Source organism: Amycolatopsis rubida (assembly GCF_900115345.1).
Classification (GTDB): Bacteria; Actinomycetota; Actinomycetes; order Mycobacteriales; family Pseudonocardiaceae; genus Amycolatopsis; species Amycolatopsis rubida.
In genome coordinates, this window is record NZ_FOWC01000010.1 from 223781 (window position 1) to 275909 (window position 52129).

52 protein-coding genes (1 of these 52 only partly in view) are annotated in these 52129 nt (G+C 70.5%); 12 read left to right on the forward strand and 40 right to left on the reverse strand.

What is annotated here, in order from left to right:
- Both BM362_RS32370 and BM362_RS32375 read left to right on the forward strand, forming a co-directional pair.
- A protein-coding gene (locus BM362_RS32370) for a hypothetical protein (protein ID WP_093575757.1) crosses the window boundary here: on the forward strand, positions 1-316 show its end. Its footprint begins 422 nt before the window's first position; only the last 316 of its 738 coding nucleotides appear in the window; its start codon lies off the left edge, out of view; its stop codon occupies positions 314-316.
- A gap of 240 nt (positions 317-556) precedes the next feature.
- On the forward strand, positions 557-1783 hold the full coding sequence (locus tag BM362_RS32375) for a hypothetical protein (protein WP_143132563.1): 1227 nt from the start codon (positions 557-559) through the stop codon (positions 1781-1783).
- Between the two features lie 78 nt (positions 1784-1861).
- Here BM362_RS32375 and BM362_RS32380 read toward each other — a convergent pair whose 3' ends face one another.
- The 5 genes from BM362_RS32380 to BM362_RS32400 form a co-directional block, all read right to left on the reverse strand.
- Positions 1862-2833 carry a hypothetical protein gene (locus tag BM362_RS32380; RefSeq protein ID WP_093575759.1) on the reverse strand — a complete coding sequence of 324 codons (972 nt, stop codon included), beginning with the start codon at positions 2831-2833 and terminating at the stop codon, positions 1862-1864.
- A 139-nt stretch (positions 2834-2972) separates the two neighbouring features.
- Positions 2973-4217 (reverse strand): DnaB-like helicase N-terminal domain-containing protein, encoded by a 1245-nt coding sequence (locus BM362_RS32385; RefSeq protein WP_093575760.1) that lies wholly within the window; start codon positions 4215-4217, stop codon positions 2973-2975.
- The gene (locus BM362_RS32390) at positions 4214-4486 is read right to left on the reverse strand and encodes a hypothetical protein (protein ID WP_093575761.1); all 273 of its coding nucleotides are present in this window, start codon (positions 4484-4486) and stop codon (positions 4214-4216) included. The genes BM362_RS32385 and BM362_RS32390 overlap by 4 nt, the downstream gene beginning before the upstream one ends.
- 65 nt (positions 4487-4551) lie before the next feature.
- Complete coding sequence (locus tag BM362_RS32395) at positions 4552-6285, reverse strand: DnaB-like helicase N-terminal domain-containing protein (RefSeq protein WP_093575762.1); 1734 nt, start codon at positions 6283-6285, stop codon at positions 4552-4554.
- A 70-nt stretch (positions 6286-6355) separates the two neighbouring features.
- On the reverse strand, positions 6356-7999 hold the full coding sequence (locus BM362_RS32400) for a hypothetical protein (protein WP_093575763.1): 1644 nt from the start codon (positions 7997-7999) through the stop codon (positions 6356-6358).
- 301 nt (positions 8000-8300) lie between these two features.
- On the opposite strand from BM362_RS32400, the gene BM362_RS32405 reads away from it, so the two are divergent.
- A complete protein-coding gene (locus BM362_RS32405; RefSeq protein WP_143132564.1) occupies positions 8301-8927 on the forward strand; it encodes a hypothetical protein in 627 nt (208 codons plus the stop codon).
- Positions 8928-9470: 543 nt separating this feature from the next.
- On the opposite strand, the gene BM362_RS32410 is transcribed toward BM362_RS32405, so the two are convergent.
- Positions 9471-11081: a relaxase/mobilization nuclease domain-containing protein gene (locus tag BM362_RS32410; RefSeq protein ID WP_093575765.1), complete on the reverse strand. Its 1611-nt coding sequence runs from the start codon at positions 11079-11081 to the stop codon at positions 9471-9473.
- Positions 11082-11086: 5 nt separating this feature from the next.
- Positions 11087-11539, reverse strand: coding sequence for a MobC domain-containing protein (locus tag BM362_RS32415; RefSeq protein ID WP_093575766.1), 453 nt, complete (start codon positions 11537-11539; stop codon positions 11087-11089).
- Between the two features lie 377 nt (positions 11540-11916).
- Between BM362_RS32415 and BM362_RS49470 the strand changes: the two genes are divergently transcribed.
- From BM362_RS49470 to BM362_RS32435, 5 genes are read left to right on the forward strand one after another with little or no spacing between them, the layout of a single operon-like run.
- Positions 11917-12372, forward strand: a complete 456-nt coding sequence (locus BM362_RS49470) for a site-specific integrase (protein ID WP_244287361.1) — start codon at positions 11917-11919, stop codon at positions 12370-12372.
- Complete coding sequence (locus tag BM362_RS49475) at positions 12306-13037, forward strand: tyrosine-type recombinase/integrase (RefSeq protein ID WP_244287362.1); 732 nt, start codon at positions 12306-12308, stop codon at positions 13035-13037. Before BM362_RS49470 ends, BM362_RS49475 begins: the two co-directional genes overlap by 67 nt.
- Positions 13034-13366: a helix-turn-helix domain-containing protein gene (locus BM362_RS32425; protein WP_093575767.1), complete on the forward strand. Its 333-nt coding sequence runs from the start codon at positions 13034-13036 to the stop codon at positions 13364-13366. The genes BM362_RS49475 and BM362_RS32425 overlap by 4 nt, the downstream gene beginning before the upstream one ends.
- A gap of 50 nt (positions 13367-13416) precedes the next feature.
- The gene (locus BM362_RS32430) at positions 13417-14229 is read left to right on the forward strand and encodes a hypothetical protein (RefSeq protein WP_093575768.1); all 813 of its coding nucleotides are present in this window, start codon (positions 13417-13419) and stop codon (positions 14227-14229) included.
- A complete protein-coding gene (locus BM362_RS32435; RefSeq protein WP_143132565.1) occupies positions 14226-14789 on the forward strand; it encodes a hypothetical protein in 564 nt (187 codons plus the stop codon). Before BM362_RS32430 ends, BM362_RS32435 begins: the two co-directional genes overlap by 4 nt.
- Before the next feature lie 474 nt (positions 14790-15263).
- Here the strand turns inward: BM362_RS32435 and BM362_RS32445 are convergent, their stop codons facing one another.
- The 5 genes from BM362_RS32445 to BM362_RS32470 all read right to left on the reverse strand — a co-directional run bounded on the left by BM362_RS32445 (position 15264) and on the right by BM362_RS32470 (position 21412).
- Positions 15264-15665, reverse strand: coding sequence for a hypothetical protein (locus BM362_RS32445; protein ID WP_093575771.1), 402 nt, complete (start codon positions 15663-15665; stop codon positions 15264-15266).
- Between the two features lie 1002 nt (positions 15666-16667).
- Positions 16668-17159, reverse strand: coding sequence for a hypothetical protein (locus tag BM362_RS32450; protein ID WP_143132566.1), 492 nt, complete (start codon positions 17157-17159; stop codon positions 16668-16670).
- 456 nt (positions 17160-17615) lie between these two features.
- Positions 17616-18470, reverse strand: coding sequence for a hypothetical protein (locus BM362_RS32460; protein ID WP_093575774.1), 855 nt, complete (start codon positions 18468-18470; stop codon positions 17616-17618).
- A 543-nt stretch (positions 18471-19013) separates the two neighbouring features.
- Positions 19014-20174 (reverse strand): ASCH domain-containing protein, encoded by a 1161-nt coding sequence (locus BM362_RS32465; RefSeq protein WP_093575775.1) that lies wholly within the window; start codon positions 20172-20174, stop codon positions 19014-19016.
- A gap of 362 nt (positions 20175-20536) precedes the next feature.
- A complete protein-coding gene (locus BM362_RS32470; RefSeq protein WP_093575776.1) occupies positions 20537-21412 on the reverse strand; it encodes a hypothetical protein in 876 nt (291 codons plus the stop codon).
- A 428-nt stretch (positions 21413-21840) separates the two neighbouring features.
- Here BM362_RS32470 and BM362_RS32475 point away from each other — a divergent pair, with 428 nt between their 5' ends.
- Positions 21841-22239: a hypothetical protein gene (locus tag BM362_RS32475; protein ID WP_093575777.1), complete on the forward strand. Its 399-nt coding sequence runs from the start codon at positions 21841-21843 to the stop codon at positions 22237-22239.
- Positions 22240-22487: 248 nt separating this feature from the next.
- Here BM362_RS32475 and BM362_RS32480 read toward each other — a convergent pair whose 3' ends face one another.
- The 5 genes from BM362_RS32480 to BM362_RS32500 form a co-directional block, all read right to left on the reverse strand.
- Positions 22488-23702 carry a hypothetical protein gene (locus tag BM362_RS32480; RefSeq protein WP_093575778.1) on the reverse strand — a complete coding sequence of 405 codons (1215 nt, stop codon included), beginning with the start codon at positions 23700-23702 and terminating at the stop codon, positions 22488-22490.
- 61 nt (positions 23703-23763) lie between these two features.
- Positions 23764-24363 (reverse strand): hypothetical protein, encoded by a 600-nt coding sequence (locus BM362_RS32485; RefSeq protein ID WP_093575779.1) that lies wholly within the window; start codon positions 24361-24363, stop codon positions 23764-23766.
- A gap of 260 nt (positions 24364-24623) precedes the next feature.
- Complete coding sequence (locus BM362_RS32490) at positions 24624-24956, reverse strand: hypothetical protein (protein WP_093575780.1); 333 nt, start codon at positions 24954-24956, stop codon at positions 24624-24626.
- Positions 24943-25830 carry a hypothetical protein gene (locus tag BM362_RS32495; protein ID WP_093575781.1) on the reverse strand — a complete coding sequence of 296 codons (888 nt, stop codon included), beginning with the start codon at positions 25828-25830 and terminating at the stop codon, positions 24943-24945. Before BM362_RS32495 ends, BM362_RS32490 begins: the two co-directional genes overlap by 14 nt.
- Positions 25830-26024, reverse strand: a complete 195-nt coding sequence (locus BM362_RS32500) for a hypothetical protein (RefSeq protein ID WP_093575782.1) — start codon at positions 26022-26024, stop codon at positions 25830-25832. The genes BM362_RS32495 and BM362_RS32500 overlap by 1 nt, the downstream gene beginning before the upstream one ends.
- A gap of 169 nt (positions 26025-26193) precedes the next feature.
- Here BM362_RS32500 and BM362_RS32505 point away from each other — a divergent pair, with 169 nt between their 5' ends.
- On the forward strand, positions 26194-26673 hold the full coding sequence (locus BM362_RS32505) for a hypothetical protein (protein WP_093575783.1): 480 nt from the start codon (positions 26194-26196) through the stop codon (positions 26671-26673).
- A 126-nt stretch (positions 26674-26799) separates the two neighbouring features.
- On the opposite strand, the gene BM362_RS32510 is transcribed toward BM362_RS32505, so the two are convergent.
- The 23 genes from BM362_RS32510 to BM362_RS32620 all read right to left on the reverse strand — a co-directional run bounded on the left by BM362_RS32510 (position 26800) and on the right by BM362_RS32620 (position 49524).
- Positions 26800-27354, reverse strand: a complete 555-nt coding sequence (locus tag BM362_RS32510; RefSeq protein ID WP_093575784.1) for a hypothetical protein — start codon at positions 27352-27354, stop codon at positions 26800-26802.
- Positions 27355-27949: 595 nt separating this feature from the next.
- Positions 27950-28441, reverse strand: a complete 492-nt coding sequence (locus BM362_RS32515) for a hypothetical protein (RefSeq protein WP_093575785.1) — start codon at positions 28439-28441, stop codon at positions 27950-27952.
- 94 nt (positions 28442-28535) lie between these two features.
- A complete protein-coding gene (locus BM362_RS32520) occupies positions 28536-29192 on the reverse strand; it encodes a hypothetical protein (RefSeq protein ID WP_093575786.1) in 657 nt (218 codons plus the stop codon).
- Between the two features lie 398 nt (positions 29193-29590).
- On the reverse strand, positions 29591-30301 hold the full coding sequence (locus BM362_RS32525; RefSeq protein ID WP_208865403.1) for a hypothetical protein: 711 nt from the start codon (positions 30299-30301) through the stop codon (positions 29591-29593).
- Positions 30302-30778: 477 nt separating this feature from the next.
- Complete coding sequence (locus BM362_RS32530) at positions 30779-31252, reverse strand: hypothetical protein (RefSeq protein ID WP_093575787.1); 474 nt, start codon at positions 31250-31252, stop codon at positions 30779-30781.
- A 322-nt stretch (positions 31253-31574) separates the two neighbouring features.
- Complete coding sequence (locus BM362_RS32535; protein ID WP_093575788.1) at positions 31575-32474, reverse strand: hypothetical protein; 900 nt, start codon at positions 32472-32474, stop codon at positions 31575-31577.
- Positions 32475-32810: 336 nt separating this feature from the next.
- The gene (locus BM362_RS32540; RefSeq protein ID WP_143132567.1) at positions 32811-33113 is read right to left on the reverse strand and encodes a hypothetical protein; all 303 of its coding nucleotides are present in this window, start codon (positions 33111-33113) and stop codon (positions 32811-32813) included.
- Positions 33114-33230: 117 nt separating this feature from the next.
- Complete coding sequence (locus BM362_RS32545) at positions 33231-33488, reverse strand: hypothetical protein (protein ID WP_093575790.1); 258 nt, start codon at positions 33486-33488, stop codon at positions 33231-33233.
- A 263-nt stretch (positions 33489-33751) separates the two neighbouring features.
- A complete protein-coding gene (locus BM362_RS32550) occupies positions 33752-34909 on the reverse strand; it encodes a J domain-containing protein (protein WP_093575791.1) in 1158 nt (385 codons plus the stop codon).
- A gap of 153 nt (positions 34910-35062) precedes the next feature.
- Entirely contained in the window at positions 35063-35773 is a 711-nt protein-coding gene (locus BM362_RS32555; protein WP_093575815.1) for a GP88 family protein, read from the reverse strand.
- Between the two features lie 297 nt (positions 35774-36070).
- Positions 36071-36550: a hypothetical protein gene (locus tag BM362_RS32560; RefSeq protein ID WP_093575792.1), complete on the reverse strand. Its 480-nt coding sequence runs from the start codon at positions 36548-36550 to the stop codon at positions 36071-36073.
- A 131-nt stretch (positions 36551-36681) separates the two neighbouring features.
- Positions 36682-37647: a hypothetical protein gene (locus tag BM362_RS32565; protein WP_093575793.1), complete on the reverse strand. Its 966-nt coding sequence runs from the start codon at positions 37645-37647 to the stop codon at positions 36682-36684.
- A 66-nt stretch (positions 37648-37713) separates the two neighbouring features.
- Complete coding sequence (locus BM362_RS32570) at positions 37714-38124, reverse strand: hypothetical protein (protein ID WP_093575794.1); 411 nt, start codon at positions 38122-38124, stop codon at positions 37714-37716.
- A gap of 271 nt (positions 38125-38395) precedes the next feature.
- Positions 38396-38956, reverse strand: coding sequence for a hypothetical protein (locus BM362_RS32575; protein ID WP_093575795.1), 561 nt, complete (start codon positions 38954-38956; stop codon positions 38396-38398).
- Between the two features lie 184 nt (positions 38957-39140).
- On the reverse strand, positions 39141-39560 hold the full coding sequence (locus BM362_RS47060; RefSeq protein WP_143132568.1) for a hypothetical protein: 420 nt from the start codon (positions 39558-39560) through the stop codon (positions 39141-39143).
- Positions 39561-39647: 87 nt separating this feature from the next.
- Complete coding sequence (locus BM362_RS32580) at positions 39648-40913, reverse strand: nucleoside/nucleotide kinase family protein (RefSeq protein WP_093575796.1); 1266 nt, start codon at positions 40911-40913, stop codon at positions 39648-39650.
- Between the two features lie 110 nt (positions 40914-41023).
- Positions 41024-41908, reverse strand: coding sequence for a hypothetical protein (locus tag BM362_RS32585; protein ID WP_093575797.1), 885 nt, complete (start codon positions 41906-41908; stop codon positions 41024-41026).
- 208 nt (positions 41909-42116) lie between these two features.
- Positions 42117-43724, reverse strand: coding sequence for a DNA cytosine methyltransferase (locus tag BM362_RS32590; protein WP_093575816.1), 1608 nt, complete (start codon positions 43722-43724; stop codon positions 42117-42119).
- 1368 nt (positions 43725-45092) lie between these two features.
- Positions 45093-45917: a BtpA/SgcQ family protein gene (locus BM362_RS32600; RefSeq protein WP_093575799.1), complete on the reverse strand. Its 825-nt coding sequence runs from the start codon at positions 45915-45917 to the stop codon at positions 45093-45095.
- A gap of 70 nt (positions 45918-45987) precedes the next feature.
- A complete protein-coding gene (locus BM362_RS32605) occupies positions 45988-46728 on the reverse strand; it encodes an alpha/beta fold hydrolase (protein ID WP_093575800.1) in 741 nt (246 codons plus the stop codon).
- A complete protein-coding gene (locus BM362_RS32610) occupies positions 46725-47567 on the reverse strand; it encodes a sugar phosphate isomerase/epimerase family protein (protein ID WP_093575801.1) in 843 nt (280 codons plus the stop codon). Before BM362_RS32610 ends, BM362_RS32605 begins: the two co-directional genes overlap by 4 nt.
- A 41-nt stretch (positions 47568-47608) precedes the next feature.
- Entirely contained in the window at positions 47609-48658 is a 1050-nt protein-coding gene (locus BM362_RS32615; RefSeq protein WP_093575802.1) for a Gfo/Idh/MocA family protein, read from the reverse strand.
- Between the two features lie 44 nt (positions 48659-48702).
- A complete protein-coding gene (locus BM362_RS32620) occupies positions 48703-49524 on the reverse strand; it encodes a DeoR/GlpR family DNA-binding transcription regulator (RefSeq protein WP_167545539.1) in 822 nt (273 codons plus the stop codon).
- A 153-nt stretch (positions 49525-49677) separates the two neighbouring features.
- Between BM362_RS32620 and BM362_RS32625 the strand changes: the two genes are divergently transcribed.
- Both BM362_RS32625 and BM362_RS32630 read left to right on the forward strand, forming a co-directional pair.
- On the forward strand, positions 49678-51132 hold the full coding sequence (locus BM362_RS32625) for an APC family permease (protein WP_167545540.1): 1455 nt from the start codon (positions 49678-49680) through the stop codon (positions 51130-51132).
- Positions 51129-52025, forward strand: a complete 897-nt coding sequence (locus tag BM362_RS32630; RefSeq protein ID WP_167545541.1) for a carbohydrate kinase family protein — start codon at positions 51129-51131, stop codon at positions 52023-52025. The genes BM362_RS32625 and BM362_RS32630 overlap by 4 nt, the downstream gene beginning before the upstream one ends.
- Positions 52026-52129 lie beyond the last annotated feature (104 nt).

Below are 52129 nucleotides of genomic sequence, written 5' to 3' on the forward strand. Positions count from 1 at the left end.
GCAGTGGGGAGCCTGGGGATCCGGCGGCGACGGCGTGCGCGTCAATGCCGCCGGACCGGCGGAGCTGGGGGCGTTGGGAAACGCCTCGGAAGGCGCGCTGTCCCCTGAGGACATCGACGAGGTCAACCGGTGGCTCCCCGGATGGCGGCGCGTTTGGCCGGGCCCGCAGAAGCCGGGGGAATCCCTGCTGCAGGAGTGGAAAGCACCCCCGCCGAGGGTCTCGGGCGGGGCGGGGAGGCCCTCGCCCGCGCGTCCCGGCGGCGCCGGAGCACGCCACAGCGCCGCGAATCCTCCGCGCCTGGGACGCCGCCGATGACCTCCGCCGCCTGGGCCCGGCGACATCAGGACACCGTCCCGTTCCGGCGCGAGGACGCGCCGCAGGCACGGCGAAACACCGTGCAGCGCAGCGGCCGCGCGGAACAGAAGACACGGGCCGCTCCGCTCGACAGCGTCGTCGATCGATCCGACGGCCCCGGTCCGACACAGCTGCGCAGAGCCCGACGACCGCGCACGCGCATCCCCGGCCTGACCGCTCCGCCTATTCAAGGAGGCCATGATGGAGCAACATCCTGCAGATTCGCCCCGCCCGCAGATCGGCGGGCGCACCGAGACAATCCTCTGGCCGGAAGGCTGGTCGCCCGCACAGGAGGGCGAATGGCTGTTCTACAACGGAGCGGAACACCCCGACGGCGAGATCGCGGTCGAGGCCTACGGGCGCTTCGATCACCCGCGCCGCCCGTCCGTTCCCGAATGGACCGCGTGGTTCACCTACGACACGGGAGAAAACACCGTTCAGCACAACCCCGTCACGATCACGGGCCCGGACGACGCGGACCACGAATTCTGGCCGGACTCCATCGCTGACCTTCAAGAACTCCTCCGGCACGTCGGACGCTACGGCCATGCCCAGCCGGCGTCCGGCGGCTGGGAAGTCACGCCCGCGGTCACCGAGGCCGCGGCGCACGCCGCCGCTTCCGAGGACAGTTTCCGGCACGTCGTGCTCCGAAACGGCGAGAACGACTCCTGGACGTTCATCGCCACCGGCACGCCGGTGCCGCTCGCCGGGCAGCCCTCCCCGCAGCAGGGCCTTCGCCAGGACGACCAGACACAGGAAATGGCAACGGCGGGCACGGAAAAGATGTGGCTGCTGTACGTGGCGAAGTACGACGTCGGGTCACAGCACTCCGAACTCCTGCCCGACACCATCCGGCTTCTGGAATCCTCCCGTGACGAGATCAGTTTCGAGCACCTCCAGGAAACACGTCAGCGGAGCGGACTCGGACATGACGTGCACACCGTGGCGCTAGACGTTCCGGCCGGGGCGAGCCACGCCGACTTGGCCGAACATCTCACCCGCTATCTCACGGAGCAGCCGAAGTTCAATTTCTGGGACGAAGTCATCGGCGACGACATCGTCGTGGGCGGCGTCGTCTACGACGGCGATGTCTACGAACTCGACGGGGAGGGCGGCGTGCGCGAACAGGGCTCCGACGCGGATCCGGAATATCCCGATCCGATGGACGACCCGGAAAACGTCGAGCGGCTCGGAGCCTTGTTGAGCGGCGTCGACGCCCCGAACCACGAGGAACAGCCCGAAGCCTCCCGCGATTCCGGCGAGAATCCGAAAGACGACAGCCCCGCGTCGGCCCCGGAACGGCAAGAACCGAGCGTGCCGTCGCGCAAGGACGACGGGCCGGCCGCGTCCCGTTCGCGGCCGCCGGGAACGGCCGGGGCGCGCCACGGATCCGCCGCCGACCCGAGCCGCCGCGCGCGCGGCCGGTGAGAAGGGCGCAAGGGCAAGGCATTCGCGGCGCGTCGTCGTTGCGTGCTCGCCCGCAGAGACGCGTGCTCCGGAGACGGTTCACGGGGCCGCCGAGGCGGAGCACAGCACCGAGTCGGCGGGCATCGCGGTGCCCGCGGCCTGGCCGAGGATCATGCAACGGAGGTCCGCGTCGGACTGCATCACCGGCGTTCTCCCGCCGAAGAGAAGCGCGCCGACGGCCACCACGAACATCCGGATCACCGCGTCGCTGCCTTTCTTGGTGACGGGCGACTGGTACAGCAGGTACCGCGCGGTCTGCCACTGCCGGAGCTGATCGTCGTGGCGCCGGGCGAACAGAGCGGCGAGCTGGTCGAGAGCGGCGGCGAGGATCCGGGCGCTGTCCTGGTGATCGGCGGTCACCGCGTAGAGCAGCTCCCCGCCGACCTCGACCTGGCCGGTGTCCTCGCCCCGGGCCCGGACACGGGCCAGCAATCGGTCGGCGACGCGCCGGGCGGCGGCCCCGCGCACGAGCCGGTTGCCGTTCACCCGCCGGCCCCCCGGCAGCGTCACGACGTTGACCAGAACGTCGCGGCCGCGCTGGCCCTCGGCGTCGAACCGCGCGAGCGCGGCCTCCCCGTACGCCTCCATGATCGTGCTGGCCGGGCTCGGCCGGCCGCCGTCGAAGGTGCGGGTGCGGGGGTTCCAGGCCGATCCGGTGCGGAGACGTCCGACGCGACCGATCCGGTCGAAGTTCACGCCGCCCGCGCGGATGGGCAGGCGGAACCGTTCGGGGTCGTGGCGCAGGCCGTGCCCCGGCCGCCCGGCGGAGGTCAGTGCTTTTTCGTAGCGCCACCGCACCAGGGCGGCGTAGGCGCCGCGCAGCAGTTCCACCCGACCGGCGTGGTCGCGGGCTCCCGGCAAGTGCTCGGCGAGGAGGAGGCGCGCGGCTTCGGCGGCGGAGGCCTGCGCCTGCGCGAAGCCGCGGACGCGGCGCTGCTCGGCGGGGTCGGCGGTGCGCAGGGCCAAGGCCGGAGTGGGGAACGAGGCTGCGGTGATCGAGTAGGCTTCCACGACTCACAGCGTCGCGACGAAACCCGTTGCGCAGCAGGGGTTTCCCGTGCCCGAAGGACTCGGGAGACAGGAAACACCGCGCCTGGTCCCGGCCCGGTGAGCGCCCGGCGGCCGCGCAGCCGTGGCCGCCGGGCGGGCGTTATCGCGAGCGTCCCCGCGACGAGGGGCCGGGCCCGGGAGCGGGATGGTTGCGGACCGGGGGAGGCCCGTCGAGAGTGCGCGAGATCGCGGACCGTCCTTCCGGGACGGCGCCGGCGAGTCGCTCGGCGTTCATGCGCAGAGCCGCCGAGACGGTGTCCACGGTCTGGCGGACCTCGTGCAGCGGCCGTTTGCGGTCCCGTGCCGCGGCCTGCATGGCATCGCTGGCCTGGTGTGCGTGGTGGTGGAGCGCGGCGTGGACCACAGTGGACACGGTGCTCTCGCTGACCGGTGCGGACTTGCGGGCCAGATCCATGAGTTCGTCGGGCGGAAGGCCCTGCCCGTGGTCCTCGGCATAGATCTCGCCTTCCCAGGCCACGGTGACCGGGTCGACCGGCACCGAAGGGGAAGCTGTGGCGAGAGCGCGGATCGCCCGCCAGGTGGCGGCGTTCGCGGGCGATCCGGTCAAGTCTTCCGGCATGAACCGCGCGATCAGATCCGGCCGCTTGCCCGCCAGCACGGAGCCGATCAACCGCTTTTCGGCCCGGTCGACCAGCAAGGGCGACGGCGGGACGGCGGGGGCGAAGGAGGCCGGGTCCTCCGCGACCGGGATGCCCGCGCCGGGCCCGCGAATGCCGCTGCTCAGCGCGCGATCGTGGTCCTGGATCGCGCGCAGGTCACCGGAGATCCGGCCGCTGCCGCCGACCGACCGGGTTCGGACCGCCCACTGCTCGATCTGGCGGCGTGCGGAACTCTCCAGCACTCGCTCGGCGTAATGCGCGTGGTGCGGAGTCGTGCTCGGCGGCGCGGCCAGGTACAGCTCGGTCATCAAGCGGGACTGCCGTGCCGTGCCGGCGCCGGGCCTGTCGGCGAGGACGTCCCGCACCGCGAGGACGTTGTGGATGACGGCGTTGCGCGTCGCCGGCGAGAAGTCGTTGCCGACCAAGTCTTTCTCGGGCATCGACTGCAGCTCGCCTCGGCCGTGCAGTTCCTGTATCGCCGAGTAGACCGACCCCAGCTCGGGATCCGCGAAATCGAGCGGCCGCAGCCATCCCTGCACGTCGGCCAGCCGAGCCGGACGGTGCAGCAAGGCGCCGAGCACCGCCGTTTCGGCGAGCCGGGTCGCGTCGCCGGGCGACGACGCTCGCGCGCCGTGACCGGCGCCGACGGCCCCCGGTGCCGGCGCGTGGCCGACGTCGGCCGGCGGGCCGGCGAGTCCGGCCACCCGAGGGGCCGGGACGGTCATCGTCCCGCGCGGGCATCCGCGTCGGCGACGGCCCGGTCGGCCAGCGCGAACCTGCCGCGGGGGTCTTCGACGTCGTCGAATATCGCGGCAAGGGACTCCACCGCCGGGGTGTAATCCGCCTTGCCGACTTCGAGCACGTACCAGCGATCTCGGAACTTGACCGCGTCCGGCACCACGCCTCCCAGCGACCGGGAGAACCGGCGCGCCTCCCCGGCGTCGACATACGCCTGCATTTGCGCGGGCGCGATGTCGCTGAGCAGTTCCCCCATGACGAACTCCTTGGCTGCTTTCCCTGTGGTGGACACGACCGCTGGCCGAGCGAAGCCGGACGCGGTCATCGAGCGACGCCCCGCCGACCGAGCTGCTCGACCGCCTTCTGCCGCTGCTGGCTCACGGTGTCTGCCCGTTTCGCCAGCTTGGACACCTCTCCCTGCGCATAGTCGAGCAGAGCCTGCGGGTCGATCGCCCGGTTCCGGGCCAATGCCTGGACGGTGTTCCGCGCTGTCTGCGACTGGCGTTTCAGGCTGGCGTCGAAGACCGTCCGCAACGACCTCTCGATCTTGGATTCGCTCTTGTTCGGCGCGGTGTTGAATATCTTGGTCAGCTCCGTGTCCGACAGCACCGGCAAGCGCGGCTGGCCGGGGACGGGGCGCAGCTCCTCGAAGACCGACACGTAGTTGACCGGTTGCCCCTTCTCCTGGACCCGCTGGATCGCCGCCCAGGTGTTGGCGTGCTCGGGGGAGGAGAAGTCCTCCGGCGTGAGGCCGAGGTCCAGACCGGCGCCCGAGTGCAGGGCGAGGTGGATCAAGTGGCGTTCGGCCCGGCGGACCAGCGGCGCGCCCAGCGCCCGCAACCCCGACGGCTGATACGGCTGCGTCGCGAGCTCCACGGCCCTGTCCAGGTCCCGGTAGGACTCGCCGGACGGTCCGGTGCGCTCGACCGCGCGGGCGAGTCGTTCGGCGAGCTTCTCCAGCGAGGCTGTCACCGTAGCCAGGTTGGACAGCATGTCCTCGGCCGTGCCCGTGCGGCGGCGGAAGAACGACGGCCGGATCAGCGGCGATGGGCGGACCATCTGGACGCCCAGGCTCTCGACGTGCCGGCGGACCGAGTCCTCGAGGACCATGCGGCCCAGCCGCATCTGCGCGCCCTCGTCGTAGACGCCGCGGTAGGCCACGGTGTCCGCGGGCGCGGCGGCATTGACCTGCCCGACGACTTCGGCGAGGTTCGGGATCACGGCGCCGGTGAACCGCTGGTCGTGCAGAGCTTCGCGCAGCGCGACGTAGTTTTCCTGGGCCGCCTGCATGCGCTCCCCGGCGCCCTCGATGGCGTTCACCTCCTGAAGACCGTTGGTGTGGGCCAGGCCCCGGATCGTGGTGTAGAGCGCCCGCAGGGACGATTCGGAGAAATCTCTGGGGCCGAGGAACTTCTCGATGTCGTCGATCGCGTTCGGCGCGTGGACCAGGCTGCCGAGCAGCGCATGCTGGGGCAGCAGGTTCGGGTTGTACGTGTAGAGCGTCGGCTCGTCCTCCTCCGGCTCCGCCGCACCGGAGGTCTGAGGAGGATCCGCGTCCGCAGCGGGTTCGGGCGCGGCCTCGGCTCCGTCGTTGGCGCGACGGCGGTCGAGCGCGTCGCTCAACGGCCGCTCCGGCCGTTCCTCCGGCCTCGCCCCTGCGGCCTCGGCGGTTCCCGGCCGGTTGCTGTCGCGGATCCGGGTGCGGTCGACGCCGCCCGCCTCGGCGGCCGGTCGAACCTCCGACGGCCCGTCGGCGTTCGGCTCGACGGCGGTTTCAGAGCGAGCGGCGTCCGCAGCAGGTTCGGGCGCGGCCTCGGCTCCGCCGTTGGCGCGACGGCGATCGAGCGCGTCGCTCAACGGCCTCCCCGGCCGTTCCTCCGCCTTCGCCCCGGCGTCGGGATCGGCGGCTTCCGCCGGCTGAGGCTCCGCTGGTGCGGGCTGCGCCGGGGCGGCTGTTCCGGCGCGGTTGCCCGCGAGGTACCGGTCGCTGATGCGACGGCCCGCCCCGTTGATGCGTTCCCTTTCGGCAACGCCTTCGGTCGTGGTGCCAGCCACGGTCGTCCCCCTGCCTTCGTGGTGTAGGGCAGATCGCGTGCTGCGCCCCCGCGCGGCACGCTCGCCCGGTTCAGCGCGTGCGCGGCCGCGTGGCCGTCGTCGTCACGGTGCGGTGCACGGTCGCCGTGCGTGCCGCGGCGGCCTTCCCGGCGGCGTTCTCGGCGGCGGCGGCGTTGTGCTCGCCGGCCGCGGTCGCCTGGCCTTCGGCGTGTTCGTCGATCGCCGGTGTCGCCGGGTCGTCGGGTGTGGCCATCTCGGCCTCGGCGCGGCCGGCGTCCTTGTCCGCGCGTCCGCGCCATGCCGCGGCTTCGGGGATGCCGTCGGGATACCGTTCGGCGACCCGTTCCTGGATCCGCTCGTCGTGGGGGAATTTCTCCGCGATCATCGCGTCGATCTCGGGATGGCCGTGCCCGAACATCGTCAGCGCGAACCGGCGGTCGTTCGCCTTGTCCGGGTCCCATTTCCTGACGGTTTCGGCGAGTTCGGCGGTCGTGTCCGCGTCGAGTTCCCGCGCGGCCATGACCTCGGCCGCCGATTCCCCGGTCACCGCGGCGGCGACGGGGGATTCCCCGCGCCTGCGGGCTTCGGCGCGGGCCGCCTCTTTGCTGCGCCGGACCAGCGACGGGAACTTCCGTTCGAGTTCGCGGTCCACGGTCTGGCCCCAGCGCGTGTACTCGGCTTTCGCCATGAACCGGTGCTCGGTGCTGTCCGGGTCCAGGCCGCGCGCCCAGCGCAGCGCGTCGGCGGGGGAGCTTCCCCGTCCCGGCCGCGGCGCCGTCGTGGCCACCACCTCGCCGTCGACGACCATGCCGCCGCCGGGCGGAGCCCCCCGCCCTGGCTCCCGTTCCGCGCCGGGCGCGCGGACGGTGTCCTCGTAGCGCGGCAGCTCCCGGGCCTGGTTGAGGACGCTGTAGGCCGCCCGGGAGGGCCATTTGACCTCGCGCCAGCTGCTCAGCGCGCGGCCGATGATCGTGGCCAGCCGGTCGGGGTCGGCGCCGACGCGGGTGACTTCCTCGTTGGCCAGGGCGTGCAGTTCCTGCCAGGCGGCGAAGTCCGGGTGCATCGGATCGCGCTCGTCGGTCAGCCGGGTGCCGAGCGTCCCGGGCACGTTGCGGTGCAGCGCGTCGGCCCAGGCGTCCTCGCCGAGCGCGAGCGGGCGGGCCCTGCCCCCCATCCTCGGTCCGGCACCGGGGCCTTGTTCGGTCCACTCGTGCTCGTCGGTGAAATGGCCGGGAGCGTGCGCGGCGAGGTTGTGGATCCGCGTGAGGTCGGCCGGGGTCGGGTTCTCCCGCAGCCACTTGGCCAGGTCGGCGGCGTCCTCGGCGTCGCGGCACACGACGAACAGCGACGCGCTGGGCGCCCCGGAATTGGTGTAGGTGTGGGCCTCGACGCCCCAGCCGGTGCCTTCGTCGTCCATCTTCGCCCACCACACGGCGGACGGCTCGCCCTCGAACTGGGTGGCCAGGTCGGCGGGAACCCGGCGCAGCCAGGCTTCCTGCTCGTCGTCGCTCATCAGCCGCAACGGCGGCACCTGGCGGACGAGGTGTTCCAGGTCGGACTGCTCGGCGTCGCCGCGGGCCATGCGGCCCGCGCGTTCGCGGCTGGCCGCCAGCCGCTGGCTGAGCAGCTGGCTGAACTGGTTGAGCGTGAACGCCCACTGCTGCAGCTCATGGCCGTCCGGCAGCACTTTCGGCGGCGATAGCGGCTCGCTCATCCGGTGTTCCCCCCGTGGTGTGCGATGGCGAACCCGCCTCGTGTCCCCACACGAGATGCGCGCGTTCCGCGACCGCGGTCTCTCCTATCCCCGGCCCACCGGCCGGCACCTCAGGTGTGCGACGGACGCCGAGCGGGCCAAGATCCTCTACCTGACACGCCAGCTAAGACACAGAGTAACCATATTCCGTTGCATTCGGGAACCCCTCGATGAAACTGCAGGTAGAGCAATTCTTTGTGATCAACGCACAGCCCACGCCGCGTGACTGCACGTGATCGATGGCGGCAACGAGGGGAAACAGATGACCGACGACGACTACTGGAGCCAGTGGTCTCCGGCAGCGCATGACCGGTACGAACAGATCATGGCCTGCATGGAGCCGGTGACCGGGTGGCCGGGGCGGTACCGGCTCACCGGCGACGCCCCGGTGCCGCGGTGGCTCAGGGACGTCACCGCCGGCCTGCTTCTTCCTCCGGAGGCTCCGACCCTCCAGTTCGCGCGGGTCTGGGACCGCGTGGACTGGCCGGCGCTGCTGGCCGAGCACGGCGACGACCTGATCGTCGCCGGAACGGTGGGGGCGGGCGGGCCGCACTGGACGGGCGTGCTGCAGGCCTGGCGCCTCCTCGAGAACGCCGGGCACGCACCGCAACTGGACGTCGACCTCGAAGTCGGCCTGACCGGTGCCGGACTGGAGCTGACCCACGGCGGAATCAGCACCGGCTCCAACACGTTGCCGAACGACGAGACCGCGGCCGCAGTCGCCGAGGCGCTGCAGGTGGACTGCGACGTCGACTGGCCGTCGACCTCGCTGCGAATCGAATACGACGGCACCCCGACCCCCGTGGCGCCGTTCCAGGCAGCCCACAGCAACTCCGACACCCTCTGGATATGGGCCGGCCTCGGGCCGGACGACGTGCCGCCCAGCTGACTTCGCCCTGCCCCGAACGCGGTGGCGGCACGTTCCCGGGCATCAGGGCGAGATCGTGTGCGGCAGAAATGGCCGGGTCCCGGGGTATTCGACCCTGGCCCCGGCGGCATCGAACGACCGAAACGAGGCGACCGATGGAGAACTTCAACCGGTTCGGGGGTGCGCCAGCCCGGCGCGGACCTCGCGGCCGCTTTCGCAGCAGCCCAGGCGGAAGCCCTGCGGCCCGGGAGACCGGCCCGCGCTCGTGACGACGCCGGATCAGCTGCCCCCGTGCGACCCCGACAGCAATGGGCTGAATTTCCGACGGTCGCGACGTCACCCCGGACACGAGCCAGGTGACCGCGAATCGCCGCCTGATCGAGTGGACGTCCTCGCCCGTGGCGGACCGGACGCGGGAGTTGTCCCTGGCGCAACTGCAGACTCTGCGCGCGACGGGGGCCGCACCGTCCTGATCGCGCCGCTCGGCGACGATCATCGAAGGTGGCCGTCGGTCGGGCGCCTCTTCACGAGCGCCGTGGTCGCCGACGTCGCGCCCCTGCCCAGCTAGCGCGGCGGCCGGGCACCGGGGTGATGCCGACGCGCCGGCCGGACCGGGCGGGCTGCCGCCGTGCGTTCGGTCCTGCGCCGCGCCCTGGTCGCGGAGCGGGCGCCTGCGTAGTTCGCCGCGGCGCGGTCCACCGGCAGCGCGGCCACGGCCCTCTGCGCGGCGGCGGCATGGTGAGGGCGTCCCGCCTGCTGCTGCCACGCGCGGATCTCGGCGATCAGACCGGCCAGTGCAAGGATCAGCGCGGCGAGCGCCAGCTTTTCCTGACCGCGGCCGCTGATGCCGCCGACCGCCGCGATCCGGCGCGACGCGGCGCGCAGCTCGCGCCCCGACAGGCCGTGGTCGCGGGCGAGGATCCGGCCCGGGATCCTGGAGGCGCGGTCGTACTGGTCGAACGCCGTCGTCATCGGGCCGCGGTCGCGGTACTCGGTCCCCAACGCCAGCGCGCCGAGGACCTCCGCTGTGGCGTGCGCGATTCCGGCGGGGTCCTCGCCGCCGGAACGGATCCGTTCCGCAGCGTCGTTCACGACCTCGGCAGCCTCGTCGAGTACGTCCAGGCGCGCGGGGGCGGTGCACCTGCCGTCGGCGGTGCGCTCGACCGGTTCCGCGGCCGGTGCGCTCGCCCACCGCTGCATCAGTTTGGGCCAGGTCAGGTCCCTGCCCAGCTTCCCGCCGGAGAACGGCACCGGCTCGCCTTCGGCGTTGCGGTCGTCCGCGAGGGCGTAGGCGCAACCGCGGATCGTGCCGTCCGCTGCGTACGAGGGGCGCCACACCACCTGGAATTCGCGCAGCCGCGCGAAGAAGTCCTCCGGGCCGCTGGCCGCGGCTGCGGCCTGCGCTACCAGCCGGCGCAGTTCGCTGCGCGCCGGTTCGGCGCGGCCGTGCCGGTCGGCCTTGCCGATCTCCTGCCGGGTCGGCCGCCGCGTCGCCGTCCAGTCGGCTTCCGGGGTCGGGACAAGGCCGAGTTCGCGTTCGAGTTCACGGCAGGCTTTCCGCAGCCGGTACCAGTCGTTTCGCGGATAGAACCGGCGCAGTGACCCGCCCTTGTCCGTGACCAGGGTCGCCATGAGGTGAATGTGGTCGTCGGCGTGCCGCACGGCGACCCAGCGGCATCCGGACTGGTGGATCCCGGTGGCCTCCATCAGGCGCTGCGCGATGCGTTCCCACTGCTCGTCGCTCAGGCTCGGGTCGTCGGGGTGCAGGCGCACCGGGCAGTGCCACACGTACCCGGGCTTGAGCACGACGGCCTCGGCCTTCGGATCCCAGCGGTAGTACTTCACCCACTCCGGCGCGTGCGCCGGCGGCCGCTTCTTGCCTGAGGCGCGCAGCCACTGCGTCCATTCCTCGGCACCGGGAAGGTCGTCCGGCGAGGCCGCCGGGTTGTCGAGGGGCAACCCGAACTCCTTCGGCAGCTCCGACATCGACCCAATCAACGCTCGCAGATCGAAATCGAACTCGCCGGGACCCGCTTTCGGCGGCTGGTGCAGGCCGGGGGAGCCGTCCCAGGACGCGACGATGCGCGGGTTCCGGTGCTCCTCGTGCGCGCCCGGGCCCATCAAATACGCGATCAGGCCCGCCGGTCGCCACCCGGACAGGGCTTTCCCGATCACGGTCCCTACCTCAACGCGTGACGCAGCCCGGCGAGCAGGCCGCGGGCCTCGACCACCCGGAGCCGGACTCGTTCCAGGATCGCCAGGGCCTGTTCGCGCACGGTCTCGACCTCGTGGGTGGAGTTCGCGTGTTTGGCGACATCGTTGAGGTTCCCGCCGATCTTGGCCAGTTGGTTGCTCAGGTCCGTGACCGCGACGTAAAGCTTGCTCAACACGCCGCGGTCGAGAACGACGCCGCTGACCCGCATTCGGGCCGCGTCCAGCGCGGCGAGCGACGCCCACGACCCCGGCTTCCTCCCGTCCAGCGCGGCGGCCTGCTCGATGATCGACCACTCGACGTCGTTGTAGGCGAGCGAGGTCCGCGGCCGGCGCGGGCCGTCGTGCGAGTGTCCGCGCGTCCTCGCCGGTTCCGCCGAGACTTCTCCTGCGGCGGAGACGCCTGTTTCGTTGTGCTGCATGCGTTCGTTCCCCCATGCGGCCCGCCGGCCTGAGGCACCCCCTGCGCCTCACCGCTGGTCCGCAAGGACCAGCGTGCCAGGTCGCGGCAGCGACCTGGGGAAAACCGTATAGGTTTTCCATATCTTGCTCTGCGTGACGCCTATTGCAGGAGATGCGAATTCGAGCAGGTCTGCATCTCCCAAAAAGAGCAAGGACGAGAACCGGCTCGTGTCCAGGCAGAACGTTCCCCAGCGAAGCAGAAGGACGGCGCGGCGACCACGCGACGCGACGCTTCCCGAGGGTCACCTCTTCGGGCGAATGACCTGCGTCGATGCACCCGGACTCGCATCTGATGCGGAATTCTCCCGTTCGATGGAGACGAGAAAGGTGGTCGTTCGTGGAGTCCGCGTCACCGCCGCCAGGAGCAGCAGCGCTGCACTTGGCCGATGGGATCGCGCTGCTGAAGCCGGACGAGCAGGTGCTCGACGGGATGCTGCGCGGCTGGGGAAACCAGCAGCTCGCGCGCAACCTCGCGGTCGGGACGATCGAGGGACGAGCGAGCGCAGTGCGCGCGTTCGTCGCCTTCACCAACACGTTTCCCTGGCAGTGGAGTGCGCAGCTGGTCGACGAGTGGCTCGGCGACTTGCGGTCCGTTCGAGGGCTGCGGCGGTCGACGCTGCGGAACTACCAGACAGCGGTCCGGTTGTTCTGCGACTTCCTGACGACCCGAATTACGGCTGGGCCGCCGAATGCGAACGGCGGTTCGGCACCCATCCGGTGCAGGTGGTGCACGAGTGGAACACCGCGGTGCACGTCCAGGACGCCGAGGGCGATCCGCGCAGGCGGGCGCTGACGCTGGACGAACTGGAGGCGTTCTTCGACGCCGCCGATAACCGGGTCGCGCGGATCCGCAAGCTCGGCCGCAAGGGCTGGCTTCCGGCCTATCGGGACGCGGTGTTGTTCAAGGTCGCCTACGGATACGGGCTGCGGCGCAACGAAGCCCGCATGCTCGACACGCCCGACTTCGGACGCAACCCGCACGCCCCGGAGTTCGGCGGTCGCGGGGTCTGCAACGTGCGCTTCGGCAAGGCGATGAAGGGATCTCCGCCGAAACGACGGACCGTCCTGACCGTCTGGGAATGGACACCCGAAGTGCTCGCGGAGTGGACGGAAGAGGTCCGCCCGCTGCTCGCCAGCCCCGGAAACGACGCCCTGTGGCCTTCCGAACGGGCCGCGCGCGTCGGCCTGGCGCAGATCGACGCGCGGTTCGCCGCGGTCCGCGACGAACTCGGCCTGGACGACGCAGTGGACTTCCATACGCTGCGCCGTTCCTACATCACCCACCTCATCGAGGACGGCTGGGACCCGCTGTTCGTCCAGCAGCAGGCAGGCCACGAACACGCCTCCACCACCGCCATCTACACCTGCGTGTCCTCCGATTTCCGGACCCGGACTCTGCGCCAGGCACTGGACAAGACGATGAAAACGGCACTCGCGGCCGGGGAAGGAAAACGATGAGGCGCCAGGTCGGCTACCAGTGGAAGCTGCGGGAAGTGATGGCACTGCGCGGCCTGTTCACCACTACCCAGCTCAGCCCGCTGCTGGCCGAGCGAGGCATCGAACTGTCCGCTTCCCAGGTGCACCGGCTGGTCACCGGCACCCCGGAACGCCTCTCACTGCAACTGCTCGCCGCGCTCTGCGACATCCTGGAAACCACGCCGTCCGAGCTGATCCCCGTCACCGCGGCCAACGCGCAGCAGCGCAAGACCGCCGGATCCGGCATCGCGGCCGCGCCCGACGAGCCGAACCTGCGCCCCAAGCGCGTCCGGCTGCGACCGGCCCCGTGACGTCCGCGCTTCGCTGCGTGCGTTGCCGACGGCTGCGCGCCTACCCCGGGATGCTCCTCGAAGGCCCGATCTGCAACCCCTGCTTCGACGCTGCCGTCCGCATCTTCGGAACCTGTCCGGGGTGTGGCGTCGAGCGGCTCCTGCCCGGCCTAACCGCCGGCACTGCGGTCTGCCGGGACTGCGCGGGCATCGCCCGCAGCTTCACCTGCCGTCGCTGCGGAACCGAAGCCCGCCTCTACTACCGGAAAGTCTGCGTCCGATGTCGCCTGGACGACCTCGCCGCCGAACGGCTCGACGACGGCACTGGCACCATTCGGCCAGAACTCCGGCCCCTCGTGCCGGTGCTCGCCCGCAGCTTCAAAAGCACCCCAGAAGGCCGGTTGGACTGGCTCAAACGACCGGAAACCCGTGCGCTCCTGCACGCGCTCGCGACCGGCAAAGTGGGCCTGAGCCACGCCGCCCTCGACGAACTGCCGGCCACGGCTCTGGTCGACACCACGCGCGATCTTCTCGTTGCGGCCGGGTGTCTGCCTCCCATCGATCGCACGCTGCATCGGTTCGAGCGCTGGCTGACCACGCGGCTCACCCAGCTGCAGGACCATCCTTACGAGCGGGTCCTGCGCCAATTCGGCACCTGGCACCACCTCGCGAAAATGCGCACCAAAGCCGCGCAACAGCCGCTGACGACCAACGCTCAGACCTACGCGAGCATGGAATCAAGCGCGCCATCGACTTCTGCACCTGGCTCGCCGACGAAGAAATCCCCCTCGGCCGCGTTCCGCAAGCCGCGCTCGACCGCTACTACCAGCGGCTCACGGCCGCGCACCGACAGGCGCTCTGCGGGTTCCTCAACTGGGCGATGACCACGAAACGGATGCCTCGGCTCGCCTTCGCGCGACCTCGTTACAAGGTCGGCGAAGCCCTCACCCAAGACGCCCGGTTGGCGCTGCTTCGCGACCTGCGCCACGCCGACGACAAGCCCCTCAGCGACCGGGTCGCGGGCTGCTTGCTGCTCCTCTACGCCCAGCCGATTCCCCGGATCCTCGCCCTGGAGACCAGCGACGTCATCCATGACGGGGACGACGTCCTGCTGCGCCTCGGCGAACCGCCATCACCCGTGCCTGAGCCCTTCGCGTCCCTGCTGCTCCAGCACGTCACCGACCGAACCGCCACCGGCGGAGATCAATGGCTGTTCACCGGGCGCCGCCCCGGCCGCGCGCTGAACTACAAGAGCATGCGGGACCACCTCCGAGCCCTCGGGATCCCGCTTCGCCTCGCCCGCGTCGGCGCCGCGCGCGACCTCGTCCTGGACATCCCGGCACCGGTCATGGCGGCCGCGCTCGGCTTCCACCACACCACCGCCAACCGGCAATTCCGCAACGTCGGCGGCACCTGGAACCGCTACGTCGCCACCCGAACCTGAACGCCCGGCCAGGAACACTGGGGCTCGCCCGAACTTTCAACGGAACGGCCATGGAATACATGGTGATCGAATACGCGAGCCTGCCAGTAGCGGAAGTGCTTGTGTTCACGCTCGCTGAAGCCTCGTAGCTGGGAACCAAAGACTTTCGTGCAGCCACAACGTGAGGCGCGTTGGGTTCCGTTCGAACTGGCGCAAGCAGTGCGGAATCGATGCCGCCGACCCGGCAGGCAAGTTCAGTTCTTGGGCGAAGGGGCCGCATCCTCGATCGGTTTTGAGCGGAGCTCCAGGGCGATTTCTGAGTAGGCGATCGCGGTCCGGACGCTCGGTCCAAACGTGACCGCGAGGTGCAGCGGGTCGGCGTCGACGGCGACCGGCTTCCGTGAGAACGCGGTCCGCCGGGTAACCCCGGCGGACCGCTCTCCTTCACAGCCCGTCATAGCCAGGCGATCGTGGCCGCGAGGCACCAGACGACGATCAGGAACCGCGAACGGATGTCGACTCGCGCTTGCTCAGGAAGCCGACCAGGTGCCTGCGGGGGTCCAGCGACTCGTCAACTTTGAAACCCCAGATTTCCGCGCCATCCCTTACTAGGTAGTCGTATAGCCACACACGATGAACGACTTCGGTTCCCCTTTCCAGGTCGATAGGCCACCCATCGACAACGATGGCGGGGACGTCACTAATCGCGAAATATGGCCTGCCGACCGTCGGTGTCAGGTCGTCATCGGCGCCGAGTTCGCGAAGGTCGGTGGTCACCAGGCGGGCGGGGTAGACCCCAGCTCCAAGTTGTCGTGCCTGCCAACAGTCGTTGTCTTCGGGGTCTTCCCAGTACATGACCCCGGGTTGTTCGATCACGACGTCGAACAGGGGGTTCATTGTCACGGTTACTCCTCAGGTTTGCGGGCCGAGCCATCCTTCGATCGGGATCTCTCGGCTCGTGGATGCTCGGTCGGGGATCACTCTGGAGCGGCTTTGGGAGCGATGCTCGGCGTGCGTCTTCCGACGACCAGCTCCTTCGCGGGCGCCGACCGGACGGGCTCGGACGCACGTTCGACATCCGCGCGGCTCGGCGCACTTGGCAGCTTGCGCTGCGTGATTCGGCGGAGCTAGCGGTGCAGTGTGCTCGTGGGAAGGCTCCGCGTTCAGACGAACGCGGAGCCTCGTGCTGGGTGACGTCGGCGCGGGAGCCGGCGGGGCAGCCCTTCCTCACCTCTTTCAGCGCCCGAACCAGCACGGCTTCGATCTCGTCGAGCGTGCCGTGCAATCCAGAGTAGCCGCCGGACCTACCCTCGAAGGTCAAAACATACGGGTCGTCAACGGGCTCCCACCTCTCCAGTTCTTCATCCGCCCTTGCCGTCGTGTACAGCTCCGGCGGCCCACAAGTCAGCACGCTCTTGGCTGCCTCGCTGCTCACGCTCAAGCCCATTAGGTCCTCCTTTGGTCTTCGATGACGCCGGATCTCCAGGCCATCATCCCTTTTCCCTGGCACAAAAAATCATATCTGATATACCCCCCTGGGGTAGCAGGATTACTGACTCAATCGATGTTGAATACGCGAACTGGTAGAGCGAGCCTGCCAGTAGCGGAACCGGCTGTGTCGTGACCATGCCAGCGAGAGACGGGTGTCCGGCTCTAAAACCGCACCGACCAGGATGCCGCCCCGCCCTCGGCCCGACCGGCCTGGCTGCAGCCCCGCAACCGGCACAAGACGCGGGAATGCCCCCGGCAGTGCGCTGCACTGCCGGGGGCGTTCTTTCGGACCGGGCTCGTCGCGGGCGAGGGTGGGCGGCGCTGCTGGCCCCGACGTGCGCTGCGGCCGCGAACAGACCCCGCGGTCAGGCGACCGCGGGGTCTGGCGCTGTGCTCGGCGGCGGGCCGCTAGTCGTCCCGCAAGGTGATATTGAGGTGGTCGGCGAGGTCGTCAGTGAGGTACTTCGGGCTGTACTCCTCGGGAGTGACGTGACGGTCGAGGATGTTGCGGGCGTTCCGGTAGACCCTGTCGCCGCCGTTCCAGAGGGCAGCGAGTTCGCGCGCCGGATCGGCGGCCCTCGCTGCGGAGATGCGCGCCTCGGTCCGGAGCCACGTCTGAATCGCCCTCTCCAGAGCTGGCTTCTGCCGCCCGCAGCACTGCCGATCACGGGCGTCCCGCACTTCTTCCAGCGCATGCGCCAGTACCGCTTCGATCGAGCCGAGCGTCCCGTGCAATCCGAAATAGTCGTCGTCGGACCCGCCGCTGATTTTCAGCACGTACGGGTGTTCTGTCGGCTCCCAGTCCCGCAGTCGCTCGTCCGCCTCCGCCGCCGTGAACACCTTCGGCGGTCTGCTGGACACCAGACCGCTCGCGTCCTCGGACATTACCCTCGCGCCCATTTAGGTCCCTTCTCCTGGTAGTCGATTTCCGCCGGATCTCCAGGGCACCGGCCCGGGCCCCTGGCTTGATGGAACATCCTGTGCGCGTGGTCCAAGTCCCGGGCGGCCATCCGGGCGTAGCCCGGGGACCGCAGGAACCCTAGGCGCACTTCGCGCACGCCGTCGCGGCGGTGGATGGGCTCGATGAGGGCAGCCATGATCTCTCCGATCATCGGGATTTCGCATTGGGGCAGGTGTCGAATTCACCGGGCTTGGTCACCGGTTCCCGACAAGCCAATAATACGCTGCGCAAGCATCGGAACCGCCGAATTGACGACGATTGATCGAATGCAGAACAGATGTTTCCGGCTGTCTGTCCTGGCGGACCCCGTGAACCGGAGCGGGAAAGCCCCGCCCGCCGGGGAGGTGGCGGGCGGGGCTATCTGCGACGTCGTGGTAGTCCGCTGCGCGGCCCCATCACCCGTGACGCTTGCGGACCCTGCTCGATGCGATGCGTCCTCGCCGCACTCCGCTACCGGAGCCCCGCTTGGCGTCCTTGAGGAATTCGCGCACTGGCGGAAGCGCCGAGTCGTTGGCCGGAGGGCGGGGGGCTGCGTGCCCGCTGCGGCCCCCGCCCTCGGTCGTCAAGTTGCGGGTCTTGTACGGGCGGTACCACTCCAGCCACGCGCGCGCCGCAGGAAGTTGAGTTCTGCTCCACAGGCGCTTGGTTCGTCGGCGGCCCTCGGCCTTCGGAGGGTCCACAACGGGTCGGGGGAACGGCACGGGCTGCGTGGGGCTGTCGTACCAGCCTTGCACGGACGGCTTGGTGACTCCCAGTTCGGCGGCCAGCTGCGTGATCGTGAGCATGTCCGCCTCGTCGGTCTCATCGTGTTCCCCGGACGGCGACGATGCGTCTGGGGGGTCCGGGTTCGCGCCGATGGCGGTGAGGAAGTCGTCGAGCACGGCAAGGTGGGCGGAGAGGCGACCGGCTGTGCGGTTCTCCCCCTGGTTGCCGGAGTCGCGCCGCATTTGGTCCCGGGCGTAGGCCGCGACTTCGCGGATGGAGTCCAGCACCGGGTCCATCGTCATGGGACTGTCGGCGACCGGCTTGCGGCTGATGTTCTCCGGTTTGGGTCCGCGTTTGATCAGCTTGCGATTCTCGTTCCACCTCTCGAACTCGGGCCAGCGATCGGCACGCCACATCGGTTGGGGCGCTGGTTTGTCCGGGCGTGGCAGCGGTGCCTCCGACTCGGGGCCATACCGCTTAAGCCAGTTGCTGACGGCCGAGGGGGTCACGTTGAAACGCTTCGCCAAGGTCGTGACCGTCAGCATGGGGACGTTGTTGGAAGAGGGCGACACAGGTCCTCCCGGCCGTGTGGGGATTCGTTGGATTGCCGCAGTCTCAGGAAATTCCCTCGCCGAACCACAGCAACTGAACCATACCCCCGGTAGGTATTTATAGAGTGGTTTGAGCTGCCGCTTTCTTCTTTATGCGCAAATACATTCCGGTCGCGCCCCCAGAGGTGCGACGCGAGAACGCAATCGCCGCGTTCTCCGAGATCGCCGACCGTTTGGCAGCCGGGGGGGGAACACGGCAATGGCCGGCCTGCGGGGGCCTGGCCCTCCGGTTGAGCGGAACTGTTCGTAGTCGACTCGCAGGCCGCGTCGGCGATGGCCGCGGCGGCCGCCTGGCGGACAAGTTCATCAGCTCGGGCGGGAAGGGCCTCGTTCGCCCGGCCCGGGTCCGAGGGGTAACGGGGAGCCTCGGCTGCTCCTTCGTCGACCAGCGCGGGCCGTCCGTTCCTTTCCGAGACCGTGTGGGATCGTCCCGGCCTCCGCGACGACGGTGCGTTGCGGAGGCCGGGACGGGGCGGGTCAGGTGCGCGGGCCGTTCGGGGTCAAGAGCGCCACGGAGCAGACGTCGATCGGCGCTTCTGAGCTCCTGGTCGCGCCGACCAGGTGGCGGGGGTCTGCGTCCATCGCGCGCTTCGCCGCCTCGAACCGGTCGGTTGCGCGCACGACGACCTCGGTGCGCTGCTCGTCGGCGCACAGCAGGGTCACCCGGTAGTTGTCTCCCTCGTGGTAGGCGTGCAGTCGTTCGCGCACGGCGGCGATCTCGGCCGCGCTGTCGGCGTCGCCGGTGTTCCGCAGCTCGTTGTCGAGAGCTGTGCGCACCCAGTCCAGGTGCGTGACGAAGCTGGCCCCCGGCCCGCCTCCGGCGTCCACTCGCGCCGCCTGTTCGGCATGCCGCGCCACCCGTGTCGCTGCCTCGCGCCACGCGGCTCGGCCGTGCGGCCGGGGGCGGCTGTCGGCTTCGTCGGTCAGCAGTCCGGCAACGGCGGCGAGGTGACCGGCCACTGAGGACTCCGGGACCTCGGCGGCCGCCCGGTCGCTCGGGTTCGCCGGTCGCGTCAGCCCGCCGCGTGTCCAGGCTTCGGCGACGACGGCGTGGGCGACCGCGAGCGGGACCTTGCGGTACATCCCCAGCATTCCGGGACCGGCGAGCGGCGCGTGGAACACGCGGGGGTTCTCGAATTCCCAGTGGTAGGAGCCGGGCTCGCCCCAGGGACGGCAGCAGCCGTTGTCGTGGTGGACGCCGACCAGGTCCATCACGCCGAGGTAGCCGGTCGGCGCGTCCCGGGGGACCGCCGGAACCCGCATCTCGGCGGCGATGTCGCGGCCGCGGTCGTCCCACTTGCGACCGGAGTGGATCACGACGGGCCCGCGCCACGAGGTCGCCCGGGTCCGGTTCTCCACCGGCTTTCCCCGCTCCAGCAGGGACGTCCCCCACGGTTGCCGCGTGGACATCACCCGCAGGCCGAACAGCTCCACGGTGGTGAACTGGTATTCCTGCGGATCCTCGTCCTGGTAGCAGCAGAGGCAGCTGGCCGTGAGCCGGTAGCCGTGCGGGCACTCGGCCGCGCGTGCGGCGTCATGGCCGGCGCCGGAGATCCAGTACTGCGGGTGGGCGAATAGGTCGCCGACGCTCGGCGGCGGCAGCTGATCGTGCGGACGGGACGCGGTCACGGCGTTCATCGGAGGTCGATTCCTTTCTCTGGAGCAATCGTCAGCCCGGTCTCGATCCCGGGGATACCGCGGGAGGGCGGTGTTTCGAGCGCACGATCGGCATCGGGGCGCAGGGGCTGGCTCACGCGGGGAGGCGCTGTCTGCACGGGTTGCCCAGAGGCTGGCCACGCTGTCCGGAGGTACGCGACGGCGCGGGATTTTCTGCGCCCGCAAGGGGATCCGGTGGGCGTGCTCGCCGACAGGTCGAGCATATACCCCACTGGGGTATATTGGGTGTTGGGCGGCGCGCGCCTCGGAACGGTGTGCGTTTTTGGCCCGGTCGGGACGGAACGCCGGTCACGGCGGCCCGGGACCGGCGGGGGTGTGCGCGGCTAGTCGATGGTCACGAGCCTGCGGCACCTCTCCAGCGGGTGAACCTGGCCTGAGGCGATCAGCCCGAGCTCGCACCAGTACTCGAACCTGGTCAGCGGGGCACGGGGGTCGATCCGGCAGGTGCACCAGGCGCGGTGGTTGACGGGAAGCTCGTCGCTGGCGAGGACGTAGTAGGGATGGCGGTCGTGCTGGTGCACGCCGTTGACGTGGAGGCCGTCCACAGTGGCTTCCTGCTTCCAGAATGCGGCGCCGATGGTGCCGAGCTTCCCGGCGATCTCGTCCTGGGTGAGGGTGTGCGGAACGAGGAGGGGCTTCCACTCGCGGCCGTTGTAGATCTGCCAGTCGCCGCCGGACGCACGCCGGGTGCTGGGGCTTTCGTCGAGGATTTCGGCCCGGAGCTCCCGGTCTTCGCGCATGATCGCGATCCGGTGGAGTTCGGTCACGTCGCCGCGAATGGCCGCCCCGCTGGAGAATTCGACGAATTCGCGCACCAGCGTGGTGTTGTTTCGCCGCATGGCATCGACCATTTGGGCGGTCTTCTGCTCATACAGCACGGCGTCGAACAGGACTGCTTCTTCGCTCAGCGGCAGGCCGTCTTCGCGGCACTGCTTGACGTAGGCCCGCATCTCGTGCCAGCCGAACCGGTCGGGGTCGCTGGGCACGAACTGGGTGCCCCGGCGGTCTCCTTCGTGGGACAGGGAGCCGATGTGGCCGAGCTGCGGGTGCAGGATGTCGGCGGTGAATGTGTAGCCGTCAGCGTGCGGCAATTCCTTGTAGTTGCGGACTTCCAGGGTGGTCGAGGCGTCGATGCCGGAGTGCGGCCAGTGCACGAGCGGGGTCGGTTCGGCCCGCTCGGGCGCGGTCGTGTTGCTCACGCGTTTCTCCTTCGGATGTGTTCAATCTGTCGACGGCGCCGGGGCGTCACTCCCGTGGCCGGGGCTGTTCTGTCCCTGAGCGTGTTGCATGCCAGCCTGGACGGACTGGTGGTCTGTTCGACGTCAGGCGCGGCGGGTGAGGAATTTCCCCTCGCCCGGCGGGATCCGGAGCGCGCGCTTCGACATCACGACCATATACCGGCTACGGGTATAGGAGCGGCTGTGCTGGGCGCGCATCGAAACGGTGAGCGTTTCCGGCTGCCCGGTGCGGGATGCCCGCCCCGGCGGTCTCCCCGGGCGAGCCCGGACGCGGGATTCGGCCGCTGTCGTCCTTGGGGCGCAACGGAAGAGCGCCGGGCCGCCCCGGCGGAAGGGGCGGCCCGGCCCGGGCACGGCAGGGGGCGGGCGGCTAGTCGAGGGTCACGAGCTTGCGGCACTTCTCCACCGCGTGGGCCTGCCCGGAGGCGATCAGCCCGTCGTCGGACCAGTACTCGAACCTGGCCAGCGGGGCACGGGGGCCGATCCGGCAGGCGCACCACGCGCTGCTGTCGACGGGAATCCCGTCGCCGGCCGAGAACGTAGTAGAGCAAGCGGGGATGCGAGTCGACGGCGCTGCCGCCGAGCCCCTCCGCGGCGGCGTCTCGATCGCCCGCCCAGCCGCGGATGGTCTCCATCTTCGCCTGGATCTGCTCCCGGGTGAGGGTTTGCGGGGCGAGGAGACGCTTCCACTCGCGACCGTTGAACATCTGCCAGTCGCCTCCGAACTTAAGCTGGGTGCGCGGATCCTCGGCGAGGATCTGGAGCCGGAGCTCCCGGTCTGCCCGTAAAGCGGCGATCCGGTGCAGTTCGATCGGGAAACCGCGCCGCGCCTTGGCGCCGTCGGGGGTTGCGGGCCTGAACTCGCGGACCAACGTGGTGTTGTTCCGCCGCATGGCGCGGACCATTTCCGCGCCGTCGTGTTCTTCCAGCACGGCCTCGAACAAGACCTCTTCGCGGGGGAGCGGCTCGCCGTCCTGGCGGCAGCGGCTGACGTAGTCGCGCATTTTCCGCTCCGGCGAGCGGCGGGTCCGACGGTTCACCGGGTCGCCTCGGCGATGTCGTGCCCGGCCCGCTCGCTCGGCCACAGCGGAAGCTGGCAGCGGCGGCATCCTCCGTCGTCGCTGCTCGGAAGATCGTGCGTCCTCAGGTCGATGCAGCCCATGGCCAACGCCTCCGCCAGCGTCGCGGGCCTGCATTCCGCGCAGAATCCCCACGTCTCGGCGACGGGTCCGGTGAGCACCGTGTCGCGCCGGTGATTCCCGCCCCGGCAGAGAATCCCCGCCTGCAACAGCGCGCGTCGCAGGTCGACCAGTTGGCCGTCGGCGATGAGGTCGATGGCCTGGCCCGCCAGTCCGAGCATCTCCGATGTCCGCGCGACCCGGAGCCACTGTTCCTCGGTCAGCTGCGTGCCGGGCGGAAGCTCGGCGAACGTCTCCAGCGACGCGGCGCTCAGCGTCACCGTCGGCACGCCGCGCCGACGGCCCAGTTCCCGGATGAGGTAGGCGACATCTTGGTGGCCGATGGTGTCGACGTCGTAGAGGTACGCGGCGTCGAGGTGTGCGCGCAGGTCCAGGTGGGCGCGGCCGAGGCCCGACACCTGCCGTTCCTCGTGACGGCGGCTGTCGAGGTCGTTGAGTTCTGCGAGGACCCCGTCGGCGTAGTCGCGGGCGTCGTCGGAGAGTCCGTCCAGTTCGCCGAGGATCGAGCGCCGGAGGATGGCGGTGACGTCTTCGTCCGCCCGGTCGGTGAGGACGGCGTGGGCGGCGATGGTGTGGGAGTGGTCGAGTTCGCGGGCGAGTCCGAGCAGGGCGCGCGCCCACCATTCGGCGTCCTGCTCGCTCAGGAATCGCGGCGTGCCGGGCGCGGGGAAGTCGAGAAACCCGCTGAACGGCGCGGCGTAGCGCAGCACGACGTCGCCGGTCTCCGGCGACCAGCGCGAGGCGGTGGCGGTGCGCACGGTGGGCGCGAGCGGCTCGATCCAGATCTCCGCCGGAGCGGCGATGCCGCGTTCGGGCTCGCGGAGCCGGTGGACGCAGGCGAGCAGTTGCGCGGCCGCGGCGCGGGCGCTGGCCGCGGTGAACACGACCGGCCGGCCGCCGGGTTGGGCAGGACGCGCCGTCACGCTGATCTTCTGGCCTCGCAGCAGGGCGGTCCGGCCGACGGCCCGCAGGGTTCCGTCGGGGGCGAACTCGTAGTCGGCCGTGTCGGGCCGGGGCGGCAGTGCCACGCGGGCGGGGTGTGCGAACGACATTGCTGGTTGCTCCTTGGCAGAACAGTGGTTGACGGGAAGAAGGAAGCGGGAACGGCCCGGGTCAGAGCCCGCAGCGTTCGGCCCGGGCGTCCGGGCGGCAGTAGAGGCCGTCGCACCCGCGCGGGCAGATGTCCGGCCCCGGACCGCCGTGGGCGATGCGCACCAGCTGCTCGGCGGTCGCCTCGGCGGCCAGCCGCGCGCGCCAGCGCAGGTCCCGGTCGCCGTCCGCGACGTGGTCGAGCAGCGCCCGTTTCTCCGCGTCGGTGTAGTCGGCGGATTCCCGCTCGGACGCGAGCGCCGCCAGGGCAGTGACGGTGTAGGCGGGCAGCGGGACAGCGGCCGCGCCGGCGGGGACGGACAGGTCGGCCTCGGCCCACTCCCACGGATGGGAGATGCGGTACAGGCCCCGTTCGTCGGGCCGGATCTGCTCCGGGGTGTAGCCCTGGTCGTGCTCGTACCCGGTCTCGATCAGCTGTAGCGCGTCGCCGTGCCATTCGGCCCTGTGCAGCGGGTTGCTGCCGTGCAGCCAGGCGGCGTTCAGGCGGATGGCGATCCACTCGGCCACCGCCCGCCGGAACCCGGGGGAACCGTGCGGCTCGCCGGTCTCGGCGGGGAAGCACGGGGCGCTGCCCGCGTGGACGAGCGTTTCGCCCGGACGCATGCGAATGGGGATCTTTTGAGGCGCACTGGACACGACAGAACCTTTCTCGGACGGGGAAGGGGTTCGCTCTGATTCGGCATTCCGGGGCGTCGGCGCCGGAGCCTGCCGTTGATTGGAACTCTACCGGGCGAAACCTGGGAAAGGCCGATCCGTTCGCCCCGAATCGAATTCGTGCGCATTTTCCGGAATCGGGCCGCGCAAAAGGCCCGGCTCCCCGTTTGTTCCGGGGTGCCGGGCCTCTCGTCATGCGGCGGCGGACGCTACTTCACCGAGCGCCAGACGCAGTCTGTGTGCGCAGCCCAGAAGATCGCCCAATCTTTGTCCGTGGCGGCGAACACGACGATGTTGCACGGGCCGCACATCTCTGCCGTTTTTCCTTGTGCGGCCAGCAACGGGAGGATCTCGCGGCGTCGCGGAGCGCGGGACATGAGGTATTCGGCCTCGGCGCTGTCCGGCGCGCAACGGCACAGTTCCCCGCACCCGCCGAACATGAACGCGTCGTGGTCGAGGTCCAGGGGAGAAGGGACGTCGAAGCAGGGCACGTAGTCGGCCAGCCGCGTCGGCGCGGGCGCCGTGTCGTCAGGTGCGGTCATGATCGGATTCCCCTCGGCCGGATGCGGTGAACTCGGCGGCGATCGCCGGGGCCAGCGCGGTGAGGGACGCGCGCCACGCTGCGGTGACGCCGTCCCAGAGTTGCCGCAGGACGCTGTCGAGGCAGGCGGCGTCGGCCTCCTCCAACGGCAGGTCCCTGCAGTCGTCGATCAGCTCGGTGCCGGGCCCGCCGACGCGGACGGGTTCCCCCGCGGCGGTCGTGACGTGCCACGTCTCGTAGCCGGGATAGAACGGGTCGCGGTCGTGCCGGAGGATCAGGCGCAGCCCGGCGCGGGTCGTGAGGTCGATCTCCGGCGCGATCACGGCGTGCCGGGTGAGGAACGGCCTGCCGCTGACGGTGGCCGGCCGGACGGCATTGATCGTGCCGTGCTGCCGGAAGCCCCGCAGGATGCGCAGGTCCGCGTCGACCACGGCGGCCGGGAGGGAAACCCTCGTCGGCGGGCCGCTCACGGCGATCGGCTCGTCCGGGCACTCGTCCTCGTCGGGCTCGTCGTCGGCGGCGTCCTGGTGCGCCGCTGGCCTGCCGGGGAAGTCCAGCAGGTCGGCGCACTCCTCGAAACGTCCGGCCTGCCACTTGTTCAGGTAGTCGCCGAGCAAGTACCGGGGCAGCAGGGCGCGGTTGCAATCGGCCGAGATCATCTCGTCGTCCCACGAGCCGTCGCCGCGCGGGTTGCTGGTGCCGGTGGACGCGGCGAGATCGAGCGCGCACCCGATCTTGCCGCTCGGCACACCGGCAGCGACCTGGCGGGCGGCGATCTGCGCGCGGGTGCCGATGGCCACCGGGAAGCCGTTGTTGCCGGACCAGACGGCATACAGGTCGAGGCCGCTCTTGGCGGAGAGGATGTACTCGCTCATCAGCCCTCCCGACCGATTCGCTGGCAGCGGCCCACGAGGTCGCGCTGCGCGTCGAGACGGGCCCGTAACGACAGCGTCAACGCGACTTCGCGGGTCGTGGCGTAGCCGACCGAGGCCAACGCGTCGACCCAGTCGACACAGCCAGCGGTTCCGCCGCCTTCGCCGCAGAACCAGTCAATGTCAGGGGATTCCATCGTTCGGTGCTCGCTTTCAGGTGCTGGATTCCGGTTCAATCTGGGCCGGGGGCAACGGGGCGTCACCCCCTCCCCGGCACCTATAACTATACCGGTCGTGGCAGCGTCGGCGCAGTTCAGCGCGGTTGTCCGGTGAATCCGTGAACGTTTCGGCCTACCATCGGGGCGCATGGGGGACAAACAACAGCAGCAACGCGTCGAAGCCATGGCGGACAAGGCCCTGGAGCCGCGAAAGAACGCGCTGATCGCACTGGCGCACGCCGCCGAAGCGGCCCGTGACCACGACTCGGTTCGGGCGAAGGCGGACAAAGACATCGCGAGGATTCGCGCGCGGGCGGACAAACGGATCGAGGCCATCCTCGCCAAGGCCGACGAAGGGGCCGAACGGGTTCGCCAGCGGGAGCGCGAGGAGATGATCGAGCGCGGGAACTCCTGGCGCGCGGCTTACCGTGCCGCGAAAGACGTCGGCTGGACGTCTGCGGAGCTGCGGGCGGCCGAGCAGCCTCCGCCGCCGCGCGCGTCGACAGGCAAGCGGCCCGCGCCGACCGCGACGGCCGGCGCCGGTTCGGGCTCCTCGGACGCCGCCGCGGCGGGCGACCGGCCGCAGTCCGGCGCGGCAGCGGAGGATCCGCTGCCGCGCTCGGCGTGAACGCGGCCGGGGACAGCGGTCCGGCGTCCGGGCCGGTCGTGCCCGGCATTGCCGCCGGACACAGGACAACGGGGTCGTCCCCGGCACGCGGTGCGTGCCGGGGACGACCCCGTCTGCGTGGTGCGGTCAAGCGATCCGGCGGAGGGCACGGGGCCGCCGTCGGCGTGAGCTCGCGACGGCCCTGCGCGCGGACAGGGCATCGCGCTCCCCGTCCCACCGGCGCATCAGGTCGGCGAAGTCGGCCACGTCCTCGGCGAAGCCGATCACGCCGTTTTCCCAGGCGCGGCACAGCATGTTCTCGACGTGGCGGGCGGTGTTGCGGTCGTGGATGCCGTCGTGGCTGACCCGGTCGTCGACATCGAATTCCCGCAGCGCCACGGGCTGGCCGAGCAGCTCGCCGAGCAATGCGTGCGTTTCCTGCAAGCGGACTTCGATTCCGGGGCAGCAGCGACCGGGGCCGACGCTCGCGACGCTCGGGGCGCACTGGCCGCACGGGGCCAGCGCGGCGGAGTCGGCGAGCCAGACCACCTCGAACGGCCGCTGCGTGAAGTCCGCCTCGCCGGGGAACCGCTCGACGTACATCGCCCACACCGTCCGGGTGTTTCGGGGCAGGTCCGGGTACGCGGCGTCGAAGAGCGCGCTGCCGTTCGAGACAGAGGTGTAGGAAGTCGGGATACGCATTGTCGCTCCTGTGCTGAATGAGTTCAATCTGTCGTGGCTAATTCCGGGTTGTCATTCCGGTCCGCGCCACTGCCATAACCGTATCCACGATTTGGGGCGGCAACGGCGATTCTCGGTGCGCTTCTTGAATTCGTGCGCGTTTCCGGGAACCGTCCCCGCGTTACCCCGGCCGAACGGGGCGGCCGAGACCCGCTGGGCAGGGCAGCAGCCGCCGGTGCGGCGGTGGACGGCGGGCGGCAGGATCGGGGAGGTGCCGCCGAGCGGCGGCCGAGCTGTTCCGCTTGAGCGAATCCCGGCCGGGCCAAGGCTTCACGGGCCCGCTCCAGAGCCGACATCGGCCCGGGGGCAACCTGCGGGTGCCGGTGTCGCCGGGGACGCCGACCGTCCCGCCGAACGACGAGCGCGCGACGAGCTGCGGCGGCTCGGCGCCGGTGCGGCCGGGCACGCGCGAAGCCGGTTGCGGGCAGGGAATCGGAGCATCGGCAGCGCGGCCGGTCCGGGCCAAGGGGTCCCCGGGCGGTGAGCCGCATTCGGAGTGGCGGACGCCGGGCCTCGGATGCCCGGATGCGCGGCCTGACCGCTCACGTCCTCGGTGCTACGTGTCCTGGTTGGACGGACGACCGTCCCAAAGCCAGTTCTCGACCCGGTCTTTGATGTACTGGTAGTCGACGCCTTGGACGTCGTCGTTCCCGGGTTCGTCCAGACCGCCGAGCGAGTAGTCCCGGCACACGTCGCCCCAGAAGAGGACGGTGTCGGGCAACTCGCCCGAATCGATCCATCCCGCAATGGTCCGCGTGGCTGCTTCCGCGATCTGGTCTAGCCGCTCGACCGGGAGAATCAGATCGGCAACGGCTGTCCGACCACGGTATTCGGTGTCCGACCACTGGATATCGTCGCCGTTGGCTGCTTCGATCCAGCCACGCGGGTCTCCGCTGCGGACCTTCTCGACGTCTCCTTCGGTGTAACCCATGGCGAGGAGGTCTTCGATCATGTCCTCGCGAGATCGGAAGTCGTCGGTGATCCGGACCACGCCGTCGTCCGGATCTTTTTTGTTCCGGTTGGCCTCGGTGATGTACAGCTTGAACATTCTCGCTCCCTCTTGCGGTTCTCCGGGCGGGTCGGACCTGCCGGGGTGCGGCGTCCGGGCCCGGACGCCGCACCCGGGCCCGATCACGAAGTGGTTACGCGGCGGTCGCCGGTGCAGCGGTAGACGTCGGCCAGCAGGATCCGCCCGGTGCCCGCCAGTCCGGCCCTTGCGCGAATCCCAGCCGGGCCAGCGCTTCGCGGGCCCGTTCCTCCGTGGCGATCGGCCCGGGAGCCACCAGATCGGCGTGGGTGTCGTCGGGAACGACGATCGGCCCGCCGAGCGTCCAGCGGGCGACGAGCCGCGGCGGCCCGGCGACGGTGCGGCCGGGCATGCGGGAGGTCGCGTTCAGCCACGGCAGGCGCAGGGCGCGGTCGCGGTCGGCGGCGGGCTGCGCGGCCAGCTTCAGCAACTCCGACCGCCGGAACATCGGTTCGGCGTCTGCACCGCAGGGCGCGTTGAACAAGCCGAGATCGGGGACGTAGGTGTTCACCTCGCCCAGTTCGCCGTCCCGGGGCGCGTCGTAGGCGGTGAACGCCGCGTCGGGGGCGGATTCCATCATCGCGTGGGCGAAGTCGCGGCCCATCCGGTGCGACTCGGGGTCCGCTTCCAACCACGTGCCGACGTGCAGGACGTCGGCGGCGTCCTCTCCGTCGTAGAGGTAGCCGTATGCGCGGAGAGCGGCGAGAACGGCGCCGACGCTGTGCGGCGGGCAATCGTGGATCGCTGCGGCGGCGTGGGTCAATTCTGTCATGGCAGGTCGCCTCCTTGTCGGCGGTGAACGGGGGATTGCGGGGGAAGGGGGAGTGCGCGGCATCAGCCCTGTTCTGCGGCAGGGCGCGGAGAACGCCAGCGCCGGTGTCAGCGGGCCGGCGTGCGGACGTCTGCGCGCACGGGGCGGGGTCCGGCGCAGAACCGACCCCCGCCCGCACGGCGCAGTTCACGATCTAGGCGCGGATGGCCAGCTCCCCGCTGAAGAGATGCAGTGCGGCGTCGAGGTCGATCGGGTCCAGGTGGAGTTCGGCGGCCAGCGCGAGCAGGTTCTGCAGAGGCGTTTCGGGCATGACGTTATTCCTTTGCGGAGTGGCTTTCGGGGACGTCGCGGGCCGGGGGCGGCCCCGGCCCGCGACGGAGCGGGTCGAGCGGGGATGCTCAGACCGTCGGAGAGGCCCAGAGCAGGTCCACTACAGGCAGCGACTGGACGAGGGTCGCGGCGGCGAGGCGAACGTCTCCGCCGAAGGCGTCGGCGACCTGACGCAGGCTCAAGCCGCGCTCGGCCAGAGCCGACGGCCAGAACTGGACGTGCATGCGGAGGTCGTCGGAGACTCCGTACATTTCCCCGCCTCCCAGGAGTTTGACCGCGCCTGCGGCCAGGCCGTGCACGCTGGCGATGGCGCTGCGCCAGGTCTCGACACCGATCTCGCCGGGGCGATCGCCGAAGCCGGAAGAGCCGTTTGCGGTAACGGGAAGGCCGAGCATGGCGGGAACCGTGTGCCAGTCGGCGATCGATTCGAGCGGCCGGTAGCGGCCTTCGACCAAGCCGCGCGAGTACTCGTACACGGCGCGGCGGGCTCGCGGGGTCCAACCGGCTGAGGTCGCGGTGAGCAGTCCGTGGATTCCCGCCGGGACCCGGGCCGTGACGCTGTCCTCGCCGCGCAGGCTCAGCGCGGGCGGCAGGACGGTCAGGTCCGCGACGTAGCGCGCGGACGTGCGGCACTCCCTCGTCCAGCCGGGCAGAAGGTCCGGCGCCCGGTGCCGCAGCACCTCCTCGAACACCTCACCGGCCCGCGCGACCGCACCGTCGGCATCGTCCCGGCCGGTGGAGGCATCGCAATGCCACAGGTCGTCCTCGCCCGCACGCACGCACAGGACCAGGCAGGCCCCTTCGGATCCGTCGACCGCCTCCGCCAGCAGCGAGGTCGCGGCCGGGAACTGCGCGCAGCAGCGCGTACGCGTGCTGAAGCGTCCAGTGGACGTGTTCCTTGATCGCGTGCTCGACCGCGTCGAGCGCGAGGTCCGAACGCCGGTCCAACTCGCCGGCGGACTCGTGCCCGCGCCGGGCGGGATCGTTGGTGGAAGCCATGAGAAGACAGCACCTTTCGATATCGTGAATGCGTTCAATCTGTTGCGGCGAAACGGGCGTCACCCTCGTTCAGCCGACACCACAACTCTATACAATCCGCGCTTCTAAGCAGAGCGAACGGAAGCTTCCGTTCGTTTTCGCGAGCATTTTCCGGGGAGCCCGTCGCGCGATTCCGGCGGCGGAACTGCCGGTGGGACGGATCGTGGCCGGGCTCCTGTGCAGGGAGCCCGGCCACGGGCGGGCGCGGGCGGCGGCCGTCAGGACCGGTACGCCAGGACCAGCCAATGCGGCCGGTCCTGGCGCGGGGTGATGCCCAGCGCGGCGAGCGCGGCCGCGAGCCGCCGATTCCACGGTTCGAGGTCGGCCGGGTCGAACAGTTCGGCGGGGTTCAGCGGCATCGAATCGCCTTCCTCGACCGCGATGCTGCTCGTCGCGAGCGCGTAGGAGGTGTCGCTCGGGTCGCCGTGCATGACGATGTGCACGCCGAGCGATTTTCTCGCTGCTTTTCGGCGGTCGTGGTATCCGGCGGCGTGCTGGTCGGTTTCGGTGAATCCGGCCAGTGCGGCGAGCAGGCGTCCCGTTGCCTCTTCGACGAACTTGTCTTCTTCGCCGTCGATGTCGTGCCGGGCAATGACCGGACGGCCGTGGTCGTCGGTCTCCCCGACTTTCCAGCCTCGTTGGTCGCCGCCGAGGTCGTAGCCGTAGGCCAGGATGGCTTCTGCGGTGTCCATCGGGTTCTCCTCCTGTGATCGTCGTGTTCGGTGCTGCGGGGGCAGCGGGACCGCTGCCCCCGCGAGGGGTGCGCTGCGGTCGACCCCAGCTGGCCGGGAACCGCCAGCGCGGCCGGTCGTGGAAGCGGGGTGAGGTCCAGCGCGGTCAAGCGCGGCGGCGAGCCGGCGGTCGGCGGCGGGTCCTCGCGCAACGTCGCTGCGCCCGCAGCGAGGGGCCGGCGGGTGGCCACGTCGCGGGGACGTGGCGGGCCGGGAATGGCCCGGCCCGCCACGGGCCGGGTCGAGCAGGGATGCTCGGCCCGTGAACGAGGCCCGGCTCAGGTCACCGGGCAGCGACCGGGTTGAGGACGGCCGCGGCGAACCGGACGTCGCCGTCGAAGGCGAGGGAGACCTCGCGCAGGCTCACGCCGTGCGTGCGCAGAGACGCTTGACCGAACCGGACGCGGGCGCGGAGGTCGTCGGGGGTCCCGTAGCTCTCCGGGGCGCCCCAGCACTTGACCACGCCTGCGGCCAGGCCGTGCACGATGGTGATGCCGCTGCGCCAGTCCTCGACGCCGAGCTGGCCGCAATCGCCGTAGCCGAGAAAGCCTTCTTGGAGGACGGGATGGCCCAGACGCTCGGGAACCGTCGCCCACTTGGCGATGGAGTCCAGCGGCCGGTAGCGCCCTTCGGCCAGGCCGCGCGAGTACTCCTGCACGGCGCGGCGGGTTTCCCGGCTCCATCCCTCGGACGTCTCGGCGAGCAGCCCGCGAATCCCTGGCGCGACCTCGGACGCCGGGCCGTTGTCGCAGCTCGTGTTGAGCGCGGGCGGAAGGGCGGTCAGGTCCGCGACGTAGAATCCGGCCTTGCGGTCCTGCGTGCTCCACCCGGGCAGACGCTGCGGCAGCTGGTGCCGCACCGCGTCCTCGAACAGCACGCCGATGTCGAGAACCACGCCGTCCGCCTCGTCCCGGCCGGTCCTGTCTTCGCTGCGCCACAGGTCTACCTCGCCCGCGCGCACGCCCAGGACCCGGCAGGTTCCGTCGGCCCCGTCGATCGCCTCGACCAGCAGCGAGGTCGCGGCGGGAAACTCCGCTCGCAGCAGCGCGTAGGCATCCTGCAGAGTCCAGTGGACGTATTCCTCGACCGCGCGCTGGACTGCGCCGTGCGCGAGAAGGGCACGCTGGCCGAGCACCGCGACGGACTCCAGCGGACGGCAGGCGGCAATATCTGGTGAATTCACGGAAACGGTTTCCTTCGATTTCGCGTATGGGGTTCAATCTGTTGCGGCAAAACGGGAAGTCGCTCCCGCTCTGCCGACAACTCGTACTCTACATTCGATCGCGCGGAACAATGGGATTCCGTGCACGGCAAATAAGACTGGAAACAGATTTCCGGTGTCCGGGCCGGGTCAATCCTCGGGCCGCTTCGCCCCGGTCGCGGGCGGATGCGCGGCGGTCGCGGTCCGGGCGGACGAGAGGGCGTGCACAGTCTGTGTCCCTGCGGGAAACGCGAAGCGGGCCGGCGCCGCAATGCGGCGCCGGCCCGGGGGACGAACGCGGTGACGCTGGTTCGCGTGCTACATCTGGATGCCGCCGAAGACGTCGTAGGCTTGGACCACGTTGGCTCCCGGGCTGACGTCGCCGATGCGGTTGACGACGTCGCCGGGCCGCGACGAGCGCCGGATCGGGTCGGCCGGGGCGTCGTTCCCGGTCTGGGCGGTGTCGGCGGCGTGCTGGTTCTGGAGGCGCTCGCGCAGCGCCTTCATCGCCTGGGCAGCCTCCTGTCGTCCGCCGGAGTCGTTGACCGCGGCGGCGATGCCGAGAGCCTCTACCGCCAGGGCAATTTCGGAGTCGGACAGTTCCACAGTTGTGGTTGGCATTGCGGTTTCCCCCTTCTCGGATGTACGGATCGTTCTGCTAGGGCCGCGCGGCTCGGCGCCGGGCCGGACACGGCGGCGGCGTTCGGGCTTCGTGCCGCACCGTCGGTGCGCGGATCGTTACTCCAGCACCGCCTTGGTCAGGGCGTTCAGGTCGCGGGTGAACAGCGGCGGCAACCCTTCAAGTCCGGACACACGCCCATCGCCATAGGCCCCGATGAAGTCGTTGACACGGTGTGCGGCGCTCACCGGGTCCGGCAGGTGGTCCGTGTATTCGTCGATTCCGGGCGGCTGATCGGGCGACTGCTCGAATTCGTCGGGGTCGTCGGGCGGCGCGTGCAGGATTGCGTGAGCCGTCGGGCTGGACGGATGTGCCATCGGTTTCTCCCGTGGTTGTGCGGCGCAGTTCTGCGGGTTCGATTCGAGTCGCGCGGGGCGTCGCTCTTGCCCGCCGACACCTCACACATTACGAGCAATTTCGCGAACCGGAGGATTCCCCGGCCCGAATCTTCCGGGTAAAAGCAGATTCTCTGCTCTCGTTTTCGGGAATCGCCGGTGTGATTCCCGGACGCGGAACTGTGCGGGGAAACGGCCGCGCGGGCAGGCTGGCGTCACGGACGCCCGGCCTGCCCGCGCCGGTGTCAGAACGGGGAGATTTCGCGGTCGTAGCGGGCGCGGGCGTCGGGATCGCTGAGGACCTTGTACGCCTCCGCGACCTGCGCGAAGTCGTCCTTCTCGGCGGTGCGCTGCGCGGCGCAGACGGTCGGGACGAGGTCCGGGCGCAGTGCGCGCACGCGGGCACGGTAGGCGGCGTCGATGTCGCTGCGGGTCACGACGATGTTCTGGGGCAAGCCCAGCCGCTGGTAGAACTTCGGCAGGGGCCGGACGGGTTCTTCGGCGGGCGCGGCGCGGCGGCCTGACGGGTCCGCGACGGCCAGTGCGACCAGGCGGACGTCGCCGCCGAACGCTTCGGAGACCTCGCGCAGGCTGACGCCGTTCCGCGCCAGGGAGCACTGGAAGATCGGGACGATATGGTCCAGGGAGTAGGTGGGGCCGTAGCCTTCGCTGGTTTCCCAGACCTCGACCGCGCCCAACGCGAGGCCGTGCACGTAGTTGATGCCCTCCTCCCAGTGCGCGGCGGTGAGCGTGGCGAACTCGGCGCGGTCGGCGGGGGCGACGGTGCGGGCGAGCACCGCGCGCACCTCGTCGTGCTCGGCGGTCTCCTCGAGCGGCAGGTAGCGGGCTTCGACCAGTCCGCGGCAGTACTCGCGGGCGGCGAGGGCGACCTGCCACGGCCACGAGTCCACGGTTTCCTGCACTGCCCGGGAGATCCCGGCGGGGAGGCTGTCCTGCCGGTCCTGGTCGGGCACGGTCGGCACGGCGGTCAGGTCGAGGACGTAGCGTCCGGGTTCGTCGGCCTTCGGCGACCAGCCGGGCAGCGTTTCCGGGGGGTAGTACTGGAGCGCGGTGTCGATCTGCCAGCTGGCGCCTTCGACGACCTCGTCGATCTCGTTCGGGGTGGCGATCGCGGACGCGGCCTCGGCTGCGGTCCACAGCGGGTCCGCGCTGGCGTTCACGCTGACGGTCCAGGCGCTGAGGGTGCGCCGCAGTCCGGTGTCCACGACCGCCGAGGTTGCGGTGGGGAACTGCTCGCGCAGCGTCGCGTAGGCGTGCTGCAGGACCCAGTGCGCGTGTTCCGTGTCTGCCTGCTCGATCGCCTCCTGCGCAGCCAGGACCCGGCGTTCCAGAGCGGTGAGCCGCCCGGGAGCGGTCCGGGGGTCAGCGGTGTTCGAGGTCATGAGGAATTGCCCCTTTCGGGTATCGCGGATGAGTTCAATCCGGTGCGGCGGAGCGGGGTGTCACCCTCGCTCCGCCGACATCGCCTACCGTACGGTCACGTTCGTGAGAAAAAAGCGGATTCGGACCGGAAATTCCATTCCGGAACAGATTTCCTACTCGGAACCGGTCTTGCGTTTTTTCTTCGCCGCGCGGCGTTCGTTCTCTTGTGCCTGCCATTCGCTGAACCGGCGGCCGTCCAGGAGGTTCAGGAATTTCGGGATCCGGTTCGCGGACATCCCCACGGGTGCCTCGCCGAGCACGGCCAGGCGGTCGTCGCCGAGCTGCGAGTGCCACCCGGCCGCCGCGATCGCCTCCTCGGACGGGAAGACGTCGGCCATCCGGTCGGTCTCCGGGTCGAGGTCGGCGTCCTGGGTTCCGCCGAGGGAGAAGGTCCACAGGAAATTCGGCGGCGGGTCGGGGGAGACGAGCCTCCGGAACCGGTCGAGTTCCTTGGTGTAGGCGTAGAAGTGGCTGTCGGGTCGGGCGCGCATGATCCGCATCCACCGCAGCGTGTAGTCGTCGCTGAAGAAGTCGCCGGCGTCGTGCACGCGGATCCATTTCCCGTGGAAGCGGCGCGCACCGAGTTCGGCTATCATCGCTTCTTCGAAGCCGTCCGGATCGTCGAGGACGAACCGCAGGTTCGCTTGGTGCTTGCCGCGCACTTGCGGCCAGAGATAAGCGCCGGAACGTGCGTAGCAGACTTTGCTGCAAATGCCCGCGCTCGGGCACGTATTGTAGGTGGTGCCGTCGTCGAAGCGACCGGCCCAGGCGGGAATGGTCCAGTTCCACACGCCGATTTCTTTGAGCTGGCTGTTTTGGGTCAGGAGCCGCGCCGGGCGCTGCGCGCGACCTGGTTCATCGCTCACGGGATTTCGCCTTCCGAACTGCTGGATTGGTTCAATCTGTCGCGGCGTTCGAGGCGTCACCCTCGTGTGCCGACACCACCAATCTAGACAATCCGCGCGGATCAGAGGCGTGAACGGGGCCATTATTTTATTTTCGCGAGCAGTTTTCGGGGATTTTCGGCGCGGAATTCCGACGCGCGACAACGGCGGCGGGACGCGGCCCCGGGCCGGGCTCCGCGGTGCGGGCCCGGCCCGGGGCGGGTGCGGTGGCGCCGGTCAGCCGCCGTAGGCCAGCAGCAGCCAGCGCGGCCGGTCCTGCAGCGGGGTCAGGCCGAGCGCGTCGAGCGCGTCCGCGAGTCGGCGGTCCCGCTGCGCGAGGTCGGCCGGGTCGGACAGTTCGGCGGGGTTCACCGGCGTCGCGTCGCCGGCCTGCACGTCGATGGTGGTCGTCGCCAGGGCGTAGCAGTCGAAGTCCCGGTCGCCGTGCATGACGAACTCCACGCCGAGGGACTTCTTCGCTGTCTTTTTGCGGTCGCGGTACCCGTCGGCGTGCCGGTCGGTTTCGGTGAATCCGCCCAGCGTGGCCAGCAGGCGCCGCTCCGCCGCTTCCATGAAGGCCTCGTCTTCGGTTTCGGGGTCGTGCCACGGGACCTTGGGCTGGTCGTAGTCGTCGTCGGTTTGCACGACTTTCCAGCCGGGTTCGTCGCCGCCGAGGTCGTAGCCGTAGGCGAGAGTGGCTTTTGCGATGTCTCCCATTTTGGTTCTCCTCCTGTGATCGGTGCGTTCGGTGCTGAGTGGACGAGGGCGCCTCAGCGATCAGGTACGGGCTGCGAGCGGGACCGGCCCAGCAGCGCGGCGGCAGCCGCTGGGCCGGTCCCGGAGCTAGGTCAGCGCGGCAGCGAGTTGGCGGGCGCGAGACTCGTCCCGAGCGCCGCGAGGAGGAAGTTGGCCACCGTGCACACCTGATCAAGGTGGAAACGGGCCGCGTCAGAGAGCGGCTTGTTCTCGTCGGCGGGGAAGTCCAGTTCGGACCATCCGGAGGTGATTCCGACGAGGCGCTGGTCGCCGTGCTTGTTGTGCAGGACCACGTGGTACCCGGCGCTGTCGCTGTCGTCATCGCCGATGACCTGCAGTTCGACGCGGGGGTCGCCGGTCAGCACGTTCCGGGCGAGAGCGTCGTAGAGAAGGTCCGACAGGTCGTGGCCAGGTGCTTCGGCCGCGCGGTCGGGGAGCCGCCCCTCCCACTCGTCCGACCGGCTGATCCACAGCTCGAAGGCGGCTTCGTCGACGGCGAACGGGATCGGGTCGTCGTATGCGACAACGAATGCGGGCGATGTTCGCGCGGGCGGGAGGGGAACCGGGTTCCAGTGCACTCCGTCGGCGTAGACCAGGTTGCAGCACGAGTGGACGTGGTAGACGGAGTTGAGCCCGGCCGCCGTGCCTTCCTGGACGCATTCTTCGTAGACGGCTTCGGTGAAGTCCGCGATCTCGCCGCTGCCGTCCCGGATCAGGTAGATCCCGTCGCCGTCTGCCGTGCGTGCGATCAGATGCCGGTAGCCCTGGTCGGCGAGGCTCGTGGCGGCAGGACCGGGGCGGGAGGCCAGCACCGCGGCGACCGCAGGCTCCTTGGGCGCGGCGCCGCACTGGTCGCAGTGCTCGTCGATGCCGACCATGGCTGCGCATTTCCAGCACCGGGTCCTCAGTCGTGCCGCGATCGTGAGGTCGTCGAGCCACGACAGGTGACGGTCGTCTGCTGCGGCGTAGAGTCGGCCCAGGACGTCGTCGGGGCTGATTGCCTGCGATGTTGCGATGGCGAGGCCGTCGGCGCGGGCGGCGTATGCGGTGTCTCCCATTGGTTCTCCTCCTGTGGTCGGTGTGTTCGGTGCTGCGGGAGGGCGGGTGCGGAATTGGGCTTCGCGTCAGCCGTAGTAGTGCGCGATCAGCCACTGCGGCCGGTCCTGGAGCGGGGTCAGGCCCAGCGCGTCCAGCGCGGCGGCGAGCTGGCGATGTCGGGGATCGAGGTCGGCCCGGTCGGCCAGAGCGGCGGGATCCACTGGTTCGGGGTTCGGCTTGAGCGCGTAGCTCACCTTCGCCGCGAGGATGTACGACCGGTTGGCGGAGTCGCCGTACAGGGTGATCGCGACGCCGAGGTGACGGTCTACTGCCTCGTCGAGAAAGAGCTCGCCGACGGACCAGCAGCCGATTTCTTCCAGGTCGGTCAGCTGTGTGAGCAGGTGCCGGTCGGCCTGAAGGGCGAATCCGATTTCGTCGTCATCGCATCCGTCGTACCAGTGCGCGGTCAGCCGTTTGTTTTCGTCGATTTGTTTCACCTTCCAGCCTCGTGCGCCGCCGCCGAGGTCGTATCCGTAGGAGAGTTCGGCCCAGGCCCTTTTCCCATGTGTTTCTCCCGTGATCGTGTGCAGGGGCGCGGCGGAGGGATAAGGAGTTTTCTGCGGGCATCGGGCTGCGGCTTGCGCCCGGCGCGTCTTGTCCGGCGGACCGGAACCGGCGGCCCTGCTGTTTCGGCGTCCCGCGCCGCGGAGTGGTTTCTTCCGCTGGGCAGTTCGATGCGCCGGTCCCGACCGGCTCACGCCACCGAATCTATATCTTCCGGAACTGATCCGGTGATCGAATGGGCTCCGGATTTGTTTCCGCGCGCGTTTTCGGCGGCTTTTCGGGGCGTTTCGGTATTTCGCGGGCACCGGGAAACGCGGCCGCGGGCGGGGTCAGGCGCATCCGGTGCAGGACAGACCGGCCGGGTCTGCGGTGTGGGCGGTGCTGCCCGGGCGGCGTCCCGGCTGGTCGAGGCGCGCGCACGCGGTCGACGAGCGCGTCGAACTCGGGGTGTTGTTCCTGGAGAACGATTCCGGGTTCGGGTCCGCCGGGCACTGCGGCCAGTTCCAGCACGCGCGACATCGGCAGGTCCAGCTTGAACCGGTGGCCGGTGCGTTGCTCGACTTCGTGGTAGAGGGCGGCCAGTCGCGGTCGCCGTCGCGCGGCGAGCACGCATTCGTGGCGGCTGCCCAGTACGCACAGGGAGCAGGACAGGCGGCGGGCTCCGGCGCGGTCGCCCCGGCCGGGCGCGCTGTCGTACCACCAGTGGTAGGGCACGCCGCTGTCGAGGATGGTGCGCCACACTTGCGCAGTGCTGTAGTGGTGCACCGGAAGGTGCTCGTCGACGTGGCGCTGGCCGTTCGAGGCGGTGCACCGGTAGGTCGGTCGGCCCGCGCGCCGGGGCTCTCTTCGGCGCGGATGCCGAGGACGTTGAGGATGCGGACCGGGCGGTCGAGATCGGCGCGCAGGGCGCGGACCAGCGGGGTGAGCGCGGCGGAGATCTTGGACGTCTTCAGGTCGCTGGCACCAGCGACGGGCCGCGTCCGGGAACTTGCCGGTCATCGCGACCATTTCGAGCAAGGTCTGCTCGCGCCAGCGTTCGCCGTCGCGGACGGTGCGATGGGTCTCGATGTGCCGGTCGGGGCGCAGGCCGTAGGCGGCGGCCTGCGCGGCGACCAGTTCCCGGTTGCTCGGGTAGCAACGGCCCTCGAAAAACGCGCCGGGGGGCTTCCATCAGTCCGAGGTCGGCGTGCACGGTCCACACGCGGTCGCCGACCCCGGCGGCGCGGGCCCGGGCGAGGGTGACGTCGAGCGCGGCGTGGGCGTCCTTGCCGGACATCCCGACCAGGAGCAGGTCGTAGTCGGTCAGGTCCGGTTCGTCGGCGGGCGTGATCGTGCGCCGGGCGGGGTCGAGCAGGGTGAGCTGGTGCATGGAACGGATCTCCTCGGGCGAACGGGGTGGTGCCGGGGCTGGTGTCCGGCCGGGCCGTTGGGCGGCCCGGCCGGACGCGATGGCTCGCTAGGCGCTGTGCTCGGTGGTCCAGTCCTGCCAGTCCGGGGAGTCGATGCCCACGAGGCGGGGGTTGATCACCCGGTAGCCCTCGCAGCCGATCGCCAGGTAGCTGCGGTCCGCCGGGTCGGCGTCCGGGTCGGTCCATTCGTGGGCGTACAGGTTGTCGTCTCCGCACTCCGGGCACACGGTGGTGAGGTAGGGCGCGAGGTTCGGGATTTGCCCGGCGCGCAGGGCCCGGTGCACCGCAGCCCGGTACTGCGGGCGGGAATCGGCCCCCGGTTCCGGCGCGGCCTGCGGGCCCGGCCGGTCCGATGCCGGGGGGAGGGCGATCTCGTAGATCCGGTCGCTGGAGAACGCGGCGGAGTGGTCGGCGACCGCGTCGCGGTGAGGCCATCCGGCGGTGGCGGGGCTCGCCGCCGACAACACCAGGTCCACAAGCGACTCGACGGACTCGCGGCAGCGGGGCCACGCCCGGGATTCCCGGTCGTTCGGCGCCCCGGTGCTGTGAACATGGTCGTGCCACACGGGAACCGGAACGGGGCCTGGCCCGTAGACGGCGTGCAGGTGGGCTTTCATGCCGTCTTCGAACCAGCCGCCCAGGTCCACATAGGCCACGGCGGCCTGCGGGAACATCGTGCGCAGTTGCACGGCGATGGCTTCGGCCGCGACGTGGGCCAGCTCGGCGGCCGCGTTCTCGACCTTCGCCTTGGCCAGCCGCACCGCGACTATCTGCCGGTCCGGGGACAGCGCCGCCACCGGAATCGGCGGCGGGTGCGCGCCGGCGCGGGCGATCTGGCGTTCGTGGGCGCGCAGGTGACGGCCGAGGCCGCTGGCGGGGTCGTCGGCGAACGTCGCCGCGGTCACGGTGTTCCGGGTGCGGAACTTGGCCTGATGCGGGCGGGGCCGGTCGGTGAGCGGGTGGGCGGGGCAGATCAGGTCCTCGCGCAGCGAGCCTCCCCCGGTGGGGTAGCGGCGGACGGCGGCGTCGAGCGCGGCGTCGCAGTAGGCGCAGGAGGGCAGCCACAGTTCGAAGTCGCCGAGGTCGCCGGGGTGGTCGTGTTCGCCGATCGCCGGGGCGTAGGGAGCGAGGTTGCCGGAGCGGGCGGTGCGCCGGGTGCCGCCGTCGAGGACCACGGTGACGAATGTCGAGGGGTCGCGGTGCTCGACGTCGGGCGGGGCCCAGACGAACGCTTCGTCCAGGTCGCCGTTGTCGCGGGTCAGCAAGGCGAGCGCGTCGCCGTTGTTGTTGGTCAGGGGCCAAGATGTCGTCACGGTGGTCGTCCTTTGCGGAGTCGAGGCGGGCCGGGCGCGTCGCGCGCACGGCCGGGAAAGGAACGGGGCGGTGCTGGCCCGCGACTGGGCGGGCCAGCACCAAAAGCGGGCTAGTGGCGGGCGAGGTAGCCGCGTCCGCGCGCGCGGGTCGCGCGCACGAACCCGGCGGCGGCGGCCATGACGTCGCCGCCGTATGCTCCGGCGAACTCGGCCGTCGTGAGCCCGGTGCCGCTGAACAGATGCGCGGGCATCTCCAGCCGCTCGCTCGCGGCGCTCTTCACGCCGAAGGACGTTCCGGTCGTCGAGTCGAAGACCAGGCCGTCGGTCAGTCCGTGAATGAGGCCGATGCCCAGCCGCCACGCCTTGTATCCGATGGTGCCGAGCACCCCGGGCCGGAATGCTCGCGGTCCGGAGCCGGGTTCCCAGCCTTCGTCGACGCCCAGCCGGACGGTGACTTCGGCGGAGCAGCCGAGCGCGGCGGCCAGCGATTCGTGGACAAGCCAGTTCGCGACGGGCCGGACCTGTCCGGAAACCAGTCCTGCCGCGTAGAGCGCGGCCGCGCGGTGGCGCGGTTCCTCGTGCGTGCCCAGGTAGCGCGCGAGAGCGACCTCTGCGCCGGTCAGCGGCCCGGCGGGCAGGTAGCGGTCCAGCCCGTCGGCCACTTTGCGCTGGCACAGGTCGCGATGCCGGACCAGCCTCCTGATCAGGTCCTCGCGCTCGCCGGGGCTGAGGACCACCCGTTCGATCTCGACGGAGTCTTCTCCCGCGACGTCGACGACGGAGCAGATGTTCAACGCGGTGGAGCCGCACTCGTCGAACCGGACGGCGCTGATCACCGACGCGCCGCGGGCTCCGGTGCTCCGCCGCCGTTCGGGCGGGTAGCGGGCTGCGACGCTGACGCCCAGAAGAGCGGGCACGTAGCCGAGCACGACGGCCGCGCCATCGGGCTCGGGACGCTCGGCCGGTGCGGCCGAAGCGGCGGGTTTCACAGTCATCGAAATGGCCTTTCAGCTGAAGGAGTTCAATCTGCCGCCGAAGTTTTCCGGGGCGTCATTCCCGGTCGCTCCGACACTGATTACATTACTGGAACCGATCGGCGTGTTCCCAATTTATTGCCCCGCGGGATTCTTTTTTGCGCATTTTCTTCCGTTTGGAAAGACGGGTGGGGCGGCCGGGGTTCCGGCCGCCCCACCCATGGAGCGGTTAGGCGGCGGCTTCGAGGGCCGGGTAGCCCAGGGATTCGCCAATGCGGCCGTAGAGCCACTCGGCAGCCGGGGGAGTGACCGCATTCCCCAGCTGTTTCGCCTGGGCGCGGCGGCTGCCGGTCATCCGGTAGTCCTTACGGAACTTCATGGCCTCCTTGATCTCGTGCGGTTCGAGCATCCGGAAGGTGCAGTCCTCGGCCCGGACGTTCGAGCGCATCTCGTGGCCGACGATGCTCTGGTGGCCGCCGGTGGTCAGCGTGCGGGCGGGTTCCGAGACCGGCGAGCACATCTGGCCGTCGCGGGCGCCTCGGGTGCCGTTGTGGCGGACCAAAAGGTGATGGAAGCCGTTGGCGCAGAACGCCGCGAGCGGGTGGTCGACGGGCCGGACCTCGCGCTTGCTCCCGCCGCCGCGCAGGGTGGCCACGAACGCGATGCCGTAGCGGTCACGGGTGGTGAGAGCGCCGACCGGCTGGCTGGCTGGGGTCGCGCTGGAGGCGGTGCCGTAGTAGGGCACCAGCAGCGCGGTCTCGGCGCGGGTGGTCATCGTGCGCATCGGCCAGTCCACCGACGCCGCCTGCTTGCCTTCGCGCCCTTCGGCCGGGACGAGCATCGCGCCGTCGGGCAGTCCGAGCAGGCCCTCGGTGTCGCGGGTGGTGCGGGTCCGCATCGGGTCGGTGACCGGCATGGTGTCGTTGTTCCAGGTGCCCCCGGCGGGGACGAGCTGGGCCACGGCGAACCTGTCCAGGCCGAGCCGGATGCGGGCCATGGTCGCGGGCTTGAGCGGCTTGTCCCGGTCCCCGATGCGCTGGCCGGGCATCGACCAGTCGATCGCGGCGGCGGCGGGGGAGACCAGCGGGGCCACCTCGGCGCCGCGGCAGGACCGCTTGGGGCAGCGGTAGTAGTACTGCTTGCCGAAGCGCCCCCACCGCTCCTCCGGCCACGCCTTCGTGCGCGGCTTGAAGGTCTGCACGGCGTCCACGACCTCGTCGCACGAGCCGCAGTACGACTGCGGGCGCAACTGCAAGTCCGGAGCGTTGTTCCCGGCGAGCCAGAACACCACGTAGATCCGGTCCCGCGACTGCGGCGCCCGGCCGGTCACCACGCCCGGGAAGTGCATGCTGTTGGCGTAGACGACATGGTGCTTGTAGCCCATGGCGTGCATCGCGGAGATCCACGCCTTCCACATCACCCAGTGCACGGCCTCGACGACGTTTTCGACGATGATCGCCCGGTACTTGTGGAATTCCGTGAACCGGACGACGTCCCACATCGTCGCCCTCGACCGCTCGGCGGCCTCGATCGGCAGCGTCTCGCCGAACATGTCCGGCTGAAGCATGTCCTGCTGCAGCGAGCGTTTCACGCCCTTGGCACCCGAATGATTCGTGCACTCCGGAGAAGCCCAGAGCAGATCCGTCGTGGCGAAAAACCGGGGATTGACCTGGGAGATATTAACAATAGTGTGAATGGTGTCCGGGAAATTGGCCGCATGCGTCTCGATCGCCTGCTCCCAATGATTCGCCGCGTACACGGTCTGCAACCACGGATGCGCCGCTCCGCCTTGCGCTTCGCCACCGGCACCGCAGAAAAGATCGGTCGAACTGAGCACAGGGGTACTCGCTTTCGCTTCGAGCTGGATGAATTCAATCTGTTTCGCTCGGCCGGGCGTCACCCCGGCCTCACGTGAATAAGGCTAGTCGAATTCGTTCTATGCGCGACAGAAATCCGCCGAAACGTTCAAAAGGAATGCAGATTATTTCGGACGAAAGAAGGGCAGGCCGCGAATCGGCGGTCACGCTGGCGACTGCCGTGGTCCGGGCCGCGCGGCTCTCGGCCGTTCCGCGGGTTCCGTGCTAGCCTGGCGGCCGAACTTTTGCAAGGGGTCGGCTTGCCTTCGCTCTTGGATGGTTCAATCTGTTGGGTGTGGGGCGGTCCGGAACCGGACCGTCAATCCCTTCGCCGCCTCGTGCGGGGCTCCTGGCCGCTCCACACTCGCCTTGTCGGGTTTGAGCTGTGCCGCGCACGCGGCAACTGCTCCCGGTGCGTCGTCTCGCCGGCCAAGGCCGCGGCGATCGCCCCGGCCACGCGGCATGCCAGCACGATCGCCGCCAACTCGGACACCAAGCCCAGCATGCGAGCGGCTTCCGTGCTTCTGGGCGTCGGGCCCGCCTGGTCGTCGCCGGGGCCTGGTGGTCCGCCGGCGGCCATCGTCAACTTGCCTTTCGCGCGGAGGCCCGGCAGCCCGATGCCCGGAAGCACGGGTTCTGCGAGACCGCCAGGACCTTCCCGGGAGCGCCGGTCGACGGTTCTTCCGATGATTCCTTGACGGACCACCGCCCCGGAGCCACTCGGCGATCCGGTTGGCGCTGCCGCTCCTGGCGCAGGCCCGGTCGCTGGCGACGGGGGGAACCTCCACACTTCCCTGTGCAGGCGGACCGGCCGCCGCGTCGACCTTCGCCCCGCTTGCGAACGAAGTCAGACGATGGAGGGCTCAGGCGCCGGGACGAAGCGCTCGTCGGTCACTCCGACGACGGCGACGATCAAGGCGGGGCGGTGGTCCTCGCGGATTTGCTCCGTCCGGTCGTTCACGAGAGCGAGGCGCCAGCCTCGGTGCCGGGTTTCGGCCGCGATCCAGCACAGCGCGGAATCCCGTGCGCTCGCCTGGAGCTGGTCGGCATCCGAACCGCTCGCGTCGGGCAGGAATACGCGCAGCGCGCCGAGGACGGTGTTCAGGCACCTCTCGGCATTGTCCTCATCGGCGTCGTCGGCGATATGCGCCGCTCCGGTGCGGGCGAGTCGCCCGCGACTCCGATCCCGTGGCCTCGTCGGCCGCTGCCCGGGTTCCCCACCTCGCCGTCCATGTCCGGCAGCATGCCACGTCGTGTGCGGGCAGTGTCGGGTTCGGCGGCGGTCAGCCCGTGCGGGCGGCGAGCAACCGGTCGAGGGCGGCGATACCCATCTCCTGGACCGGTCCTCCTCACTCGCCCATCAGGGTCGTGCGGAAGTCGCGCACCGCGGCGACGAGTTCGCGCACGCGGTCGAGGCTCGCGCGGTTCTCGAAGACGCCGTCCTTCTTGAGGTAGGTGCCGACGACCGCGCCGTCGGCGATGGCCAGCTGGTCGGCCGCGTTGTCCGGTTTCATGCCGGTGTTCACGAAGACCGGCACGGGACCGGCGGCGTCCTTGACGATCTTGAGCGATTGGGTGTCGGTCGGCGCGCCCGCGGTGAGGCCGGACACGCAGATGCCGTCCGGCCGGGTCGCGAACACCGTGCTCGCGGTCATCGAGGCGAGGCTGCGTTCGGCGAGGTATGCTGCGGATTCCGGGACGATGTTGAACAGCAGTTTCACGTTGTCGGCGCCGATGCGGTGCCGGTGCCGGGCGACCTCGCCGATGTTGGTGTTCCACAGTCCGAAGTCGCTGGCGTAGACGCCGGTGAAGATTTCGCGCACCCACTGTGCGCCGGTGGCGAGGGCGAGGTCGATCGAGGCGCGGCCGTCCCACAGAACGTTCACGCCGTAGGGCAGGGAAATCTGGGGCAGCAGCTCGGTGACGACGCGGGCCATCGAGATCGCGGTGATCGGCTCGGTGCGGGTGAGGTAGGGGAGGCTGAATTCGTTGGAGATCATCACGCCGTCGACGCCGCCGGTCTGCAAGGCGTCCAGTTCGGTCTTCGCCCGCTCGACGATCGCGCGGATGCCCGCGGTGCTGTCGTATCCGGGGTCTCCGGGCAGCGCGGACAGGTGCAGCATCGCGATGATCGGCTTGGGAGCGGCGAACATGTCGTCAAGCCAGGTGCTCATGTGTGAGTGCTCTTCTCTGTCGGCGTCGGCGTGCGCGGCGGCCGCGGGTGCGGCCGGCGCGTGGCGGGTGTCATGTTTCGCGGATGAAGGCGAGGGCATGGCGGACCAGTTGCTGGGCGTGCCGGTCGGGACTGCGGTAGCGCGGGGGGAGCTGGGCCGTTGTGGCGCGCGGGATTTTGGCGGCCCAGGTGTCGGCGATGGCGAGCGGGTGCAGCGGGTCCTCGTCGTTGCCGAGCACCAGGACCGGGCAGTCGATGTCGGCGAGCGTTTCGGGTAGCGGGTAGGGGGCCGAGGCCGGGACGGTGCGCAGGAGGCGGGCCAGGCGGTGCGGGTCGGGGGCGTCGAAGTGGGCCAGCAGGGCGCGGGCCGCGTGGGGGGCCTGGGCGTGCATCGTCCGGTAAGGCGGGCAGTCGGCGAAGGCGTCGCGGCCGCCGTGCTCGAGGTGGCGGGCCAGGACGCGCAGGATGTCGAGGTTGGGTGGGTGCGGGCGGTGCAGCCAGGCCGGTCGGACGCAGATCGCGGCGCGCACGGCGGCGGGATGCCGCAGCGCCAGCCGCAGGGCCACGCCCGCGCCCATCGAGATGCCGAGGACCACGGCGGCCTGCCCGGGCGTGGTTCGCTCGGCGAGCGCGCGGACCTCGGCGGCCATGCTGTCGAAGGTGACGCCGGTGTCGCCGTGGAGGTCGGGCGCGAGCACGGTCCGCCCGGCGAGCGCGTCGCCCCAGGGGAGGTTCTCGACCTGGCGGTGGTCCGCGCCGAGTCCGTGCAAGAGGATCAGCGGGGTGCCGGGGTCGCGGGCGGGGCGGGTCATGGCGTTATCCGGTGGGAGAGCACGAATGCGCGGGCGTCGGGGACGTCCTCGGCCCGCAAGTCGTGGAGGACGACGGGGACGCGGCGCGGGAGCAGGGCCCACCGGCGGAAGACGTGGTCGAAGTCGACCAGGCCCGTGCCGAGCGCTCCGGCGCCGGGCGTGCCGTGCGGGTGGGCGTCTTTGGCGTGGACGGCCACGATGCGCGGGCCGAGGAGGTCGAATGCCTCGTCGATGATCGACGCTTGGCGGTGGGCGTTGCCGGGGGTGACGAGGTTGCCGGGGTCGAGAATGACGCCGACTCCGCCGCCGGCGTCGCGCAGGAGCCGGTCCGCCGCGGCGGCGGTGTCGATGACGTTGCCGGGGTCGGGCTCGATGCCCAGCACGACCCCGGCCCGGCGCGCGGCCCGGAGCAGCTGCCGCAGCTCGGTCAGGAGGTCGGCGTAGGCGTCGGGCTCGGCGTTGCCGGGGTGGAAGGCCCATTTGTCGTCGGGGTGGCGGCTTCCGGTGCACAGGCTGACCGTCTCCGCGCCGAGCGCCGGGGCCCGGCGGACGATCTGCGCGGCGGCGCGGGCGCCGCGGCGGCGGCGCGGCAGGTCGGGGTCGATCATGTTGTAGGTCGCGGAGATGGAGATGACCGCGACCCCGGCCCGGTCGAAGGCGGCGCGCACGGCGGCGGCGCCCGCGGAGTCGAGCCGGTCGAGGCCCGCGCTGGCGAGGTTGAGATGGGCCTGGGCGATGCCGTGCGCGGCGATCGTCTCCGCGAGGCGGGACGGGTCGGGCGCCGGGGGCCAGGTCCGGCTGAACACGGCGAGGTCGCGTTCAGCGAGGACGTGCGGCATTGCGTTGTCTCCCAACGGAAAGGGCCGGGTGCGGGTCGTGGTCAGGCCGCGGCTTCGCCCGCGGCGGCGTGGACGGCCTCGACCAGGTCGAGGGCGGCGATGGCGTCGTCGATGCCCGGCTGCGGGACCGTGCTGCCGGTCACGGCGCGGGCGAACGCCTCGAGCTGGCGGCGGTAGGGGTCGGCGGATCCCAGCTCGGGCCGGGTCGTGGCGCGGCCTTCCTCGTCGAAGAGCTCGACGCGGCTGGTCGCGCGGGTGAAGGGGAAGGGCATGTCGATCCGCAGGCTGCCCCGGGACCCGTCGACGATGAACCCCTCCGACCAGTTCGCGTGCACGCTCGCGGAGATCTCGAATCCGACGACCCCGTTCCCGGACCGCAGCCGCCCCAGGCCCTGCCAGCTGTGGTCGCCGCCGGAGACGGCCAGTTCCGCGGCGGTGACGTCGAGGTCGCCGACGAGATGGCGCACCAAGTCGAACGTGTGCACCGAATGCGTGCGCAGCTTGTGCTCGGCGGGGTGCGCGAGTTTGTACTCCGCCTCGCGCCGCACGGCATCGGGGTCGAGCACCATCTCCGGGAACAGGGCGTCCTCGGTCGGCTTGCGCAGCTGCGCCATGACCCGGTACCAGGCGGTGACCTTGTGCACCGTTCCGATGCGCCCGTCCGCGAGGGCGGCGGCCGCCCACTGCACCCCGGGGTCGTGGCGCTTCATCGACGCGATCCGGAACATGCGTCCGGACCCGGCCACGACCTCGCGCAGCCGGCGCGCTTCCTCGGCGGTCGCGGCGCCCGGTTTCTCGGTCAGCACGTGCCGTCCGGCTTCGAGGGCGGCGGTCGCGATCGCGGCGTGGAACCGGTCCGGGACCGCGATCAGCACGGCGTCGAGATCGGCGGCCAGCAGGTCATCGAGGCTCGCGTGCACCGGGACCTCGTGGCGGCGGCCGATCTCCCGCGCGACCAGCGCGCTGTCGTCGTGCACGCCCGCCAGGCGGATGCCGTCGGCCTTGGCGAGCGCCGGAAGATGGGCGGCCTGCGCGATGCGGCCGCAGCCGATCACCCCGATGCGGACGTCCCGGCCGGTTTCGTTTCGCATGTGGTTTTGCACTTCTTGAGACAAGCATGCACAGTTTTGTGCAGTCAACGCCTCGAAGTGTGCGGATTGGATTGCACAATTCGCAGACCGGGTCCGTAGCGGCCGCGGTCCTCGGCGGCGAGGTCGTCGTCGGTCAGGATCGCGTCGAACGCGGAGAGCGGGCAGACCGGGGCGAGCGACCGCAGGCCGAACTTGCTGCTGTCGGCCACCAGGACGACGCGGTCGGCGGCGGCGATCATGGCCTGTTTGACGGCGACTTCGATGACGTTGACGTTGGTGACCCCGGCCTGGTCGTGCACGGCCTCGGCACCGAGGAAGGCCAGGTCCGCATGCATGTTCTCCAGCGCGGCGACGGTGTCCGGCCCGACCAGGGTGTAGACGGTGTCGATCACGGAACCTCCGGTGACGTGCAGGCGGTTGGTCGGGTGCCCGGCGGACCGCGTGGCGACCATGAGGTCGTTGGTGACCACGCTGAGCCCGTCGCGCTCCCGCAGCGCAGCGGCGAGGTGGTACATCGTCGACCCGCTGTCGAGGACGACGGTCTGCCCGTCTGCGGCCATCGCGGCCGCGGCACGGGCGAGGGCCTTCTTGACGGGGGTGTTCTCGGTGCTCCGGACGCTGTAGGGCACGTCGACGGCGGACTCGGGCGCGGCCCGGACGAACCTGCCCCGGTCGCGGGCGATCAGCCCGGCCTTCGCCAGTTCGGCGAGGTCCCGGTAGAGGGTGGTGTGGTGGACGTTCAGCTCTCGGGCCAAGCCGGTCACGTTCGCGAACCCGCCCTCGCTCGCGGCGGCGAGGTCGAGCAGGGCCCTGCGCCGGTCCTTCGCGCGCGCGGGCGCGCTCTTGCGTCGTTCCGTCTCTGCCACGGCCGTCCTTCCGGGAGGTGTGCAATTCATTCTGCACATTTCTGTCTATTGACGCGAATTTATGTGCAGATGAGACTCCCTGGATGCACAACACCGTGCATTCTTGCCGCCGAGCCGGCGCTGTCGCCTGTGCCGGGAACCAGGAGGTCGTCGATGACGCATCCACCCTCGCCGGAGGTCCGGCCCGGATCGGCCGCGAAGCCGGCGTCGCTGCGGTCGAACGCGGTCGGCCTGCTCGGGCTGACGGTGCTCGGCGCGGTGATGATGTCGCCGGCCATGGGCATCTACGGCACGTGGGGCCCGATGACCGGACTGGTCGGCCGGATCGTCCCGCTGGTCTTCCTGGCCGCGCTGGCGATTTCGCTGCCCAACGCCTTGTCCTACGTGATCGTCAACCGGGAGATGCCCTCCGCCGGGTCGGCGTTCGCGTGGGTCACGCGCACAGCGGGCCCGGCGACCGGGCTGGCGGCCGGGCTGGTGATGGTGGTCTATTACGTGATCCAGGTGGTCTTGCAGCCGGTCCTGTTCGGGCTGTTCTTCAACGACCTGCTCGCCGCGCTCGGCGTGGCCACCGGGACCGGGACGCTGCTGCTGGGCGCCGCCGCGGTGACGGCGGTCGTGTGCGTGACCACCTACCGCGGGATCGAGTCCTCGACCCGCACCGCGGTCGTCTTCCTGGCCGTGGAGACCGGGGTGCTGCTGGCGCTGTGCGCGACGGTGATCGCGACCCGGGCCGCGGACCACGAGCTGAGCATCGCCCCGTTCGTCCCGTCGCAGGGGAGCGGAACCCTGTCGGCGTTCTGGCAGGCGGTGCTGCTGGGTGTCCTGTCCTACACGGGGTTCGACGTGATCTCCACCGTCGCGGAGGAATCGAAAGCGCCGCGCAAACTCCTGCCGAGGGCGACGTTCTTGGCCGTCGTTCTGGTCGGGCTGGTGTGGGCGGGCGCGTCATGGGCGTTCTCGCTGTCCGAGCCGCCCGAGACCGTGGCCCGCTACACCGAGAGCGGGCTGACCGCGGTGACGCCGATGGCCCACGACTTCTGGGGATGGGGTTCGATCCTGATCATCGTCACCGCCCTCAGCGCGCTGACCGCGATCTACACGGCGACTGTGCTGGGGGCCAGCCGCGCGGTCTACGCGATCGCCCGCGAGGGCCTGCTCCCGCGGCGGCTGGCCCGATTGCACCCGCGCTCGCGCGTCCCCCATCACGCCATGACCGCGGTCTACGCGGTCAGCCTCGCCTGCGGCGTCGGCCTGCTTCTGGTGCTGCGCAACGGGATTGACGCGTTCGTGTGGTGGTCGCAAGCCGCCGTGTTCTTCGCGCTCGTGGTCTACACCAGCGTCAACGTCGCGAATCTTCTGTACTTCTTCCGGGTCGCGCCGGAACGGCGCCGGTTGCTGCCCAACGTCGTCCTCCCGCTCGTGGGGATCGCCGTCAACGTGTACGTGATCGGCCGCAGTTTTTTCGGATCCCTGTGGTCGGCGGGATTCCGGCTCGGCCAGAGCATCGTGGTGGTGGCGGTCGCGCTGCTGGTGTTGTGCGCGGGCTGCGCGATCGCGATGCGCCGCCGGGCCCGCGCGGCCGGATGCGAGGTCCCCGGGCGATGAGGATCAGCGTCATCGGCAACGTCGGCCTCGACGTCGTCGTGTCCCATGTCGACAGCCTGGCCCCGCCCGGAACCGAGAAACTGGTCGAGAACGCCACCATCCGCGTCGGCGGCAGCGCCGGCAACACGTCCATGAAGTTGGCCGCGCTCGGCGTCGAGCACGAGCTGCACGCCTCCCTCGGCGACGACGCCACCGCAGCTGCCGTGCGGGTTCTGCTCGAGGACGGGGGAGTCGACTGCTCCCGGCTGATCACCACGCCCGGCGCCCCGACCGCCGTCACCGTCGCCACGCAGAGCCCGCGCCGGGACAGGAGCTTCCTCACCGCCGAGGGCCATCTGGCCTTCTACGACCGCGCATGCGTCCCCGACGACGCGCTCGACGCCGATTTCGTCCTGCTGACCGGCTATTTCACCACCCCCGCATTGCACGGGGACCCGACCGAGGACATGCTGCGCCGGGTCAGAGCGCACGGCGGACGCACGTGTTTCGACCCCGGTTCCGACCCCGAGGGCTGGCAACCGGCCACCGTCGCGACCCTGCACAGCCTGCTGCCGCTGGTGGACGTGTTCCTGCCCAACGCCCAGGAACTGTCGGTCCTCGGCGGCTCGGACGACCCGCGCACCGCGGCCACCGCCCTGCACGAGCGCTCCGGCGGCCGCGTGGTCGCCAAGCTCGGCCCGGAGGGCTGCCTGGTGGCCGGCCCCGGGCCCGTCGTCGCGTGCCGGGCCCGGCCGGTCCCGAACCCGGACACCACCGGGGCCGGGGACGCCTTCAACGCCGGGCTGCTCTACGGCCTAGTCCACCGCATGCCCTGGCCGCAGGCCGCCCGCACCGCAACCGACGTGGCCACCGACGCCGTCGCCCGGCACCGCCGCGCAGCGGAACGGGAGTGATCCGCACGCCAGGGAACTCGGCGGCCGGTCCCGGCAGGCGATGTACCAGCACTACCGGCGTATCGGCGGCACGCGCAGCTGGCCCACCACCCGGGCAGGTCTGG

Bases quoted from the DNA above. Each gene is read 5' to 3' on its own strand.
- BM362_RS32445 (WP_093575771.1), bottom strand. From the start codon at position 15,665: ATGAACCCCCTGTTCGACGTCGTGATCGAACAACCCGGGGTCATGTAC.
- BM362_RS32610 (WP_093575801.1), bottom strand. From the start codon at position 47,567: ATGCCGCACGTCCTCGCTGAACGCGACCTCGCCGTGTTCAGCCGGACC.
- BM362_RS32500 (WP_093575782.1), bottom strand. From the start codon at position 26,024: ATGGAATCCCCTGACATTGACTGGTTCTGCGGCGAAGGCGGCGGAACC.
- BM362_RS32480 (WP_093575778.1), bottom strand. From the start codon at position 23,702: ATGTCGTTCGCACACCCCGCCCGCGTGGCACTGCCGCCCCGGCCCGAC.
- BM362_RS32435 (WP_143132565.1), top strand. From the start codon at position 14,226: ATGACCACGAAACGGATGCCTCGGCTCGCCTTCGCGCGACCTCGTTAC.
- BM362_RS32505 (WP_093575783.1), top strand. From the start codon at position 26,194: ATGGGGGACAAACAACAGCAGCAACGCGTCGAAGCCATGGCGGACAAG.
- BM362_RS32375 (WP_143132563.1), top strand. From the start codon at position 557: ATGGAGCAACATCCTGCAGATTCGCCCCGCCCGCAGATCGGCGGGCGC.
- BM362_RS32495 (WP_093575781.1), bottom strand. From the start codon at position 25,830: ATGAGCGAGTACATCCTCTCCGCCAAGAGCGGCCTCGACCTGTATGCC.
- BM362_RS47060 (WP_143132568.1), bottom strand. From the start codon at position 39,560: ATGCACCAGCTCACCCTGCTCGACCCCGCCCGGCGCACGATCACGCCC.
- BM362_RS32490 (WP_093575780.1), bottom strand. From the start codon at position 24,956: ATGACCGCACCTGACGACACGGCGCCCGCGCCGACGCGGCTGGCCGAC.
- BM362_RS32585 (WP_093575797.1), bottom strand. From the start codon at position 41,908: ATGACTGTGAAACCCGCCGCTTCGGCCGCACCGGCCGAGCGTCCCGAG.
- BM362_RS32600 (WP_093575799.1), bottom strand. From the start codon at position 45,917: ATGAGCACCTGGCTTGACGACATGTTCGCCGCTCCCAAGCCGATCATC.
- BM362_RS32630 (WP_167545541.1), top strand. From the start codon at position 51,129: ATGAGGATCAGCGTCATCGGCAACGTCGGCCTCGACGTCGTCGTGTCC.
- BM362_RS32615 (WP_093575802.1), bottom strand. From the start codon at position 48,658: ATGCGAAACGAAACCGGCCGGGACGTCCGCATCGGGGTGATCGGCTGC.
- BM362_RS32530 (WP_093575787.1), bottom strand. From the start codon at position 31,252: ATGGACACCGCAGAAGCCATCCTGGCCTACGGCTACGACCTCGGCGGC.
- BM362_RS32605 (WP_093575800.1), bottom strand. From the start codon at position 46,728: ATGACCCGCCCCGCCCGCGACCCCGGCACCCCGCTGATCCTCTTGCAC.
- BM362_RS32550 (WP_093575791.1), bottom strand. From the start codon at position 34,909: ATGACCTCGAACACCGCTGACCCCCGGACCGCTCCCGGGCGGCTCACC.
- BM362_RS32430 (WP_093575768.1), top strand. From the start codon at position 13,417: ATGCTCCTCGAAGGCCCGATCTGCAACCCCTGCTTCGACGCTGCCGTC.
- BM362_RS32625 (WP_167545540.1), top strand. From the start codon at position 49,678: ATGACGCATCCACCCTCGCCGGAGGTCCGGCCCGGATCGGCCGCGAAG.
- BM362_RS32415 (WP_093575766.1), bottom strand. From the start codon at position 11,539: ATGCAGCACAACGAAACAGGCGTCTCCGCCGCAGGAGAAGTCTCGGCG.
- BM362_RS32520 (WP_093575786.1), bottom strand. From the start codon at position 29,192: ATGACAGAATTGACCCACGCCGCCGCAGCGATCCACGATTGCCCGCCG.
- BM362_RS32485 (WP_093575779.1), bottom strand. From the start codon at position 24,363: ATGCGTCCGGGCGAAACGCTCGTCCACGCGGGCAGCGCCCCGTGCTTC.
- BM362_RS32425 (WP_093575767.1), top strand. From the start codon at position 13,034: ATGAGGCGCCAGGTCGGCTACCAGTGGAAGCTGCGGGAAGTGATGGCA.
- BM362_RS32515 (WP_093575785.1), bottom strand. From the start codon at position 28,441: ATGTTCAAGCTGTACATCACCGAGGCCAACCGGAACAAAAAAGATCCG.
- BM362_RS32400 (WP_093575763.1), bottom strand. From the start codon at position 7,999: ATGAGCGAGCCGCTATCGCCGCCGAAAGTGCTGCCGGACGGCCATGAG.
- BM362_RS32385 (WP_093575760.1), bottom strand. From the start codon at position 4,217: ATGACCGTCCCGGCCCCTCGGGTGGCCGGACTCGCCGGCCCGCCGGCC.
- BM362_RS32460 (WP_093575774.1), bottom strand. From the start codon at position 18,470: ATGCTGACGGTCACGACCTTGGCGAAGCGTTTCAACGTGACCCCCTCG.
- BM362_RS32565 (WP_093575793.1), bottom strand. From the start codon at position 37,647: ATGGGAGACACCGCATACGCCGCCCGCGCCGACGGCCTCGCCATCGCA.
- BM362_RS32540 (WP_143132567.1), bottom strand. From the start codon at position 33,113: ATGCCAACCACAACTGTGGAACTGTCCGACTCCGAAATTGCCCTGGCG.
- BM362_RS32450 (WP_143132566.1), bottom strand. From the start codon at position 17,159: ATGGGCGCGAGGGTAATGTCCGAGGACGCGAGCGGTCTGGTGTCCAGC.
- BM362_RS32545 (WP_093575790.1), bottom strand. From the start codon at position 33,488: ATGGCACATCCGTCCAGCCCGACGGCTCACGCAATCCTGCACGCGCCG.
- BM362_RS32560 (WP_093575792.1), bottom strand. From the start codon at position 36,550: ATGGGAGACATCGCAAAAGCCACTCTCGCCTACGGCTACGACCTCGGC.
- BM362_RS32405 (WP_143132564.1), top strand. From the start codon at position 8,301: ATGACCGACGACGACTACTGGAGCCAGTGGTCTCCGGCAGCGCATGAC.
- BM362_RS32390 (WP_093575761.1), bottom strand. From the start codon at position 4,486: ATGGGGGAACTGCTCAGCGACATCGCGCCCGCGCAAATGCAGGCGTAT.
- BM362_RS32510 (WP_093575784.1), bottom strand. From the start codon at position 27,354: ATGCGTATCCCGACTTCCTACACCTCTGTCTCGAACGGCAGCGCGCTC.
- BM362_RS32465 (WP_093575775.1), bottom strand. From the start codon at position 20,174: ATGAACGCCGTGACCGCGTCCCGTCCGCACGATCAGCTGCCGCCGCCG.